Raw genomic sequence first — 57,671 nt, 5'->3', positions numbered from 1 at the left:
CCCGCTGATCCCGGACCTGCCGAACCTGCTCCACACCACGGCCGCCAACGCCTCCTGGGCGATCACCGCCACCCTGCTGGCCGGTGCCGTGGCCACCCCGGTGCTCGGCCGACTCGGCGACATGTACGGCAAGCGCCGGATCCTGCTCGCCAGCCTCACCATGCTCGTCATCGGCTCGCTGGTCTGCGGCTTCAGCAGCTCGCTCGCCCCGATGGTGGTCGGCCGCGCGCTCCAGGGCATCGGCGCCGGCGTCATCCCGCTCGGCATCAGCATCATGCGCGACGAACTGCCGCCGCAGAAGCTCGGCTCCTCGATGGCGCTGATGAGCTCCTCGCTCGGCATCGGCGGCGCGTTCGGCCTGCCGCTGTCCGCCGTCATCGCCCAGAACACCAGCTGGCACGCGCTGTTCTGGATCTCCGCCGCGCTCGGAGCGGTGGTCGCCGCCGCCGTGTTCCTCCTCGTCCCCGAGTCCCCGGTGCGCTCCGGCGGACGCTTCGACGTGGTCGGCGCGATCGGGCTCACCATCGGACTGGTCGCCCTGCTGCTCGCCATCTCCAAGGGCAGCGACTGGGGCTGGGGCTCCGGCACCACCCTGGGCATGCTCGCCGCCACCGTCGTGGTGCTCCCGGTCTGGGGCTGGTGGGAGCTGCGCACCGAACAGCCGCTGGTCGACCTGCGCACCAGCGCCCGCCGCCAGGTGCTGATGACCAACCTCGCCTCCGTGGTGATCGGCTTCGCGATGTACGCGATGAGCCTGGTCTCCCCGCAGCTGCTCCAGATGCCCACCGCCACCGGCTACGGCCTGGGCCAGTCGATGGTCGCCGCCGGCCTCTGGATGGCCCCCGCCGGCCTGGTCATGATGCTGCTCTCGCCGATCTCCGCCAAGCTCTCCAAGGCCAAGGGCCCCAAGGTCTCGCTGCTGGTCGGCGCCGTCGTCATCACCTGCGGCTACCTCTCCGCGCTGGCCCTGATGGGCCACGCCTGGGGCGTGCTGGTCTTCTCCTGCCTGATCAGCGGCGGCATCGCGTTCGCCTACGCGGCCATGCCCGCCCTGATCATGGGCGCCGTCCCGGTCTCCGAGACCGCCGCCGCCAACGGCCTCAACACCCTGATGCGCTCCATCGGCACCTCCAGCTCCTCCGCCGTCATCGGCGTGGTGCTGGCCCACCTGACCACCGACTTCCACGGCCACGTGCTGCCGTCGGAGAGCGGCTTCCGCACCGCCTTCCTGATCGGCGCGGGCGCGGCCGTGGCGGCCGCCCTGGTCACCCTCGCCATCCCCGGCGTCCGCCGCGCGGTGGCGGGCGGCGCGGCCGGGCCGGCGGACGGCACGCCGCTGTCCGCCGTCCCCGACGTCCCCGAGGGCGCGACCACCAAGTAGCGCCGCGCAGGGCCTCTGCGGCGGGCCGGTCCTCCCCGGGGGAGGACCGGCCCGCGCGCGTCCGTCCGTGGCTCTCGCGCGGGTCGCGGCAGTAGGGTGCGCGGATGGCGACCCACGAGCGAGAGATCACCGCCCCCGTCGACCTGTGCCGCCCCGACGGGCGGCTCGACCGCGGGGCCGTCGGCTGGTCGCGCACCCCGCTGCACCGCGCCAACCTGCGCGGCTGGGGGCGCACCAAGCGCTGGGAGTACTGGTGCGTCACCACGCCCACCCACCTGCTCGCGCTCACCGTCAGCGACCTGGACTTCCTCACCCTCGACACCGCGTACTTCCTCGCCTGGGACGGGCACGGCGTCCTGGAGGAGCACGAGCGCACCGCGATCGCCCCCGGCCTGCCGACCCGCCGCACCGCCTTCCCCGAGGGCGTCGCCGGCTCCGGCGGCCCGCACGGCGCGGACCTCACCGTCGGCCCGGAGCGGCCCGGCCGCCGCCGGGTCCGGATCTCGGTCACCCACGAACCCGGCGGCACCCGGCTGCGCGCCCGCGCCCTCACCGCCGACCTGCGCCCGCTGGAGGCCGACCTGCTGGTCGCGCTGCCCGACGGCCACGAGACCCTGTCGGTGGTCGTCCCCTGGGACGAGCGGCGCTTCCAGTACACCTCCAAGCACACCGCCCGCCCCGCCACCGGCACCGTCCGGCTCGGCGACCGCACGTACGACTTCGGGGACGACTCCTGGGGCGTGCTCGACCACGGCCGGGGGCGCTGGCCGCGCTCGCTCGGCTGGAACTGGGGCGCGGCGTCCGGCCGCACCGACGGGCACACCGTGGGCCTCCAGTTCGGCGGGCAGTGGACGGCCGGCACCGGCAGCACCGAGAACGCGCTCTGCGTGGACGGCCGCCTCAGCAAGATCGGCACCGAGCTGGCCTGGCACCACGACCCCGCCGACCCGCTCGCCCCCTGGCGGATCACCACCCCCGACAGCGACCGGGTCGACCTCACCTTCACCCCCTTCCACGACCGCCGCACCCGCACCGAGGCGTGGTTCGTCGCCAACCGCACCGACCAGTGCTTCGGCTGCTACTCGGGCACCGTCCGCACCGACGACGGCCTGCGGGTCGCGGTGGACGGACTGCTGGGCTGGGCCGAGGACGTCCGGATGCGCTGGTGACCGCGCCCGCCATGTGCCCCGCGCACGGCCCCGGCCCCGACCTCGCCGCCCTGGTCGGCCGCCGGCTGACCGGCGTGGTCGCGTCCTGGTACTCCCACCGGGGCGAGCGGGCGGCCGAGCCCGTGGTGGTCTGGCTGCGCGACGACCGCGGCGGCTGCACCTTCGTCGCCACCGGCAGCGACTGGTGCCTGATCGTCGCCGACGAACGGCCGCACGCCGACCTCGACCTGGGGGAGTGGGGCCGCCTCGACGTCCGCGACGCCCCCACCGGCACCCCCTTCACCCCGCACCTCGGCCGCACCGTCCTCGCCACCCGCCAGGAGTTCACCCCGCACACCGGCCGCACCGCCCTCGAACTCGACTTCCCCACCGGCACCGTCCGCTGCGAGTCCTGGGACGGCGACCTGCGGCTGACGGCGGTGCCGCACCGGCCGCGGGCCGTCGGCGGCCGGAGCTGACGTCGCCGGATGGGCGACGCCGAGCCGGACGCGTTGACCGCCGCCCGCGCCGACGTGCCGCCCTGTCCCGGGCGTGGCGGCGGGCGCCGTACGGGGAGCGGGAGGTGGGCGGGGTGCGGTGCCGGGTGCTCGCCGTGGACGCGGGGATCGGTGCGATCGGGGTGCGGGCGGACGGCGGGTCGGTGCGGCTGCTGCCGGAGACCGGGGAGGAGCCCGGCTGCTGAACTCCGGGGCGGCGGAGCCGCTCGCGTGCGTCGGGCCGTCCCGGGAGGCCGCCGAGCAGGCCGAGCGGTACGGGGCGGGCGAGGCGGCGGAGCTGGCGGAGTCGCGGGCGGCGGACGCGCTGCTGGCCCGGTTCGCGGCGGTGGACCGGGCGGCGGTGGCGGACGAGAACGCGTACCGGTGCATCGCCGCCGCGGAGTCGGGGTACGGCACGGAGTGCCGAGCCTCCCCCCGAAGGCTCGGCACTCCGTGCCGGTGGAGCGGGGGCGCTCAGGGGCTGGGGACGGCCCGGGCGAAGTCGTGGTGGGCGCTGACGGCCTGCTGCCACTCCAGGGCGCGGATCAGGCGGTGGACGACCAGCAGGGGGACGATGCCGACGAGGCCGAACGACATGTCGACGCACTGCCAGAACAGCGGGATGCCGCGCAGCGGGCCGCAGATCAGGGCGAGCGGGACGACGCCGCCGCAGGCGAGCATCGCCCAGCGGATCACCCAGACGTTGCGGACCGGGTCGCGCAGCGGGCCCCAGAAGGCGGCGGCGATCACCAGGTGGGCGAAGGCCAGCCAGTCGGTGCCGTAGGCGAGGAAGGGGTGGCGGCCGTAGCCGTCGGCGACGCCCTCGCTGACGCGGTGGACCCGGGCGTCGAGGGCGGGGAAGACGGAGTCCAGGCCGGTGGCGTCGACCAGGCGGGCCAGCAGCGAGGTCTCGGACCGGAGCGGGAAGGCGGTCAGGCCGCTGAGCACCAGGCAGGCGATGAACAGCCAGAGCCAGCGCCGGATGCGGCGGCGGACGAGCGCGGTGTCGGTGGTGGACGCGGAATCCGGTCCCGCCGTGGTGGAACCGGCGGGGACGGTGGCGATGTCGGACATGGGGACCCCCCTCATGGCGCGGGTGCCGGAGACGGCACACGGTGTCGCGCCTTGGACTCTAGACCTGAATTTGAACGTGTTCAACATGCCGGGACAGCCCGCCCGAAAGGGACTTTTCGGACCTGTCCGCGGAAAGCCCTAATCTTGTCCACCGTGACCGCCATCGCAGACCAACCCACCCGGCCCGCCCCCGGCCCGGCCGCCGACGAGGGGCTCGCCCGCCGCCTCAAGGCGCTGGCCTGCACCGCCCCGCTGCACGACCTGGACGGCCGGAAGGTCAACCTGGCCGGCGAGTACGCCTCGTACGCGATGGCCGAGGTCGGCCTCGCCGCGATCGACCTGGTCACGCTCAACATGGACTTCGACACCGGCGCCGACCGGGACATAGTGCTCAGCCGCCTGCTCCCCCGGATCGCCGCCCAGAACCCGCAGCGGGCCGCCGCCGAGCACGAGCGGGTCGCCCGCTGGGTGCTGGAGTCGCTGATCAACGTCGGCAGCGTGGACCGCGGCTTCCGCGCCGTCTACGGCACCTTCGGCCCGGACGGCGAGTACACCCGGCGCGACTACGACTTCAAGCTGATCGAGGAGGTCCCCGGCCAGGACGGCGGGGTGTACCTGCGCACCACCGACGAGGCCGTCAACGTGCTGGTCGGCGCGCTCGACACCGACGTGACCTCGGCCCAGATCGCCGCCGAGGTCAAGCTGGAGGTGCTGATCCGCCGCGGCCGCCTCGCCGACGCCCAGCTCGCCGCCGAACAGGCCCGCTACCGCACCGTCCAGTACGCCGAGACGCTGCGCCGCGCCCTGGAGGCCACCCGGCGCAACGTCCGCGCGGTCGACTGGATGGAGACCGTCCCGGACCTGATCGACGAGGCGCTCGACCACATCGCCGACCGCTACCGGCACGAGAACGCGATCCTCACCAACATCCGCAAGGCCCGCGACGAGAGCGTCGACGGCGAGCACAAGCGCCGCGCCGCCGAACTGGTCGACATCGTCAAGGACTGCATCCGCCGCCACACCCAGCTCCAGACCCGGCTGCTGGAAGCCGGCCCGCTGTTCCGCGCCGAGCAGGACCGGCAGGCGTTCGCCGCGCCCACCGCCCGCAGCGGCATCGACCTGTACGGCCAGCTGCTGGCCCCCGTCCTCACCCTGCCGCTCGGCGACGCCACCCGCCCCACCGACGCGTTCTTCGCCCGCGCCGTCGGCCTGCGCACCCCCGTCGCGGTCCGGGTCACCGACCTGGTCGACCTGCTGCTCACCCCGCCCGTCGAGCGCGAGCACCTCGGCGCCGAACTCCCCGAGCCCGACCTGGTCGCCACCCCCGACGACAGCCGCTTCTCCGAGGCCCAGCTGGAAGCCGCCCTCGACCTGCTCGACCTGCCCGCCGACGCCCCGCGCCGGCTCTCCGGCCTGCTCGCCGACGCCCGCCGCCGCGGCGCCGGACTCGACGGCGACGGCACCGGCGACGAACTCGCCTACCTGGTCGCCCTGCTGGCCGTGCACGCGGCCAGCCCGCCGGTCGGCACCGCCTACCGGCAGGGCGAGGAGCGGCTGCTGTTCGCCGTGGACGACGGCACCCGGCTGGACGATCCCGGCTTCGGCGGCGCCGACCTGATCGTCGGCAGCGCGCTGCTGGACGCGGTGGGCATGGCCGCCGACCGCAAGGACGCGAAGGCCGCCAAGGCCGCCCGGGACGCCGGGTGACCGGCGACGCCCGTACCGCCTGCACCACCTGCACTGCCCGTACCGCCCGCACCGCCCGGATCGAAGGAGCCCTCGGATGACCACCACCAGCGAGGCGTGGACACCGCCCGAGGCCGAACCGGCCGCCGCCGCCCCCGCGCCGATCAGCCCGGCGGACGTCACCGAGGCCGCCCGGCTGGTCTCCTTCGGCCTCCAGGCCAAGCTGCTGCCCGCCCGGGACGCCGAGTACGGCGAACTGGTGCGCCGCTACCGGGAGGACCCGCCGTTCGGGCGGCTCGCCGACGCCGTCGCCACCGGCATGGGCCTGGTGGTGCTGGAGGTCTCGGCCCGGGCCGGGATGGCGGTGGCCGCGGCCGAGGACTCGGTGTTCGCCGTCCGGATGGGCGACTACGCGCGGCGGGCCGCCACCGAGTCCACCGACCGCTTCCTGCACGGCCTCGCGCACCTCGCGGTGGCCGCGCTGGCCTTCCCCCGCCCCGAGGACCTCGCCGACGACGGCTACCTCGGCCGGGTCACCGTCAACGGCGTGGACGCCTTCGTCCGGCAGGCGTGCCGCCGACTGGAGGAGCGCGCCGAGGCCGAGGGCGCCAACACCGACCCGGCCAGCGACGCCCCCGGCCTGGAGGCCGCCTGGCGGGTCTGGGCCCGCCGCTCCGCGACCGGGGCCACCAAGGACGCCCGCCGGCTGTCCGGCTCCACCACCGGCATCGTCTCCAAGGCGGTGTCCTTCCTGGTCGACTCCGGCTTCCTGCAGAAGACCTCCGACGACTCCGGCGGCACCTACCGCACCACCGCCCGCTACCAGTTGCAGGTCCGCGACCTGGCCGGCAGCGCCGCGATGGCCGAACTCCTCGACCTGGGCGTCGTCCCGGTCAGCGACGGCACCCCCACCCTGGCCCCGCCCGACGAGAGCGACGAGCTGGTCGCCGACGCCGGCCTGCCCTTCCACGCCCTCTGACCTCCCGTCGTCCCCCGCCGCAACCGCTGCCACCGCCGCAACCGCTCCCACCGCCGCCCCCGCTCCAGGAGAACCACCGCACATGTACGAGCTGAACCGGGTCCGCCTGTACTCGATCGGACCGGCGGGCGCCCGCTACGCCGACACGGTGCTCGACCTGCGCGGAGTCGGCGAGCCGGTGCCCGAGCCGCAGCCGCAGCAGATCGGCCTGTTCGGCGAGGAGCCCGAGGGCCCGCAGCGCCGCCCCGCGCCGGCCGGCGTGCTGTTCCTGGAGAACGGCGGCGGCAAGTCCGTGCTGCTCAAGCTGATCTTCTCGGTGATGCTGCCCGGCCACCGCAACACCCTGGGCGGCGCCTCCTCCGGCGTGCTGCGCAAGTTCCTGCTCGCCGACGACTGCGGCCACGTCGCCCTGGAGTGGCAGCACACCGTCACCGGCGAACTCATCGTGGTCGGCAAGGTCAGCGAGTGGCGCGGCCGCCAGGTCTCCTCCGACCCGCGGAAGTTCGCCGAACTCTGGTACTCCTTCCGGCCCGGCCCCGGCCTCACCCTGGACGGCCTGCCGGTCGCCGAACGCCCCGCCCTGACCGGCGACCAGCAGGCCCGCGGCCGCCGCCGCACCATGAAGGGCTTCCGGGACGCGCTCACCGAGGCCGCCAAGGCCCACCCCCACCTCGACGTCACCTTCGAGGAGATCCACGACCGCTGGATCGAGCACCTCGGCGCCCTCGGCCTCGACCCCGAACTCTTCCGCTACCAGCGCGAGATGAACGCCGACGAGGGCGAGGCGGCCGGCCTGTTCGCGGTCCGCAACGACGCCGACTTCACCGACCTGCTGCTGCGCGCCGTCACCGACACCCGCGACACCGACGGCCTCGCCGACCTCGTCCACGGCTTCGCCGCCAAGCTGGGCCGCCGCGCCGAACTCACCGCCGAACGCGACTTCACGGCCGGCTCGGTCGACCTGCTCCAGCGCATCGTCGACGCCACCGCCGCCCGGGAGACCGTCCGCGAGGGCCACCGGGCCGCCGAGCGCCGCACCCGCAAGCTGGCGCTGTCGCTCGCCGCCCGCTCCGCCGTCGAACGCGACCGGGTGCACGACCTGGCCGTCGAGGTCGCCGCCGCCGCGAGCGCCGTCACCGCCGCCGAGACCGACCGCACCCGGCACTCGCTGATCGTCTCCGAACTCACCTACCGGCACGCCACGCTGGGCCTGGAGGCGGCCACCGCCGGAGCCGCCCGGCTGCGCCGCGAACTCACCGACGCCCGCTCCCAGGCCGCCGCCTGGCAGGCCGCCGAGGCCGTCCTGCGCCACCGCGCCGCCGCCGACCGGGCGGGCCGGGTCGCCGCCGCCATCCGGGAGGCCGAACTCGACGCCGCCCCCGCCCTCGCCGCCCGCGACCGCGCCGCCACCGCCCTCGCCCGCGCCCTGGAAGCCGCCGCCGCCTCCGCCGAGACCCGCGCCGACCAGGAGGAACTGCGCGCCGAGGAACTCCAGCAGGACGGCGCCACCGCCCAGTCCGAGGCCACCGCCGCCGCCACCGCCGCCCAGAAGGCCCGCTCCGAGGCCGACCACCTGCGCCAGCGCCTCGCCGAGGTCGAGCAGGAGACCGCCGCCGCCGTCGAGGCCGGCTGGATCGACGGCTCCGGCGCCGAACCCGACCCGGCCCGCGCCGCCCTCCAGGCCGCCGACGCCGGGGCCGCCGCCGCCGAGGCGCTCGACCGGGCCCGCACCGCCGCCGAGCACGCCGCCGCCCGGGCCCGCGAGGCCGCCGCCGCCGAAGCCCGCGCCGACCTCGCCGCCGCCCGCGCCAACGACGCCCGCGCCGCCGCCGAGCGCGCGCTGGCCGCCGAACAGCGCACCGCCGCCCGGCTCGCCGCCGAACCCCGGCTCGCCGAACTGCTCTCCCTGACGCCCTACCAGGACGGCGCCGAGGCGGCCGACGGCTTCCTGACGCCCCGCCGGCTCGACGCCTCCGCCGAGGACCTGCGCGAACTGCTCGACCAGTCGGTGGCCACCGCCGAACGCACCCTGTTCGACCTGCGCACCGCCGCCGCCGACGACTCCCGCATCCTCGCCGCGCTCGGCGATGGCGGACTGCTGCCGCCCGGCCCCGACGTCCTCGCCACCGTCGAACACCTCGGCGAGCAGGGCATCCCCGCCCTGCCCGGCTGGCGCTACCTCGCCCAGTCCGTCGACCCCGCCGACCACGACGCCATCCTGGCCGCCCGCCCCGAACTCGTCGACGGCGTCGTCGTCACCGACCCCGCCTCGCTCGACCGGGCCCGCGAGGCGCTGGCCGCCGCCGCCCTGCTGCCGCGCTCCACCGTCGCCGTCGGCACCGCCGCCGCGCTGATCGCCCCGATCGAGGCAGCGTCGGATTCCGCGCACCACCCCTTCTTCATCGTGCCGCCCAACCCGGCCATGCACAACGAGACCGCCGCCGACGACGAACGCCGCGAACTGCGCGCCCGGGCCACCGCCCGCGAGGAGCACATCCGCGAACTCGCCGCCCGGCTCGGCGGCGACCGCGCCCTCGCCGCCCGGCTCGCCTCCTGGCACGCCAGCTGCCCGCCCGGCACCCTCGCCGAACTCGCCGAGACCGCCGCCGCGGCCGCCCACCGCGCCGAGACCACCGCCGCCGAACTCGCCACCCTGCGCGCCGACCGCGCCGACGCCGACACCGAGCACCAGGCCGCCGCCGCCCGCCACGAGGAGTGCCGGGAGGCCGCCCAGCGCGCCCGCCGCCGCGCCGACGTCCTCGAGGGACTCGCCTTCCGGCTGCGCGAACGCCCCAACTGGACCCGCCGGCTGCGCGAACTCGCCGACGACGTCGCCGAGTGCGAACGCCGCCAGACCCAGTGCGCCGAACGCGCCCGCACCTGCGACGAGGACCGCCGCGCCGCCCAGCGCGCCGCCGACGACGCCCGCCGCACCGCCCGCACCCTGCGCGGCGAACGCGCCGAGATCGCCGCCGTCGGCGCCGACGCCGAACCCGACCCCGCCGCCACCCCCGCCTCGCTGCCCGCCCTGCGCGAGGCGTACCGGGCCGCCGCCCAGCTCTACGAGAAGGTCGGCGTCGGCGCCGACCTGCGCGCCGAACAGGCCCGCGCCGAGAGCGACGAGACCGCCGCCGCCACCGAACTCCAGCGCCTCAGCAACAAGGTCAAGTCCCGCGCCGAGGAACTGCTCGCCAGCCCCGACGGCGCCGACGGCCCCGCCCGGCAGGCCGCCGCCGCCCGCGCCGAGGAACTCGTCGCCCTCATCGAGGCCCGCTCCGACGCCGCCTCCGAGGAGGTCGGCCGGCTGCGCGGCGACGCCGAACGCTCCGCCCCGGCGAACGGCGGAGCCCACACCGAACTGCCCGAGGACCTGCTCCCCGCCGACCCCGAGCACGCCCAGGTCCTGCTGCGCACCGCCACCGCGCTGCTCGCCGACCGCCGCGAGCGGGTCGACTCCGCCCGCACCGACCACGCCGACCTGCAACGGACGCTGGACCAGGCGCAGGCCGCCGCGAGCGACTTCGAGGAACTCGCCGGACAGCTCCGCGACGCGCTGCGCGACAACGGCGAGGAGGGCGACGCCGAGGCCGACGCCTACCTCGGCTCGCTGGCCGCCGCCCGCGCCGCCGTCACCGACACCCGGCGCGCCATGCGCACCGCCGCCACCGAGCTCACCGGCGCCGAACTCGCCGTCCGCGACGCCGCCGACGCCCTGGTCCGGCACGCCAACGCCGCCCGCTACGAGGCCGTCCGCACCCCCGCCCGCCAGCAGATCCGCGAGCTGCCCGCCGCCGCCCTGCCCGACCACGCCGCGGCCTGGGCCGCCGCGTTCGCCCCCCGGCTGCGGGTGCTCACCGACGAACTCGCCCAGCTGGAACGCAACCGCTCCTCCATCGTCGACCGCCTGCGCGGCCTGGTCGAGACCTCGCTCGGCACCCTGCGCGCCGCCCAGCGGCTCTCCCGCCTCCCCGAGGGCCTGGGCGAGTGGTCGGGCCAGGAGTTCCTGCGGATCCGCTTCGAGGACCCGGACCACGCCGTCCTGGTCGAACGGCTCGGCGAGGTCATCGACGAGGCCACCCGCTCCGCCGTCCGGAAGAACTCCGACCTGCGCCGCGACGGCATGTCCCTGCTGCTGCGCGGCGTCGCCGCCGCGATCGGCCCCAAGGGCGTCTCGGTCGAGATCCTCAAGCCGGACGCGGTGCTGCGCGCCGAACGCGTCTCGGTCGGCCAGATGTCGGACGTCTTCTCCGGCGGCCAGCTGCTCACCGCCGCCATCGCCCTGTACTGCACGATGGCCGCGCTGCGCGCCAACGACCGCGGCCAGTCCCGGCTGAGGCACGCCGGCACGCTGTTCCTCGACAACCCGATCGGCCGCGCCAACGCGACCTACCTGCTGGAGCTCCAGCGCGCCGTCGCCGACGCGCTCGGCGTCCAGCTCATCTACACCACCGGCCTGTTCGACACCACCGCGCTGGCCGAGTTCCCGCTGGTCATCCGGCTGCGCAACGACGCTGACCTGCGGGCCGGCCTCAAGTACATCTCGGTGGAGGAGCACCTGCGCCCCGGCCTCCCGGCCCCGCAGGACCCGGACGGGCCGGCCGTCCACGGCGAGATCACCGCGACCCGGATGTTCCGCAAGCCGGAGTGAGCCGCCACGCGGAGATCGCGGCACGGTGCGGGTGAGCACTGTGCCGCGATCCCGTGGGGGGTGGCGGGCCGCGCGGCTCCCCGCGCCCCCGCCGTCCTCACCCCGTCGTCATCCCTTCGTCGAGACGGTGACCGAGGCGACCTTCATCGGGTGGCCCGGTTCGGTCGCGGCCGTGGGCGAACTGCCGTACGCGGCGGGGAGGTTGCCGCCGACGGCGACGTTCAGGATCAGGAAGATCCCGTGGTGGACGGCCTGGTCCCAGGCGGCCGGGTCGACCTGGTCGGCGGTGACCCGGAAGTACTCCCGGCCGTCGCGCAGCCAGCGGACCCGCTCGGGGCTGGTGGAGCGGTCGATCTCGACGGTGTAGGTGTGGAAGGCGCCCCAGCAGTCGGCGCAGGGCTGTTCGCCGGAGCCCAGGCCGTTCGGCTCCTGGCAGGGGCCGCCCGGCGTGGTGCCGCAGTGCAGGGTGCCGAACCCGCCCCGGCCGCCGACGGATTCGAGCACGTCCAGCTCGCCGACGCCGGGCCAGCCGGTGTACCCGTCGCGGAGCCGGCCGCCGAGCGCCCAGAACGCGGGCCAGTACCCGGCGGCGGCCGGGCCGTGCACGTCGGGCAGCGCCACCTCGGCCTCCACCCGCAGGACTCCGCCCGCCGGGGCGGCCAGGTCGGCCCGCCGGGACTCGATCCGCCCGGAGGACCAGCGGCCGGCCGCGTCCCGGGTCGGGGTGATCTCCAGCGCGCCCGCGCCGTCCAGGCGGACGTTCTCGGCCGCGTCGGTCATGGTCTCGATCTCGCCGGTGCCCCACTGGGCGGCCGGGCAGCCGGGGTAGCAGGTGCCCAGGTCGTACTGCCAGGTGGCGGCGTCCGGCCGGCTCCCGGCCGGGCCGTCGAACTCGTCCCGGAGCAGCGTCGTCCAGTCGCCGTCGGCGCCGAACGCGCCCGCCTCGATCAGCAGTCGGTCCAGCCGCGGGGTGAGCACCACGGCCGCGGCGTTGGTCAGGTGGGAGTCGTCGCGGTACAGCAGCACGTGCTCCAGGACGGCCGGGCAGCTGCGCCCGTCGGCCGGGCAGAGCACCGAGTTGACCTCGACCGTCCGGACGCCGGGGAACGCCCCGGCGGCGATCTGCTCGGCCAGCGGGTCGGCGTACAGGCCCTCGGCGCGCGGGAAGTCGCAGGCGGAGGTGGTGTCGGGGTGGCCGGAGACGCAGGCCGGGACGTCCCGGCCGGGGACCGGGGTGTCCTGGAGGTAGACGACCGGCACGCCCAGCTCCCGCAGCGGGGCGAGGGTCCGCTCCCAGCCGCGCAGCAGCGCGGCCCGGTCGGCGGTGTAGCGGTTGAGCGCGGAGACCACGACCAGCTTCGGCTTCGGGCCGTCCTTCAGCCGGGCCAGCGCGTTCGCCCGCCAGGTGTCGCACTCGTGGTAGGTCCGGCCCAACTGCGGGTTGGTGACGGTGATCTCGGCCGGCGGGCAGCCCTGCTTGACGAGTTCCTCGACGGACAGCCGGTGCTGGGCGGCGATGCCGAGCAGCGCGGAGAACCACTGGCCGGCGTGCGAGTCGCCGAGCAGCACGATCCGGTCCTCGCCGGTGCCGAAGCGGCAGGGCGGGCTGGTGGTGTCGGCCGGGTCGACCTCGCAGCCGCCGTCCGGCGGGAAGTCCTGCCGGGCCTGGACGGGGTTGGGCACGGTCGGCGCGTGCGGGGGCGGCGCGGCGGCCAGCAGGCTGCTGCCGGTGCGGGCGCCGGGCGGCAGGCCGGACGGGTCCGGGGGAGTGGCCGGTCCCAGGTTGCGGATGGTGCCGGAGCCGACGACCAGCGCCAGCAGCACCGGGAAGACCACCGCGGCCAGGCCCAGCGACAGCCCGCGGCGCGGGATCTCGCCCAGCACCAGGCTGCGGCGCAGCGGCTGCTCCAGCCAGCGCAGCGCGGCGTACGCGGGCAGCGCGGCGGCGGCGGTGAGCGCGGCCTTGGCGCCCCAGGGCAGGGCGCCCCAGTGCGCCTCGGCGAGCACCAGCACCGGCCAGTGCCACAGGTACAGGTTGTAGGAGAGCCGGCCGACCGCCCGGGGCGCGCCGAGCGAGAGCGCCCGCCCCACCAGGTGGGGTCCGGCCGAGCCGGCCAGGACGATCGCGGCGGTGGCGGCGGTCGGCAGCAGCGCGGCGTACCCGGGGTAGCGGGTGTGCCCGTCGAACAGCAGCACCGCGACGAGCACCCCGGCCAGGCCGCCCAGGCCGAGCAACTCCCGTACCAGCCTGGGAAGTTCGCGGACCGGCAGTAGGGCGACGGCGGCGCCGGCGGCGAACTGCCAGGCCCGGGTCGGGGTGGAGAGGTAGGCGCCGGCGCTCCAGTGCAGGGAGAGCCAGAACGAGCCGGCGCCGAGCAGCAGGGTCAGGCCGAGCAGGGTGCGCCGCCGCCAGGCCCAGCGGGCGGCGAGCGCCAGCAGCGGGGCCCACAGCAGGTAGAACTGCTCCTCGACGGCGAGCGACCAGAAGTGCAGCAGTGCGCTCGGGTCGCGGCCGGCGGCCAGGTAGTCGGTCTGTTCGGCGATGAAGCGCCAGTTGGCGACGGACAGCGCGGAGGCGAGGACGTCGCGCTCCAGGTCGGCCCGGCGCAGCGGCGCGGTGAGCAGGGCGCCGAGGACGGCGGTGGCGGCCAGCACGACGGCGGCGGAGGGCAGCAGGCGGCGGGCCCGGCGGGAGTAGAACTCGGCCAGCCGGACGCGTCCGTGCCGCCCGGTCTCGGTGCGCAGCAGGCCGGTGATCAGGTAGCCGGAGACGACGAAGAAGACGTCGACGCCGACGAAGCCGCCGGCGAGACCGGGTACGGCGGCGTGGAAGGCGAGCACGGCGAGGACGGCGACGGCCCGCAGGCCCTCGATGTCGGGTCGGAACTTCGGCCGCTCGACCGGCGGGCGGTGCAGCACGACGGTGAGCGGGGCGGTACTCGGGGCGGTACTGGTGGACACGGGAGCGTGGACCTTTCAGCCCAGCCAGGGCAGCATCGGAGCCGCCCAGCCGGAGGCGAGCAGGGCGACCAGGGCGAGCGTGCTCGTGACGGCGAGGGCCTCGGGCCAGCGCCGCGGGCGCATCGCCGGGCGGGCCCCGGATTCGGTCGGTTCGGCGGTTCCGGCGGTTCCGGCGGACTCCGCGGTTCCGGCGGACTCGGCCGCGCGCGGCCGGAGTTCGGTGTACAGGTCGCGGATCAGTGGCACCCCGAGGTGCAGTTGCACGGCCAGGTACAGGGCCAGCCCCCAGGTGGTGTGCCAGCCGTGCAGGGCGGTGGCGACGGCCACGCCGGCGGCGGTGGCGGCCAGCGTGCCGGCCGTCCACAGCAGCGAGACCAGCAGCACCTTGCGGGCCATCCCGCCGGAGCGGCCGGGTCCGGCGACGCCGGTGGGCACCCAGGCGGCGCTGCGGCCGCGCAGGGTGTGCCAGTACGCGGTGGCGGCGGCGAAGCTCATCAGCACGTTGGCGCGCAGCACTTCGGAGCGCCAGCGGGTGCGGCTGACCCGGGGCAGCAGCACGTGCCACAGCCACAGCAGCGAGATCAGCGGCAGCACGTACCAGGCCCGGACCTCGCCGGGGAAGGCGAACAGCATCACCAGCGGCGGCAGCGGCGCGGTGAGCACGTTGACGGCGGCGGCCAGGTAGCCGACGATGCCCTCGTCGAAGCAGCGGCGCATCCGCCAGGTCATCGCCCGGCGGGCGGCCCGGTCGCCGATCAGGTGCAGGTTGCCCATCGTCCAGCGGTACTGCTGGTTGACGAAGCTGGTGGTGGAATCGGGCGAGGTGCCCTTGGCGACCAGCACCGGCACGTAGCGGGTGGTGTAGCCCCGCTGGTGCAGGGCCAGGCCGGTGTACATGTCCTCGCTGTGGTCGAGCCGGGCGAAGCCGCCGGCGGCGTCGATCGCGGCGCGCCGGTAGACGGCGTTGGAGCCGCAGCAGATGGCGGCGTCGGAGGCGTCCCGGCTGGGCTGCACCCAGCGGAAGAACCACTCCTGGGCGGACCCGGCGGCGCGTTGCACCCAGCCCATCGAGGCGTCGGTGTCGAAGCACTGCGGGCTCTGCACGATGCCGACCGCCGGGTCGCCGAAGTACGGCAGGAGGTGCTGGAGCAGGTCGGCGCGCGGCGCGAAGTCGGCGTCCAGGATGGCGACGAACTCGCCGCTGCTCAGGGTCAGCGCGTGGTTGAGGTTGCCGGCCTTCTTGAACTCGCCGCGGTTCGGGCGGACCACGTAGTGGTAGCCGAACTCCTCGGCCAGCCGGGCGACTTCGGGCCGGTCGGCGTCGTCGAGCACCCACACGTCGAGCCGCCCCGGGTAGGAGCTGCGGGCGACGGCGCGGTAGGCGTTGGCCAGGATGTCGAGCGGTTCGCCGCAGGTCGGCAGGTACAGGTCGACGGACGGCGGTGCGGCCGGCTGCCAGGCGGCGACCAGCAGTTCGTGGCCGCCCCGGGTGAAGCGGCGGCGGCGCAGGCCGTTCAGGCAGGTCAGGGCGAGTGCGACGGCGTTGATGCTCAGCACGGCGAGGAACGGCCACAGGGCCGGGGTGCGCAGCGAGAAGCTGAACATGGTGCCCGCGCTGACCGTGAAGGCGAGCGCGGAGAGCAGCGGGACCCAGCGGCGCTGAGGCCCGAAATACCAATAGAGCTCCTGGTCGGAAGGTGGTGACGGAAGGTGATTGACAGTCATTGGGCCCCCCACGGCCAGACATTGACACCTGTCGCCGGTCAGATTACCCGATTGGTATAGACCAAATGACCATGCGGGATGAACAGTGGAGCAACTCGGGTGAAGGGCGCGTGACCAGGCATGACCGTGTCAGGGAAGATCACTGCGGTGGTGCGCGCGGGGCCCCCGGGGCGGGCGGCGCGCACAGTGGCGCGACGGTCGGCGGGCGACGGACGGCGTGCTGCGGCCGGTGTGCGACGGGTGGGGGCGGTCAGCGCGCGGCGGGCGCGGCGGCCAGGACCGCGTCCAGCAGGCCGGGGAAGCGGGCGGCCAGGTCGGACTCGCGCAGGCTGTTCATCTTCGAGGTGCCGCGCCGGTGCTGGCGGATCAGCCCGGCCTCCCGCAGCACCCGGAAGTGGTGCGTCATCGTCGACTTGGTGACCGGGAGTTCGAACGCCAGGCAGTTCAGCTCGCTGCCGCCCGCGCCCGCGAGCTCGGAGACGATCCGCAGCCGGATCGGGTCCGCCAGCGCGTGCAGCACGCAGACCAGCTGGAGCTCCGCGGTGGCGGGCTCGGGCAGCAGGCCGGGGCAGTCCCGGTCGTGGTCGACGGTCACGGGCTCATAGTACGACAACTCTCGTAGTTTGACAGCTGTCGTAGTACGGTGAGTATCGTACGAAGCGAAAGCACCCCCGTGTCCGGCCCACAGGAAGGACAGGCAGCCGTGAGCGCCCTGTTCGAACCCCTCACCCTCCGCTCGCTGACCATCCCCAACCGGATCTGGCTCAGCCCGATGTGCATGTACTCCGCCGCCTCCGAGGGGCCCGACACCGGCGCCGCCACCGACTTCCACCTCGCCCACCTCGGCTCCCGCGCCGCCGGCGGCGCCGGGCTCGTGATGGTCGAGGCCACCGGCGTCCGCCCCGACGGCCGGATCTCCCCGTGGGACCTCGGCCTGTGGAACGACCGCCAGCAGGAGCGACTGGCCCGGGTCGCCGCGCTGATCGCCCGGCACGGCTCCGTCCCCGCGATCCAGCTGGCCCACGCCGGCCGCAAGGCGTCCACCGGCAGGCCGCAGGACGGCGGCGGACCGCTCCCCGTCGAGCGGGGCGGCTGGCAGGTCGTCGGCCCCTCCCCGGTGCCCTTCGACGCGCCCTACCCGGTGCCGGTCGAGCTGACGGAGGCGCAGATCGCCGAGCTGGTCGAGGACTTCGCCGCCTCCGCCCGCCGCGCCCTGGCCGCCGGCTTCCAGGTGGTCGAGGTGCACGGCGCGCACGGCTACCTGGTGCACCAGTTCCTCTCCCCGGTCTCCAACCACCGCACCGACGGCTACGGCGGCGACTTCGCCGGACGCAGCCGGCTGGCCCGCGAGATCGCCACCGCGGTCCGGGCCGTCTGGCCCGCCGAGCTCCCGGTGCTGTTCCGGGTCTCCGCCACCGACTGGCGCCCGGAGGAGCCCAGTTGGACGCTGGAGGAGTCGGTGCTGCTCGCCAAGGAGCTCCAGGCCATCGGCGTCGACCTGATCGACGTCTCCAGCGGCGGCAACGTCCCGCGCGCGGAGATCCCCGTCGGGCCCGGCTACCAGGTCCCGTTCGCCGAGACCGTCCGCCGCGAGTCCGGCCTCCCGGTCAACGCCGTCGGCCTGATCACCGACGCCGCCCAGGCCGAGGCGATCGTCGCCGAGGGCCGCGCTGACGCCGTCATGCTCGGCCGCGAACTGCTCCGCGACCCCTACTGGCCGCTGCACGCCGCCCGCGCCCTCGACGTCCCCCGCGACTGGCCCGTCCAGTACGGCTACGCGGTCGGCCCGCGCGGCTGACACCCGCCGGAGGCGGAACGCGGGAGGCGGGCGCACCCACGGGGGAGTGCGCCCGCCGCCCGTCAACTCGCTTCACTAGGAGACCAGTTCGGCCTCCGGGGCCGGTCCCGCGCCGTCCGTGTCGCCCGGGGCGTCCCCGTCGTCCTCGTCGGCCTCGTCCTTCCAGCGGCCCGGTTCGACCATGAACGCGCCGAGCGCGACGCCCAGCAGCGGGACGGCGGGCAGCAGGGTCAGCACGCCCTGGGGGCCGTGGTGCTGGGCGAGCAGGCCGAAGAGCGGGGCGATCAGGCCGCCGACGCTGACGGCCAGGCCCAGGGTGACGCCGGCGGCGGTGCCGGGGCGGGTGGGCAGGTAGTCCTGGCCGAGCTTGACCAGGACGGCGAACGGCAGGTTCAGCGTCGCGCCCGCCAGCACGGCGAACAGCAGCGGCGCCCACGGGCCGGGCGTCACCCGCAGCAGGACCAGCGCGGGGACGGTGAGCGCGGTGCCCCACTGCGCGGTGCGGACCATGCCGATCCGGTCCGCGAGCCGCCCGCCGCCCAGGGTGCCCGCGACGCCGCCCAGCAGGAAGCAGGTCAGCGCCGCGCCGGCCAGCAGGTGCGAGGCGCCCAACTGCCGCAGCCAGTACAGCTCGATGAAGGTGCTGACGCCGAAGAACACCACCGAGCGGATCACCTCGACCCCGGTGAGCACCAGGAACGGCCGCCAGCGGTCCTTCCCGGCGCGCTTCGCCCCGCCCCCGGCGTGCGGGTACGTCCGGTGCCGGGCCCGGAACAGCACCGCCGCCATCAGCAGCGCCGGCAGCACGAACACCGCCGTCGCCCGCAGGCCCCACGCGGAGAGCAGCGGCGTGGCCAGCACCGGCGCCAGGAAGAACCCGACGCTGCCGCCCGCCGCGAAGACGCTCATCGCGCCGGTCGAGTCGCCCGCCGCCTCCCGGGCCGCCCGCCCCGCCGCCGGGTGGAACGCCGCCACCCCCAGGCCGGAGAGCAGCACCAGCAGCCACACCAGCGCGTACCCGTCGGCCAGCCCGCTCAGCCCCACGCCCAGCCCGGCCAGCGCCAGCCCCGCCGCCGACAGCCAGGGCAGCGGACGCCGGTCCACCAGCAGGCCGACCAGCGGCTGCGGGACCGCGCTGCCCAGCGTCGCCGCCAGCGTCAACCCGCCCGCCGCCACGTACCCGTAGCCGCGCTCCAGGACGAAGTACGGCACCACCGCGGGCACCAGGCCCTGGTACAGGTCGTCCACGGCGTGCGCCGCGCCCCACATCCGCATCCGGCGCCACACGCCGGGCAGTTCGCTCGTCATGCGTCCAGCCTGGCCGCCGCACCGCCGTGCGGGCTTCCGGTACTCTGCCAACCCGTGTCGCCAACCCGCCAACCTGCCGAGGACGGCCCGCCGAGCGCCGCGCAGCACCAGAAGGAGACCGGCCCCAGCCGCCACCCGCTGGCCCACCGGGAGCGGATCGACTGGCACTGGCACGACGTCAACCAGCTGATCACCCCCGGCCTCGGCGTGCTGGAGGTGCGCATCCCGTACGGGCAGTGGGTCGTCCCGCCGCACCGCGCGGTGTGGCTGCCCGCCGGGGTGCCGCACACCCACCGGGCGCACGGGCCCAGCGAGTTGCGCTGCCTGGTCTACCCGGACGGCACCGACCCGCTGCGGCTCACCGCGCCCGCCGTGCTCGCCGTCACCCCGCTGCTGCGCGAGATCATCGCCCACCTGACCGGCCCCGACGCCCCCGCCGGACGCCCGGCCCGCACCCTCGAACAGGCCGCCCTGGACCAGCTCGTCCGCGCCCCCGAACTCCCGGTCGGCCTGCCCCGCCCCACCGACCCCCGGCTGCGCGACCTGGCCGCGCTGCTCACCGCCGACCCCGCCGACGACCGCTCGCTCGCCGAACTCGGCCGCGCCGTCGGAGCGGCCGAACGCACCCTCAGCCGGCTGTTCCGCCGCGAACTCGGCCTGGGCTTCCCGCAGTGGCGCACCCAACTGCGCCTCCAGCACGCCCTGGTGCTGCTCGCCGGGGGCCGCTCGGTCACCGCCACCGCCGCCGCCTGCGGCTTCCGCTCGCCGAGCGCGTTCATCGAGGCGTTCCGGCACGCCTTCGGCACCACCCCGGGCCGCCACCAGCAGACCTGACCGGCCGTCAGCGGTGCCGCCGGCCGTTCCGGTACTCGCGCGAACCCTCCAGCGGAGCCGCCGAGTTGGGGGCGCGGTGCCGGGAGGCGGCGACCTGCCGGGAGACCGCCACGTCGATCAGGCACCAGGCGAGCAGGAAGACCCCCAGCGCCATCAGCGCCAACGCCGGTGTCAGCAGGCCGGTGTGCGCCCAGGAGGCGAACAGCGCCACCACGAAGGTGAACACCGTGAAGGCGAATGCCATGCCCGCCCGGACGGCGGCCGCCCGGACCTCGTCCGGCAGCCGCCCGCGCCGACGAACGGCCATCGCCAACCCCCTGTCGGTCGTGCGCCCCGGCGGGCGCACCAGGACCAGCCCTGCCCCGTCCGGGGGAGGCTATTCCGTCGGGAGGGCCGATCCAGCCGACCGTGGGCGTGTCGCGTCCCCGGCTCCCCCCGGCTCCCCGTCAGGATCGTAACCGGGGCCGCAAGAGCGCCTCCCCGGCCGACGGGGCGGCGGTCGGCGGGCGGTCAGTCCGGCAGGGTGGCGTCCAGCTCCTCCAGCGCGCCGACCACGATGGTCCGCATGGCCCGTTCCGCCAGCTCCGGGTCGCCCGCGCAGATCGCCTGCGCGACGTCCCGGTGCAGCTGCACCGCGTACTCGCGCGGCCGGTGCGGCATCAGCCGGTGCTCGGTGCGGCCGGTGAGGACCGCGCCCACGGTGTCCTTCAGGTGCGCGAACATCTCGTTGCCGGAGGCCCGCAGCACCGCCGCGTGGAAGGCGATGTCGTGCGCGAGGAAGGCGTCCAGGTCGGCCGCCCGGGCGGTGACGGTCAGTTCGACGGCCAGCGCGCTCAGCTCGCGGCGGTCGTCGTCGCCCGCGCACCGGGCCGCCAGCGCCGCCGCGGCCGGCTCCACCGCGACCCGCAGCGAGCCCAGCGAGCGCAGCTGCGCGGAGCGGTCCGCGCCGGCCAGCCGCCAGCGGATCACCAGCGGGTCGAACACGTCCCAGTCGGCCTTCGGCCGGACGGTGATCCCGACCCGCCGCCGCGGCTCGACCAGCCGCATCGACTCCAGGATGCGCACCGCCTCCCGCACCACCGTCCGGGACACCCCGTGCCGCTGCTCCAGCTCCTCCGCGCGCAGCACCGTCCCCGCCGGCAGCTCCCCGGAGGCGATCGCCGGGCCGAGGGCAGCGAGCAGGCGGCCGGGCAGGCCCTGGATCTCCATCCGGCCAGCTTATCGGCGCGGCCGGGGGGAAGGCGGCCCCCGTCCCACCGGCGCGGAAACCGAAAAGTATGACGATTAGGTTTCGGTCGCTTGAATAAGTCATACCTTTGCGCCAAGGTTGCCCACGCAAGCAGGCAAGGACAGGAGCACCACCATGGCTCTCAGCGCCGAGAACCAGCAGCCGCCCGTCATCGTGGTGATGGGCGTCTCCGGAGTCGGGAAGACCACCGTCGCCCGACTGCTCGCCGACCGCCTCGACCTCCCGTACGCGGAGGCCGACGACTTCCACCCCGCCGCCAACATCGCCAAGATGAGCGCCGGCACCCCGCTGGACGACTGCGACCGGCAGCCCTGGCTGCGCGCGCTCGGCGGCTGGCTGGGCGAGCGGGCCGCGGCCGGCAGCGGCGGAGTGGTCACCTGCTCCGCGCTCAAGCGCGACTACCGCGACCTGCTGCGGGCCGCCTGCCCGGACGCGTTCTTCCTGCACCTGAGCGGCAGCCACGACCTGGTCGGCGACCGGCTGGCGCACCGCACCGGCCACTTCATGCCGCCCGCGCTGCTGGACTCCCAGTACGCCGCCCTCGAACCGCTCCAGCCGGACGAGCGCGGCACCGTGCTGGACGTCGGCGCCGCCCCCGACACGCTCGTCGACCGCGCCGTCGCCGCCCTGGCCCGCTGACCCCCGCGGCCCGCCCCCCGCACGCACCACCACCACGTCACACCCCCGCCACCGGCCGCCCGAGAGCCGGACGGTGGCGGCCCGTCAATGGAGACCCCCGTGACCCCCACCCTGCTGGCGGCCGGCGCACCGGCGCTGCCGCACACGGCGAGCGACGGCCGGCTGCTGCTCGCGGTGCTGCTCAGCATCGGCGCGATCGTGCTGCTGATCACCCGGTTCAAGCTGCACCCGTTCCTGGCCCTCACGCTCGGTTCCGGGCTGCTCGCCGCCGTCGCCGGGGCGCCCTTCGACAAGCTGCTGACCAGCTTCTCCACCGGCTTCGGCGCGACCGTCGCCTCGGTCGGCCTGCTGATCGGCCTGGGCGCGATGCTCGGCAAGCTGCTCGCCGACTCCGGCGGCGCCAACACCATCGCGGACACCGTGCTGGCCCGCACCGGCCCCAAACTGCTGCCCTGGGCGATGGCGCTGATCGCCGCGGTGCTCGGCCTGCCGCTGTTCTTCGAGGTCGGCGTGGTGCTGCTGGTGCCGATCGTGCTGCTGGTGGCCCGGCGCGGCAACGCCCCGCTGATCGGCATCGGCATCCCCGCGCTGGCCGGCCTCTCGGTGCTGCACGGCCTCGTCCCGCCGCACCCCGGCCCGCTGGTCGCCGTCGACGCCCTGCACGCCGACCTCGGCGTCACCCTGGCGCTCGGCCTGCTGGTCGCGGTCCCGACCCTGATCGTGGCCGGCCCGCTGTTCGGACGGCTCGCCCAGCGCTGGGTCGGCCCGCTGGAACTGCCCGCCGACACCGCCCCCGCGAAGACCGCGGACGGCGCGAACACCGCGGACGCCGCGGAGGGCGTCGAGCGCGCGCGGACGCCGCGGTTCGGCGCGGTGCTGGCCACCATCCTGCTGCCGGTCGTGCTGATGCTCGGCAAGGCGCTGGCCGACGTGGTGATCGACGACCCGAAGGCCACCGGCCAGCGGATCTTCGACTTCATCGGCTCCCCGCTGATCGCGCTGCTCGCCGCGACCCTGCTCGCCATGCTGACCCTCGGCCGGGCGGCCGGCTTCGACAAGGGCCGGATCTCCGACACGGTCGGCTCGGCGCTCGGCCCGATCGCCGGGATCGTGTTCATCGTCGGCGCGGGCGGCGGCTTCAAGCAGACCCTGATCGACATCGGCGTCGGTGACGCGGTCAGCGCGTGGTCCGGCAAGTGGCACGTCTCCGCGCTGCTGCTGGGCTGGCTGATCGCGGTGCTGATCCGGCTGGCCACCGGCTCCGCGACGGTCGCCACCATCACCGCTGCCGGCATCGTCGGCCCGCTGGCCGCCGACATGTCCACCAGCCACGCCGCGCTGCTGGTGCTGGCGATCGGCGCCGGGTCGCTGTTCCTGTCGCACGTCAACGACGCCGGGTTCTGGCTGGTGAAGGAGTACTTCGGGATGAGCGTCGGCCAGACGCTGAAGTCCTGGTCGGTGATGGAGACGATCATCTCGGTGGTCGCGATCGCCCTGATCCTGCCGCTCAGTCTGATCGTCTGACGAGCGCGGGTCCCCCTGCCGCGACGCCCTCCGGAACTCCCGCTTCTCCCGGAGGGCGTCGCCTTTTCGCGCCCTTCCCACCTCTCGCCGTGCCTTCCCACGCCGCTCCGCGCACCCGGCCTACCGCTCCAGCAGCTCCGCCGTGCGCTTGCGCACCTCCGCGCCGTCCAGCCCGCGCACCGTCAGCGTGGTGCGCCGCCGCAGCACGTCGTCCACCGTGTACGCCCACTCCTGCTCGGCCGCGTACACCACCTGCGCCCACACGTCCGGCCCGTCGGGGTGCACCCGTTCGCCCAGCTCCGGGCGCTCGGCGATCAGGCGGGCGATCTCGAAGGACAGCGTGCCGTAGTGGGTGGCCAGGTTCCGGGCCACCAGCGGGTCCATCCGGCTGCCCGGCTCGCGGTCGGTCAGCAGGCGGCGGGCGACGGCCTGCGGGGCGCCGATGCCCGGCAGCGGGACGGTCGGCGGGATCGGCGAGACGTCCTCGGCCAGGCCCACGCCCGGGGCGTGCTTGAGCTTCTCCAGGATCACCCGGCCGATGTGCCGGTACGTGGTCCACTTGCCGCCCGCCACCGACAGCATCCCGGCCCGGCCCTCGGTCACCACCGTCTCCCGCTTCGCCGCCGCCGTCCCGCCCGGCCCGCCCGGCAGCACCCGCAGGCCCGCGAAGGAGTACGTGATGTCCTCCCGCCGCAGGTGCTCGCCGCGCACCGCGTGCCCGGCCTCGGAGAGGATCTGGTCGACGTCCGCCCCGGTGGCCCGGACGTCCAGCGGGTCGCCGGTGTACTCCTCGTCCGTGGTGCCCAGCAGGACGTGGTCCTCCCACGGGATGGCGAACGACACCCGGTAGTGGTCGATCGGGATGGTCAGCGCGGCCCGCCACGGCGCCTGCCGGCGCAGCACCACGTGCGCGCCCTTGGACAGCCGGATCGACGGGGCCGCGCCCGCGTGCTCCATCCGCCGCAGGTGGTCCACCCACGGGCCGGTGGCGTTCAGCACCAGCCGGGCGTCCACGCCGAACTCGGTGCCGTCCAGGGCGTCGCGCACCTCGGCGCCGGTGACCCGGCCGCGGGTGAAGCGCAGCCCGGTCACCTCGGCGTGGTTGAGCACCACCGCGCCCGCGTCCACCGCCGCCCGCACCGTCATCACGGCCATCCGGGCGTCGTTCATCTGGTGGTCGCCGTACACCGCGACCCGCCGCAGCCCCTCGGTGCGCAGCCCGGGCACGGCGCGGGCCGCCGCCGCGGGGGAGGCCACCCGGCCCAGGCCGTCGCGGAACGCGGACAGCGCCGAGTACAGGAACACGCCCGCGCCGAGCTTGGGCGCCGAGTGCGGGCCGCCCTCGTAGACCGGCACGAAGAAGGTCAGCGGGCTGACCAGGTGCGGGGCCACGTGGGTGGCCAGCGCCCGGCGCTCCTTGTGGTTCTCGGCGACCAGCCGCACCGCGCCGGTCTGCAGGTAGCGCAGCCCGCCGTGGACCAGCTTGGACGAGGCGGAGGAGGTGGCGTTGGCGAAGTCCCCGGCGTCCACCATGGCCACCTTCAGCCCGGCCTGGGCGGCGGTCCACGCGGTGGCGGTGCCGAGGATGCCGCCGCCGATCACCAGCAGGTCGTAGCGGGCCCGGCCGAGCAGTTCGCGGGTGGCGGCCCGGGGGACGACGCGGCCGGCGGCGCGCTCGGCGCCCAGGGTCGGGATGGTTGCCATGGTGTGTGGTGGGCGGCCCGGTGTGCGGCCGGTCCGCGTCTCCTTCCGATCGGTGGGGTCCTGCGGCGAGCAGGGTCTTGCGGCAGGCGGAGTCAGAGCTGCGGTGGGTCGTCCGGCTCGTCCTGGTCGATCCAGCCCATGGTGCGCTCCACGGCCTTCAACCAGTTGCGGTGCTCGCGCTCGCGCGTGTCGGCGGCCATCCGGGGCGTCCACTCGGCGGCCCGGTGCCAGTTGGCCCGCAGGGTCTCCAGGCCGTCCCAGAAGCCGACCGCCAGGCCCGCCGCGTAGGCCGCGCCCAGCGCGGTGGTCTCGGCCACGTAGGGGCGCTCCACCGGGACGTCCAGCACATCGGCGATGTACTGCATCAGCAGGTTGTTGGAGGTCATGCCGCCGTCGACCTTCAGCGCGCTCAGCGTGACCCCGGAGTCCTTCTGCATCGCGTCCACCACCTCGCGGGTCTGCCAGGCCGTCGCCTCCAGCACCGCCCGGGCCAGGTGCCCCTTGGTGACGTACCTGGTCAGCCCGGTGATCACGCCGCGCGCGTCGGCCCGCCAGTACGGGGCGAACAGGCCGGAGAACGCGGGCACCACGTACGCGCCGCCGTTGTCCTCGACGGTGCCCGCCAGGGTCTCGATCTCGGCGGCGGTGGAGATGATGCCGAGCTGGTCGCGCAGCCACTGCACCAGCGAGCCGGTCACCGCGATCGAGCCCTCCAGGGCGTACACCGGGGGCCGGTCGCCGATCCGGAAGCCGACCGTGGTGAGCAGGCCGTGGTACGAGTTGACGATCCGTCCGCCGGTGTTCAGCAGCAGGAACGTGCCGGTGCCGTAGGTCGACTTGGCCTCGCCCTCGGCGAAGCAGGTCTGGCCGAACAGCGCCGCCTGCTGGTCGCCGAGCGCCGCCGCGACCGGCACGCCCGCCAGGTCGCCGACCGCCTCGCCGTACACCTCGGCGGAGGAGCGGATCTCCGGCAGCATCGCCAGCGGGACGCCCATCGACTCGGCGATCCGCTCGTCCCACTGGAGGGTGTGCAGGTTCATCAGCAGGGTGCGGGAGGCGTTGGTGACGTCGGTGACGTGCCGGCCGCCGTCCACGCCGCCGGTCAGGTTCCAGATCAGCCAGCTGTCGACCGTCCCGAACAGCACGTCCCCGGCCTCGGCGCGCTCGCGCAGGCCCTCGACGTGGTCCAGCAGCCAGCGGATCTTCGGACCGGCGAAGTAGCTGGCCAGCGGCAGGCCGGTCTCCCGGCGGAACCGGTCCTGCCCGACGTTGCGCCCCAGCTCGCGGCAGAGCGCCTCGGTGCGGGTGTCCTGCCAGACGATCGCGTTGTGCACCGGCTCGCCGGTGTGCCGGTCCCACAGCACCGTGGTCTCGCGCTGGTTGGTGATGCCCACCGCCCGGACGTCCGCCGCGGTCAGCCCCGCCTTCCCCAGCGCGCCGCGCACCACCGAGCGCACCCTGGTCCAGATCTCGGCCGGGTCGTGCTCCACCCAGCCGGGCTGCGGGAAGATCTGCGCGTGCTCCTGCTGCTCGACGGCGACGATCCGGCCGTCCGCGTCGAACAGGATGCACCGGCTGGACGTGGTGCCCTGGTCGATCGCGGCGATGTGGCTGGCAGTCATACGGTTCCTCGGCTCACGGACGTCAACGGGGCGGGGGTGACCATTCGTCAGTCCCCGTGCGCGCGGGTCCGGCAAACCAGGCGGGCGGGCGGTCCGCCGGGCCCCTCCGGACGCCGTTCGACAATGTCGAACGACCTTCGGAAGCCAACCGCAGCCGGACGCCCCCCGTCAAGGCGGTGTGACGCACGCCCCCGGGATTCAGAACCGGTGCGCGCCCAGGTCCCGGGAGATCGCCCGGGCCGCCGTCCGCACCGAGGCCACCAGCGACGGACGCACCGCGCCGTCCGGGCCGCACACCGTCTCCACCGCGCCCGACACGCACACCGCGCCCACCGGGTTGCGCCGCCGGTCCTGGATCAGCGCCGCCACCGAGGCCACGCCCTCCCAGGTCTCCTCCACCGCGTCCGCCCAGCCGCGCTCGCGCACCAGCGCGCACTGCGCGTCCAGCTCCGCCGGCTCCGTCACGGTCCGGGCCGTGAACGCCTCCCACGGGCCGTCGCCCAACTCGCCGCGCGCCACCGGGTCGTACGCCAGCAGCACCTTGCCCAGCGCGGTCGCGTGCAGCGGCTGCATCGAACCGACCTCCAGCACCTGCCGCGAGTCGTCCGGCCGGAACACGTGGTGCACCACCAGCACCCCGCGCTGGTGCAGCACCCCCAGGTACACCGTCTCCCCGGCCGCCCGCGCCAGGTCGTCCGCCCACACCAGCGCCCGGGCCCGCAGCTCGTGCACGTCCAGGTAGCTCTGGCCCAGCCGCAGCAGCTCCGCGCCCAACTGGTACTTGCCGCTCTCCGGGTCCTGCTCGACGAAGCCCTCCTGCTGGAGCGTGCGCAGGATGCCGTGCGCGGTCCCCTTCGCCAACCCCAGCCCCGTCGCCACCTCCGACAGGCCGAGCCGCCGCTCCCCGCCCGCCAGCAGCCGCAGGATCGCGGCCGCCCGCGACAGCGACTGGATCGCACCGGGCACCCGCCCACCTCCACTGACCACCGGCCGACGATGCCGACCACCACCCGAGAACGGGATGGACCCGCCCCCGAAGACCGTACTACCCGGCACCACCACCACGCGGTACCGTCCCGCCCGGGCGCTCCCCGCCCCGGCAGGGGCGCTGGGGGTTGCGCGGGCAAGCCCGACGGGCCGCGCGCCGTCGGCGCGTGACTCCGGTGCACTGCCCAGCCGCAGTGCGGTGACACCCTGCTGCCTTGTCTCTGTGTCGCGATCACTTCCCCCGCCGGGATTCCCGTGCCCCGGCAGGGGCGCTGGGGGTTGCGCGGGCAAGCCCGACGGGCCGCGCGCCGTCGGCGCGTGACTGCGGTGCACTGCCCAGCCGCAGTGCGGTGACACCCTGCTGCCTTGTCTCTGTGTCGCGATCGCTTCCCCCGCCGGGATTCCCGTGCCCCGGCAGGGGCGCTGGGGGTTGCGCGGGCAAGCCCGACGGGCCGCGCGCCGTCGACGCACGACTCCGGTTGCACCACCTGCCCGGCACCCGGCACCCGGCCGCCGGTCGCGCCGGCCGGGGCTCCCCGCCCGGGGTTCGCTCAGCCGGTCGCCTCGGTGGGCTCCGCCACCCAGCCCGCGACCAGGACCAGGCCGGTCGGGCGGTGCACGGCGAGGAAGGTGAACGGGCGGTCGTAGCGGGCGGTGGCCCGGCGGACGCGGAGGCCGGGCGGGGCGCCGATCCCGCTCCGGGTCATCGCCACCGCCGTGACCGCGCCCGCCTCGAAGCCCGCCGCGCCGAACTCCGCCACCGCCGCCTGCCGGGCCTGGCCGACCCGCAGCGGGACGCTCCGGCTGATGCCCGGGAAGTGGCTGCCGTCCCCGGCAGCGGTGCGCAGGCCGAACAGACCGGCGTGCGCCAGCAGGTCCAGCTCCGCCCGGACCTCGAAGGCCACCGTCTCCAGCACGCCGACGTCGCGCGGCGCCGACGCCCGCACCGACTCCAGCGCCAGCCCGGGCCACGGCTCCCCGTCGGCCAGCCCCGCCACCGGCGTCCGCCGCGCCGCCCCCGCCACCAGCTCGAACCCGGCGGACACCACCGCGCCCGGCGCGGCCCGCGGTTCACCGAGCACCAGGTGGACGTCCACCTCGCCGCCGCCCGCGACCCGGACCTCCGTCACCCGCCCCGCCGCCGCGGTCTCCGCCACCGCGATCCGCTCGTACAGCCCGGGGCTCGACACCGAGAGCCTCCGGAACGGCCGCCGGGCCCACGGCCCTTCGGCGGCCCGGCCGCGATCCTCCCGGAACGGCTCCGCCCACCTGGTGCGCACCGTCAGCGCCGAGGCCAGCACCAGCAGCGCGTCCGCCGGCTCCACCGGCATCCGGCGGATCAGGCCGCCGGTCCGGTCCGCGGCCCAGGCGTCCAGCGCGGCCCGGTCCACGGCGGGGTCACCGGTCAACCGCCGCCACAGCGCGGCGCCCAGCCCCGCCACCCACTCCGGCTCCACCTCGACCCCGGGCGCCGTCCACAGCCCGAGCGCGGCCGCACAGCCCGGCACCTCCTCCACCCGCGCCAGCAACTCCCGCGCGGCGGCCGGAGCCTGCCCGGCCGGAACGCCCAGCGCCCGCTCCAGCTCGGCCCGGGCCGGGCCGTCCGCTCCCGAGGCCAGCATCGCCAGCAGCGGCCACACCCCGAGCGCCGTCCACACCTGCCCGGCCCCGGACCCGGCCCCGGACCACGGCTCCAACTCCCGTCCCCAGCACGCCCCCAGGGCGTTCACCCGCTCGACCGTACCCGCCACGACCAACCCCGTTCCCTCCTCGGCCGTCCCCGCCGACGCTGCTCCCGCCGCAGGGGCGGCGGCGCCACCCGGACCGCCCTCACCACCAGCAGTACCAGACCGGGCGGCCGGGCACCGCCGGACACCCGGCCGGGCCGACCCGGTTCAGCGCGCGGGGCGTTGCAGCACGGCCGCGAGTTCCGCGATCGCGGCCGGGCCCACCCGGCAGCAGCCGCCGACCAGCCGGGCCCCGGCGGCCACCCAGTCCGCCGCCCGCCCGGGGGCGAAGGCCGCCGCGCCCGTCCAGTCCCGGGCCGCCGGGTCCCAGCCCTCCCCGCTGTTGGGGTACGCCACCGCGGGCAGGCCCGTCACCTCCACGGCCAGCGCCACCGCCGCCGACACCTCCTCCGGGGCGCAGCAGTTGACGCCCACCGCCACCACCTCCGGCACCTCCGCCACCAGCGCGAACGCCTCCGAGAGCGGCTCCCCGCCCCGGGTCAACCCGTCCGCCGCGCCGAGCGAGAACCACACCGGCAGGCCCAACCCCCGTACGCAGTCCGCGAGCACGGCCGCCTCCAGCAGGTCGGGCACGGTCTCCACCGCCAGCACGTCCGGCCCCGCGGCGGCCAGCACCTCCAGCCGGGGGCGGTGGAACGCCGCCAACTCCCCGGCCGACAGGCCGTAGTGGCCCCGGTACTCGGAGCCGTCCGCCAGGACCGCCCCGTACGGGCCCACCGAGGCCGCCACCCAGCGCGGGCGGCCGTCACCCAGCTCCGCCGACACCTCCTCGGCCGCCAGCCGGGCCACCTCCACGCTCAGCGCCAGCAGCCGGTCCGCCTTCCCCGCGTCCACCCCCCGGGAGGCGAAACCCGGCCGGCTCGCCTGGTAGCTCGCCGTGGTCGCCACCTGCGCGCCCGCCTCGAAGTACGCCCGGTGCGCCGCCACCAACTGCCGCGGCTGGTCCAGCAGCAGCCGGGCCGACCAGAGCGCGTCCGACAAGTCGCAGCCCTGGTCGGCCAGTCGGTTCGACAGCCCGCCGTCGAGCAGCACCGGCCCGGCCGCCAGCGCCGAGACCAGGTCCCGACCGGCCGGGGAGCCGCCGAAGTCGGAAGGGGAGCCGTCGAAGTCCGTCGCCATCCCTCCAGCCTGCACCTGCCGCCGGTCCCCGGCGAACCGGACCGGCCCGGATCGGACCGGCCCGGATCGGACCGGCCCGGATTGATCCGGATCGGACCGGTCCAGGGTCTGCGGGGCTCCCGCGCTGCGGGCCCGGCGCGGTCAGGGCGTCCCGGCCGCCACCGGGCGCGAGGTGACCGCGATCCGGTTGTAGGTGTTCACCACGGCCGCCGCCCAGGCCACGAAGGCCGCCTCCGGCTCCGACAGCACCGACAGCGCGGCCCGCCGGGCCCGGACGCCCTCCGCCCGGTCGGTCAGCCGGGTGACCGCCTCGGCCAGGGCGAGCGCGGCCCGCTCCCGGGGCGTGAACAGCCCGGACTCCCGCCACACCACCAGCTGCGCCAGCCGCTCGTCCTGCTCGCCCGCCTTCCGGGCGGCCGTGGTGTGCAGGTCGACGCAGTACACGCAGCCGTTCAGCTGCGAGCAGCGCAGCCGCACCAGTTCCAGCAGCAGCGGCTCCAGCCCGGCCGCCGCCGCGGCCTCCTCCACCGCCCCGTGCAGGGCGTGCACGGCGGCGAACGCCTGCGGGCCCAGCTCGATCATCGGGAGCGGCGGGAGGGCGGGGAGCTGCGGGAGCGTTTCGGTCATCCTTCGAGCGTAGGGGCGGGTCGGCCCCCGGGCCGGGCGGAGAACGGCCTGATCACCCACTCGGGAGGCAACTGTCGAAACAGTTGACGGTATCCCCAAATCGTGGCGGGGGAGCGCCCGTTCAAGGGCCGCAGAGGTGATGTGACGTCAACGAAGCGACCGAGTCACCCGGTTGGCCGCACGTGTGCGATCCGTCGCTCACCGTGCCGGTAGTGTGACGTTCCGTTGCCGCACCGATTGTGTGACGGCTCATCCGAAAGCACTGCCGGGCGCCGTTCGCCGGCCTGTCCCTGGGCCGGTCGGCGCCCGCACCGGACTCACACTGGAGAACTCCGAGATGACCACTTCCGTGCAGCTCGACCGTACCCAGAAGCGCTTCGACCTCTGGGACGTGAACGGCGACGGCCAGATCGACCGCTCCGACTGGGACGCCGAGGCCAAGCGCATCCTGCAGGCCTTCGGCGAGGCCCCGGTCTCCCCGGCCGGCCGCGCGCTGACCGACGCCTACCTCGGCATGTGGAGCTTCTTCGCCGAGAAGGCGGGCATCGACGAGCAGACCGGCGCGCTCACCCCCGAGCAGTTCAACCACATCGCCGAGGAGCACATCCTGGAGAACGGCGGCGCCGGCTTCGGCCGCGTCGTCAAGCCGACCATCCAGGCCATCGTCGAGCTGGTCGACGTGGACGGCGACGGCCAGGTCAACCCGGCCGAGTTCAAGACCTGGCTGGACACGATCGGCGTCTCCAACATCGACCCGGCGGACGCCTTCCGCCAGATCGACGCCAACGGTGACGGCCAGCTCTCCGTGGACGAGCTGGTCCAGGCCGTGCGCGCCTACCACCTGGGCGACCTCGACGTCCCGCTGCTGGGCCGCTGAACAGCCGGTACGACAGCACCGGTCGGCCTGACCGGCCCGGCCGACGGCCACTGACGGCCGACGGTCGCCGCTGACGCCCGAAGGGCCCGGAACGGGGATGGCGCCCCCCGCTCCGGGCCCTGCTGTCGTTTTCTTTGCCGTCCCGCCGTCGACCGGACCCGTCCCGCCGTCGACCGGACCCGTCCCGCCGTCGCCGGGCCCGGTCAGCCCCCGGCCGGGACGAACCGCACCGGCAGCTCCGGCCGCAGGTCCAGCGACTCCCCGGTCAGCAGGCGGTCGGCCGCGATCAGCACGTTGTAGTGGTTGGGGAAGTGGCAGGCGTCGAAGCCCAGCACCGTGCCCACCCGGTGCTCGCCGACGAACACCTCGTCACCCCGGTCCAGCACCCCGGCCACCGCGATCTCCGCGAACCCCAGGAAACCCACCCGGTCGATCCGGGCCCCCGCCGCGGTGTCCCGCTGGTCGGTGGTCACCAACTCGTGCACCTCGCCCGCCCGTACGCACCGGCTGGCGAACGGCTCCAGGCTCATCCCGCGCTCCGTCCGGCTGTGCAGCAGCACCTTCACCAGCGTGCCGGTCACCGTCCGTTTCGGCCCGTTCTCGCGCACCGGCGGCCGCTGCGGGAAGAGCGCCGCCCGCTCCCGGATCATCCGCGCACCTCCGCCCGCGCCGCCGTCCCGGCCCCGGCCCGGTACGCCGCCTCGACCACCCGCAGCGCGTCCACCCCGTCCGGGCCCCGGTCCGTCGCGCCGTTCGCCGCACCGTCCGTCAAGCCGTCCGTTCCGCCGCGCAGCAGCCCGGCGAACGCGCCGACGATGCCCTCGTACTCGTGCCACAGCGACTGCTTGAAGCCCGCGTGCCCGGCCAGCAGGTCCGCCCGCAGCACCGAGCCGTCCGCCGACTCCACCGTGACGTCCTTGAGTTCGCCCGGGTACGACCAGTCCAGCTCGATCCGGCCGCGCACCCCGTCCGCCCCGGCCAGCTCCAGCTCCGCGTACCGGTCCACCCCGCCGCCGTCCCGCACCACCCGCGCGCCGGACAGCTCCATCCGGCCCGCCAGCAGCCGCACCAGGTCGTACGCGTTCGGGCCGTTGTCGGCGACGCAGCCGCCGCCGCACCGCTCCGGGTCCAGGTACCAGCGGTCCCGGCCGACGTGCTCCTCGATCCGCTCGAAGTAGCGCACCGTCACCGAGCGCACCGGCACCGGCCGTTCGGCGAGCACCGCGCACAGCTCCCGCACCGCCGCGTTGTACCGCCGGTGGAACGCGGTGAACAGCGGCACCCGCCGTTCGGCCGCCAGCGCCGCCAGCTCCTCGCCCTCCGCGGCCCGCAGCGCCAGCGGCTTCTCCACGCACACCGGCAGGCCCGCCCGCAGCGCGTCCCGGCAGATCGCCAGGTGCAGGTCGTTCGGGACGGTCACCACGACGGCGTCCAGCCCGCCCGCCGCCAGCAGCTCCCGGTGGTCCGTGAAGCAGGCCACCCGGCCGCCGAACGGCTCCAGCACGGCGGCGTCCCGGTCGCACACCGCCACCAACTCCACCCCCGGCACCCGCTCCAGCGCGGCCAGGTAGAACCGCGAGATCACCCCGAGCCCGACCACCCCGAACCGCAGCCCGCTCACCGCCCGCCCTCCGTTCCCGTGACCGCCCCCGCAGCCGTTCCGGCCACCGTTCCGGCCACCGGACGAATGCCGAACTCCGCGGCAATGGAGGCGAGTTCGGCCAACAGCGGCGCGGCCAGCGGCACCCCGTCACGGTGCGACTCGGCGGTGCGCCGGGCCTCGTGCCAGCCCGGGTACACCACCGGGCCGCAACTCCCTTCCGCCGGAGGGCAGTCCAGCACCGTCCCGAACAGGGTCCGGGCGTCCAGGGCCACCTGGCCGGCGTCCCGGAGCGTCGCCGGGGCGATCGCCAGCGCGAAGACGCCGATGTCGTCGTCCCGCCCGGACGGCCGCCCGTCCCCGTCCAGCGCGGCCGGCTCCGGGCCCAGCCCCGCCCCCGGCAGCAGCGCCGCCAGCACCTCCACCATCAGCCCCAGCCCGAAGCCCTTGAACTCGCCGCCCGCACCGGACCCCAGCCACAGCAGGTGCGCCTCGCCCCGGTCGAACGCGCCCGGATCGGTCACCGGCCGCCCGTCCGGCCCCGCCAGCCACCCCTCCGGGATCGGCCGACCCGCCCGCTCCGCCGCCCGGACCCGGCCGGTCGGCACCGCCGTGGTGCTCATGTCCAGGACGTACGGCGGCAGTTCACCCGCCGGCGCGGCCACGCTCCACGGGTTCGTGCCCAGCAGCGCCACCGCACCGCCCGGCGGCCGGGCGATCCGCTGCCGACCGCAGTTCGACGCCAGCAGCCCGATCATCCCGCGCCCGGTGACCCGCGCCGCGTGGTGGCCCGCACAGCCGAAGTGGGTGGCCCGGCGCACCGACACCAGCCCGATCCCGTGCCGCTCGGCCCGCTCCGCCGCCAGTTCCATCGCCGCTCCGGCCTGCCACAGTCCGAGCGCCCCCGCCGCGTCCACCAGCACCGCCGCCCCCCGGTCCGCCACCACCTCCGGCTCCGCCAGCGGATCGGCCCGGCCCTCCGCCAGCAGCGGCAGGTAGAGCCGCCCCAGATTGGCCAGCCCGTGCGAGTCCATCCCGGCGGCGTCGCCGTAGCACAGCGCCTCCGCCGCCGCCCGGGCCCGCTCGGGCGGCAGCCGGTGCGCGGTGAACACCTCGGTGGTGAAACGGATCAGATCGGCGTACGGGACGCGGACGGTACCGGCGGCACTGGGCGCGGACGCCACGGTGGTCACGGGGAACAGCCTCCAGACAGGGCTTCGAGCAGGGCTTCGAGCGGGACGTAGAGCAGGACGTCGAGCGGGACTTCGGGCGGGTGCCGGAGCAGGCGGGCGGCTCAGGGTCGGTGGCGGGCGAAGGCCACCAGCAGCCGGGCCACCGCCGAGGCGAAGGCGTCGAGCTGCGCCGCCTCGGCGAACTCGCCCGCCGCGTGCGCCCGGTTGGCGCCGAGGTCGCCGGGGCCGAGCACCACGGTGAACGAGTCGTCCGGCAGGTCGGCGGCCCAGATCGCGTCGCAGGTGAAGGCCGGTTCCCCGTCCGGCACCCGGGGGATGCCGGCCCGCCGGGTCAGCAGGTCCTCGAACCCCGGGTGCCGGCCGTCCAGGACCGGCAGGCCGCGCTTGGGCCAGTCCAGCCGGGTGATCCGGGCGCAGTCGGCGGCCGTCCGGGCGAACTCCGGCAGCCCGGCGAACCCGTGACGGAACGCGTCCAGCCCGGAGCGGACCGCCGCCTCGACCGCGGCCTCCACCCGGCGGCCCGAACCCGCGTCCCGGTAGGGGAGGTTGAGCAGCAGTTCGCCGCTCCCGTAGACCCGGTTGTGCAGCGGGCCGGTGCCCAGGCCCGCCACGCACACCGGGTCGCGCGGGCCGGGCAGGCGGCCCAGCTCCCGTGCCAGGTGCTGGGCGAGGAAGCCGAGCAGCACCGTCGCGTTGTGGCCCGCGCCCGGGCAGTCGTCGATCGCGTCCTCGCCGCGCACCCGCAGCCGGGCGGTGGCGGCGGCGGTGGCGCGCGGCAGGTAGCGCAGGCCGGTCGGCTCGCAGAACACGTTCAGCGCGCCCACGTACCCGGCCCCGACCAGCGGACGGGTGCCGAACACGCCCATCGCGCCGCCCTCCTCGCCGGACACCGCCTGCACCAGCACCCCGACCTCGCGCCCGACCCGGGGCTCCGCCGCCACCGCCGTCCGGAGGCCGGCCAGCAGCGCCACCGCCGGGCCCTTGGCGTCGATCGCGCCCCGCCCGGTGAACCGCCGCCCGTCGAACCCCACCGGCTCCGACCCGGCCACCGTGTCCAGGTGCACGTTGAACATCACCGTCGCCGCCCGGGGCAGCTCCGGCCCGAGGCGCAGCACCAGACTCGGCTGGCAGGCCAGGAACCCGGGCACCTCGGCGACCGCCTGCTCGACCGTCAACGGCACGCCGGGGCGGTCGAGTTCGTCCGGGCCGGGCGCACCGCGGTACAGCTCCACCAGCCCGAGGCCGGCCGCCGCCCGCGCGTACGCCCCCAGCGCCTCGGGCAGCAGCGGCAGCGGCGCGCCCGGGCCGGTCTCCAGCGGCCCGGCGGTGGGCAGCCGCAGCAGCTCCAGCAGCAACTCCCGCTCGTCCGGCGAGAGTTCCGCTACGACCTGGTCGGCCGCCGGGGCGCGCTCCACCACCCCCGCCCCGGACGGCACCGGCTCAGTGGGCATCGGACACCGCGCCTTCCCGGGCCGCCGACGCACCCGCGACCGGCCCGTCCGCGACCGGCCCGTCCGCGACCCGTTCGTCCGTGAACCGCTCGTCCGTGGCTCGGGGCACCGGCGCGTCCCGGACCAGGCCGCCCGGGACGAGCCGCCAGCCGGGGGAGTGCGGCAGCACCTCGCGTTCGATCAGGGCGGTCAACGCCCGTCCGGCGGCGACGAATCCGCTGTCGGTGCCGCCGTCCGCCGCCAGGCCCTGGTGCGGCCGGGTGGCCAGGTGCGGTTCCAGCGACCACACCCCGTGCCAGCCGCGCGCGGTCAACAGCCGCAGCGACTCGGCGAGTCGGGCGTCCCCCGCGCCGGGCAGCACGTACCGGGTGTCCTCGCCGTGGCCGACGGCGTCCTTGAGGTGCACGTGGTCGACGTGCCCGACGGTCCGGCGCAGCAGCTCGAACCCGTCGTAGCCGTACGCCGCGCCGTTGCCGGTGTCGTGCAGCAGCCGCAGCCCGGGGCTGTCCACCGAGGCGAGCAGGTCGAGCGCGTTCTCGGCCGAGGCCCCGCCCCAGCCCGCGCAGTTCTCGTGCAGCGCGACCAGGCCGCCGCGGCCCGCGCCGGCCGCGACGCGGCGCATCCGCTCCAGCACCCTCCGACGCCACTCGGCCTCCGGCAGGCCGGTGCCGTTGGGGTAGGACATCACCCGGACCCGGTCGGTGCCGAGCAGGGCGGCGCGCTCGGCGAGGGCGCCGAGCTCCCGCTCCTCGGGCCCGTGGCCGTCGGTGACGTCGGAGGCCCAGTTGCCGATCCGGGAGGCGAGGCCGCAGACCCGGATGCCCCGCCGCCGCAGGGTGCGGGCGAGGGCGGTGACCCGCCCGATCGGCAGGTCGGCGATCCAGACCCCGTCCACCGTGCGCAACTCCAGCTCGCTCCAGCCGAGTTGCTCCAGGGCGTCGAGCTGCCCGGCCAGGTCGGGCGCGGCCTCGTCGCCGATGCCGCCGAACCGGACGGTCGGCCGCCGGCCCACCGGCGTCCGGTCCATCGGCGTCCGGTTCGCCCGCCGCCACCGCGCCGTCCGGCGCCGCCCGGTCCGGCCGCCCTTGCGGAAGGCGCTCACCGGACCGCCACCGCCCGGCCCCCGCCGCCCCGGGGCCCGGACCCGCCGGACCCGCCGGACCCGCCGCCCGCCGCGATCGCCTTGGCGCGGTCGAGCAGCCGCACCACCTCGGTGTTGACCGCCAGGTCGGGGTGGGCCCGCCGCCGCCCCGGGCCCGTCGCCGTCCCGCCGGGGTCGGCCGCGTAGTAGGCGTACGTCTGGGCCAGGAAGCCGCCCAGCGCGTCGTCGTGCAGCAGCTCGGTGCGCTCGCCCTCGTGGTCGATGACGGTGAGCCGGGCGTACGCGTCGGCCTCGCTGCCGGGGAAGTGGCCGATCAGGGTGGAGCGGGCGAGTTCCAGGGTGACCCGGCGCTCGCGCACCGGCGAGGTGAGGTCGGAGCGGATCCGGGTCCACGCCCCGCCGTGGTGCTGGAGGTTGAGCCAGGCGGTGCCGAGCCGGGGCAGCACCCGGCCGTCGACCACCATGTCGGTGCCGCCCGCGCCGGTCACCTCGCCGGGCCCGGCGAGCGCGAGGCAGAGGCCGAGCGAGTGCGGCAGTTCGACGTCGAACGCGGTGGGGTGCCCGTCCCCGGCCAGCGAGCGGGAGAACCGCGGCTTGCGCTGGACGACGTGGATGGTCCGCAGCGGCCCGTACGCGTCCTGGGCGAGCAGCGCGCGCAGCCGATCGGTGAGGCGGCTGCCCAGCCACTGGGCGACCACCACCAGGTCCAGCCCGTACCGGTCGCGCAGCGCGAGCAACTCGTCCAGACCGCGGCTGTCGGCGGCCACCGGCTTCTCCAGCAGCACCCGGCGGTAGCCGAGCCGGCCGAGGGTGTCCAGCGCGGCGGCCCGCTCGGTGGGCGGGGTGCACAGGTGGACGACGGTGCGGTCCGGGTCGAGCAGCCGGGCCGCCTCGGCGAGGGTGGTCGGCCGCAGGTCGGCGGCGGCCCCGGGGCGCCGGTACGGATCGACGGCGAGGACCGGGCCGGCCGCGAACAGCCGGGCGGTGCCGGGTTCGGCGCGCAGGCGGCGCAGCACCGGGAGGTGGAGTCCGTGTCCGGCCCGTCCCATTCCGACGAGTAAGGTCCCGAGTCCGTTCGGCATGGCGGGGCGTCATTCCTTCCGGGTCGCTTCGGCGCTGCTTCGCCCGGTATTCAACCAGCACTTCGGCGGCGATCCGTTCCGCCGTCAAATCGCTTACCGGAAAGGCCATTCGAAGGAGTGAACCGGCTCTCCACGACGGGTGGACGGGGTCCGGGCGGCATAGATTCGGGTGCCCGGCAGATTCGGGCACGGACCTTTCCATCCGCTCGATCCATACCATCCGATGAGAGCTTCATGGGTGCCACTACTTCCCCGGGTGTCTCCTTCTTCACCCAGGTCGAGACCTTCGAATCCCTCTGGCCCACCACCCGGCGCCACCTCGACGAACTGATGGACCGCGGCAAGTACTCGCACGGCCCGAAGGTCGAGGAGTTCGAGGCCGCCCTCGCCGCCTGGACCGGCGCCCGGCACGTGGTCGGCGTCAACAGCGGCACCGACGCCCTGGTCCTGCTGCTGCGCGCGGCCGGACTGCGCCCCGGCGACGAGGTGATCGTCCCCGCCTACAGCTTCGTCGCCTCGGCGAGCTCGGTGGTGCTGGCCGGTGGGCGCCCGGTCTTCGCCGACATCGACCCGCTCGGCTACTGCCTCGACCCGGCGAGCGTCGAGGCCGTCCGCACCGACCGCACCCGGATGGTCATGCCGGTCCACCTGTTCCACCAACTCGCCGACCTGCGCGCCCTGCTGGACCTCGCCGACCGGCACGGCCTGACCGTCGTCGAGGACAGCGCCGAGGCGTTCGGCATGCGCTGGGACGGCGTGCACGCCGGACTGCACGGCGCCGGCGGCGTGCTCTCCTTCTTCCCCACCAAGACGCTCGGCGCGATCGGCGACGCCGGCGCCGTCCTCACCGACGACCCCGCCCTCGCCGAAGCCGTCTCCGCGATGCGCCACCACGGCCGCACCGGCCGCACCCTGGACGACTTCCGCACCATCAACCGTCCCACCGAACTGCTCGGCACCAACAGCAAGATGGACGACGTCCAGGCCGCCGTCCTGCTCGCCAAACTCGGCCGCGCCGACCAGGACATCGCCCGCCGCGCCGCCCTCGCCGCCGGCTACACCGAACGCCTGACCGGCACCCCCGGCCTCACCCTGCCCACCGTCCTGGCCCGGGACGCCGCCACCGACCCGGTCTGGTACGTCTACCTGATCGAGTCCGACCACCGCGACGCGCTCGCCGCCCACCTCGCCCGGCACGGCGTCCAGACCGAGACGTACTACCCGACGCCGCTGCACCTCCAGCCCTGCTTCGCCGAACTCGGCCACCGCCCGGGCGAGTTCCCGCACGCCGAAGCCGCCTGCGACCGCGCCCTCGCGCTGCCGCTCTACCCCGACCTCGCCGACCACGAACTGGACCTGGTCAGCGACCTGGTCCGCGACTTCCAGCACGGAAAGCAGCGCTGACCCGTCGATGACCACCAGCACCGCCGCCACCGGCACCACGAGCACTACGAGCACTACTAGCACCACGAGCACCACCGGCACCGCCCGGGCCGGTACCACCGAGGCCGCCACCGCCACCATCCCGTTCTTCCCGCCCGACCTGTTCGAGGACGACCGCCGCCTGCTGCTCGACACCGTCCACGAGGTCGCCACCGACCCGGCCCAGCGCTTCATCCTCGGCGAGCGCACCGCCCGCTTCGAGGACCTGCTCCGCACCGACCTCGGCACCGAGGACGTCATCGCCTGCGGCAGCGGCACCACCGCACTCACCCTGATCCTGCGCGCCCTGGGCATCGGCCCCGGCGACGAGGTGGTCGTCCCCGCCTTCGGCTGCGCCCCGCTCGCCAACACCGTCCTCGGCGTCGGCGCCACCCCGGTGTTCGCCGACATCGACCCGCACACCCTGGTCATGGACCCGGACGCGGCCGAGGCGCTGATCACCCCCCGCACCAGGGCCCTGATGCCCGCCCACATGTTCTCCGTGATGGCCGACATGCCGCGCCTGCGCGCCCTGGCCACCCGCCACGGCCTGCGGCTGATCGAGGACTCCGCGGTCGCCCAGGGCGCCGTCCTGGACGGCCGCCCGGCCGGCACCTGGGGCGACGCGGGCGTCTTCTCCTTCGTCCAGGTGAAGTCCTTCGGCGGCCCCGGCGAAGGCGGCGTCGTGGTCACCGGGGACCGCGAACTCGCCCGCACCGTACGGATGCTGCGCAACCACGGCCAGGACGGCGTGCACCGCTTCCGGCACCACCTGATCGGCCTGAACAGCCGCTTCGACGAGGTCCTCGCCGCCTTCCAACTGCGCCGACACCCCGGCCTGGCCGCCCGGCTGGCCCGCCGCGCCGAGATCGCCGCCCACTACACCGCGCACTTCACCCCGCTCGCCGCCCGCGGCGTCCTCCCGCCCCCGTCCGGCACCGACGGCCGCTGCTACTACGTCTACACGCTGCTCGCCGAACGCCGCGACGACCTCCGACGCCACCTGGCCGCGCACGGCGTCGACAGCCACGTCTACTACCCGCAGCCGCTGCCCCACCAGCCCGCCTTCGCCCACGCCGCCCCCGCCGACGGCCACTGGCCGAACGCCGAACGCGCCGCCCGGCAGTGCCTGTCCCTCCCGGTCTACCCGCACCTCACGGACGCCCAGGTCGAACGGATCACCACCGCCGTCCTCACCTTCCCGGCCTGACCGGCGCCGTCCCCCGCACCCCGGTGGGTGCCGCCGCCGCCCCGACCGCGCAGCGGCACCCACCGACCGACGCGTTCCTCAGCCCGCCGTCACCCCCACGGCCCCGCCCTCCGCAGCACCGTCCGCTGCGGCACCGCCCGCCTCGGCCCCGCCGTCGCGTACGGCCGCCGCGGCCAGCTCCGCGATCACCCGCCGGTCCGGCTTCCCGGACGCGCCCACCGGCAGCCGCTCCAGCACCACCAGCCGCTCCGGCAGCTTGTACCGCTCCAGGCCGCACAACTCGGCCAGGAAGAGCGTCAGTTCGGCGAGCTCCAGCCCCGCGCCGCGCGGCACCGCGCAGACGCACATCCGCTCCCCGAGGTCCGGGTCCGGCACCGGCACGCACACCGCCTCCGCGACCTCCGGGTGCCCCTCCAGCAGCTGTTCGACCTCGGCGGTGGAGATCGACACCCCGCCCCGGTTCACCGTCTGCCTGATCCGGGCCAGCACCCGCAGCGAGCCGTCCGCCTCCAGCACCCCCCGGTCGCCGGAGCGCACCCAGCCGCCGTCCACCCGCAGCCGGGCGTCCAACTCCGGCTCCCCGACGTGGCACAGCGGCGACATCGGCCCGCGCGCCTGCAACTCGCCCGGCACCCCGGCCGGCACCGGCCGCCCGTCCGGCCCGCACACCCGGAACTCCGCGACCCCCGGGTCCGGCCGCCCCACCCGCAGCACGTCGCCGTCCGGATCGTCCCAGCGGGCATGGCAGTTCAGGCCGTCGCTGGCGCCGTACACGTTCACCACCGGGCAGCCGAACCGCCGCAGCGCCGCACCCAGCACCGCCGGGGAGAGCGCCGCCGCGCTCGACACCACCGCCTGCAACGAGGACAGGTCCTCACCCGGCGCGGGAGGCAGCTCCGCCATCCTGCGCAGCATGGTCGGCACCGCCGCCAGGTGGGTCGGCCGCCACCGCCCCACCGCCGCCAGCGCCCCCGCCGGATCGAACCGCTCCCCGCCCGGCGGCAGCAGCACCGTGGCCCCGCACCGCACCAGCGCCACCACCGCCAGCGAGCCGTAGGCCGTCGCCGGGCTCACCAGCAGCAGCACCCGCGGCGGCGCGCCGTCCGCCGTCTCCAGCACCCGCTCCACGTACCGCCCGCGCCCGCCGGCCAGGGCGTTGTGCGAGTACGCGACCAGCTTCGGCGCGGCCTCCGAACCCGAGGAGAGCAGAATCCGGGCCGGTGCCTCCGGGTCCACCGCCGCCGGCCGCCAGCCGTCCCGCTCCGGCCACGGGTCCTCGTCCAGCACCACCACCTCGTGCAGGTCCGGGAGTTCCGGCCGCAGCCCGTCCACCAGCGCCTTCCACTCCGGCGCCGTCACCACCGCGTCCACCCGCGCCGTCCCCCACACCGCCAGCAGGTCCCGCCGCCCGTGCCCGGGCGTGCACGGCAGCACCACCGCGCCCAGCGCCGCCACCGCCAGATCCACCACCAGGGCCCGCCGGTCCGCGGGCACCTTCACCCCCACCACCGACCCCGGCCGCACCCCCCGCGCGGCCAGCCCCGCCGCCAACCCTCGCACCCGGCGACCGAGTTCCGCGTACGACAGCTCACCGCCCCGGTCCACCACCGCCACCCGCGCCCCGTCCGCCGCCACCCGCTCCGCGAACAGCTCATACAGCCCCCGCCCCGGACACCAGCCCCGCTCCACCCAGCGCTCCCGCAGCTCCCGGTCCACCCGGTCGGGGAACTCCACGCCAGCCACCGAAACCCACGTCACAGCCACCACTCCCGTTCACCGATCCGCCGACCAACAACCGAACCCCCCGGCCCACCCCCGTCACTGCCTCACGTCCCGAACTCCCAGGGCGCGCGGACGAACGCGCACCCGTCCGGGCCGAACTCGAACGCCGCCGCCACCCGCGGGTCTCGCGCCAGGACGCCCAGGTCCGTGCACACCTCCACCCCGCCGTCCGGCGCGCCCGGGTCGCCCGCCGCGCCGCACAGCAGCCGGGCCGCCGACAGCAGCGAGGACTCGACGTGCTGCGCCCGGCCGGTCCGTTCGCGGGCCTCCAGCGCCGCCACCGCCCCCGCCGCGCAGACCAGGCCGCCCAGCACGTCGCAGACGGTCAGCAGGGTGGGGCGCGGCGGCAGCCCGTCCGGCGCCAGCAGTGCGGCCAGGCCGGAGTGCGCCTGGACGGGGTAGTCGGTGCTCAGCCCGGGTCCGCCGCCGCTGGCCTGGGCGTACACCAGCCCGGGGCGCAGCGCGGCGACCGTCCCGGCGTCCAGCCCCAGCCCGGCGACCTTCGCGGGCGCCAGGCTGTGCAGCAGCACGTCCGCGCCCCGCACCAACTCCCGTACCGCCGCGCGCCCTTCCGCACTGCGCAGGTCCGCCTCCAGCACCCCCTTGCCACGGTTGAGCGCCGCGAACCGCGCCGACACCGCCGCCCCGCCGTCCACCACCGCGCCGCCGCCGTCCGCCGCCCCGCTCCCGGCCGTCATCGGCGGCACCCCGCGCAGCGGGTCCCCGCCCGGCGGTTCGACCCGCACCACGGTGGCCCCGAGCAGCGCCAACACCCGTCCGGCCAGCGGCCCCTGGACCCGCCGGGCGATCTCCACCACCGTCACGCCGTCCAGCGGCCCACGGGTCGGCAGCACGGACGGCGACGAGGCGGCCCCCGCCGCCCCGCCCGCCCGCAGCCGCCACGGCATCCCGCCCAGGACGGCCGGCCGGTCCGCCGCCACCGTCAGCTCCACCCCGCACTCGGCGGCGATCCGCGCCAGCCGCCGGTGGCCGACCGCCCGCGCCGCCGCGAACAGCTCCTCCGGCAGCGGGCAGGCCGCCGTCCCGTAGCGGGCCTGGAACGGCAGCCAGGCACGGCCCACCACCCGCCGCTCGACGCCCAGTCCGGTCCAGAACCGCAGCCAGCCGTCCGCCGCCAGCGCCTCCAGCTCGAACCACGCCCCGTCCGCCGCGCGGAACGGCGGCCCGCCCGTCCCGGCCGGCTCCGCGCCCTCCCGGTCCGGGGCGGTGGCCGCCGCCAGGTACTGCGCCAGCCCGAGCAGCGCGGCCTGCGCCACCGAGACGCCCACCTCGCGGTACGCCGCGCCCGCCCGCCGCGCGCGCAGTGCCGCCAGCGCGCCGGTCGCGGCCAGCACCCCGGCGGCCACCGACGCGAAGTCCACCCGCAGCGGCGTGGGCGCCCCGTACCGCCGGCCGTGCACGTGCATCACCCCGCAGGCCGCCTGGACGTCCGCCTCGCTGCCGACCGCCAGCCCCAGCGGGCCCGCCCAGGAGATCCGGCAGGCCACCTCGCCGCCGACCTCCAGCAGTTCGCCGTCCGGCAGGTCGCCCTCCGCGACCCGCACCCCGGAGGCGCGCAGCAGCCCCGCCGCCACCTCCCGGGCCAGCCGCGGCCGGGTGCCGAGCGCCGGTCCGCTCACGGCCGCCGTCCGTGCACCGCGTACACCACGTTCGAGCAGGCCAGGAACCGCGGGTCGCCGAACATCCCGCGCAGCCGGGCGAGTTCGTCCTCGGTCAGCCCCTCCCGCAGCAGCGCCCCGCGCAGGTGCCAGGTGTTGTGCAGCTGCATCTCCAACTGCGGCGTCCCGGGCGCGAGCATGCCGATCCGGGCCTCCGCCTCCACCCCGGTGAACCCGGCCCGCACCAGCGCGCCGGCGCACTCCCGGCCCCAGCCCTGGTGCGAACCGCGCGCCCGGAAGGCCCGCAACTTCGCCTGCTGGTACCGCTCGTACAGCTCCCGGTCCCGCTCGTCGGGGACGGTGAGCACCGGCGCGTACTCGGCGTCGAACTCCAGCAGGTGCAGCACCCCGCCGGGCCGCAGCGCGGCGAACAGCTTCGCCAGCACCGCCTCCCGCTCCGGCAGGTGGGAGAGCACCAGCCGGACGTGCACCAGGTCGAACGCGCCCTCCGGCAGCGGGTCCCGCACCACGTCGTGCCGCCGCACCGTCAGCCCGGGCCGGGCGGGCACCGGCAGCGGCACCAGGTCCGTCGCCAGCACCGAGCCCCCGGGCGCCACCTGCCCGGCCAGCCAGACCGCGACGCTCCCCGCCCCCGTGCCCACGTCCAGGCAGCGCATCCCCGGCCCGACCCCGCCCGCCCGCAGCGCGCCGACACTGATCGGATCGAGCCACGCCGCCAGGCACCGGTGCTGCCCGGCCGCGTGCACGCTCCCGTTGTCGAACAGGTACGACCCCCCGACCGCATCCCCGACCGCATCCCCGAGCCCGGTCCCGAGCCCGGCCCCGGCCTCCGCCACCGCCCCGCCCATCACACCCGCCCCACCGCGGCGACACCCGCGCCCGCACCGGAACCCGCGCCCGCCGTGCCACCCGCACCGGAGCCCGCGTGCGCCAGCACCCGCCGCGCCGCCAGCCGCCCCGACCGCACCGCGCCCTCACTGCTCGGCCGCAGCATCACCCAGTCCCCGGCGTACTCGACCGCCCGGGTCGGCCGGTCCAGGAACGCGGCCCGCTCCCGGACCGCCGCCGGCGCGCCCTGCGGCAGCCCGAGCGGGAAGCGGTGCACCAGCGTCCGGACGGTGGCCGCCCGCAGGCCGGGCAGGAAGCGCTCGGCCTCCGCGCAGAGCGTCTCCACCACCCGCTCGTCCGGCTCGTCCAGCAGCGCGGGGGAGAGCCACGGCGAGGCGAACACGCTGACCAGTCCCTTGCCCGCGGGCGCCCGCCCGTCCGCCTTCAGGTGGTCGAGGATCAGCCCGGTGCACACCCGGCTCTCCGTCTCCGGCACCGACAGCGCGTAGCTCGGCGCCCCGGTCGGGCTCGGCAGCGGCCGGTCCAGCAGACAGGCCACCTTGAGCATCGGCGTGTACGTGCTCGCCGCCAGGTACGCCCGCTCCCGGTCCGGGAGGTCCGCCCCGCGCAGTTCCAGGGCCAGCGGCGCGGGCACCGCCAGCACCGCCTGCCGGGCGCGGACCCGGGCCCCGTCCGCGAACTCCAGCAGCACGCCGCCGGGCTCGCCCGCCGCCCGCTCCCGGACGGCGACCACCCGGCGCCCCAGCTCCACCGGCAGCCGCTCGGCCAGGCGGCGGGCCAGCGTGTCCATCCCGTCCCGGTAGGTCATCCAGCGGGCCCCGGCGCCGCCCACCGAGAGCAGGGTGGCCACCATCGGGGCGACGGCCGAGCTCTCCGGCCGCCAGCCGAAGCAGTGGCCGGAGAGCGGTTGCAGCATCGCCGCCAGCAGTTCCTCCCGCCCGGGCGAACCGGCGCAGAACTCGCTGAGCGTCGCGTCCCCGCTGGGCGCGGTCTCCGGCCGGTCGGGGTCGAACCCGCGCCAGGCGGTGGCGAGTTCGGCGGTGAAGCGCAGCCACGCCCAGCGTCCCCGCCAGGACAGCCCGGCGCCGGTCAGCAGCCCCTTCGGGTGCCCGAGGTGGGCGTGCGCCCGGCCGTGCCGCCACAGCGCGAACCCGGGCCCGATCACGGGCACCTCGGACTCCGGCAGGCCGACCGCCCGGATCAGCTCCCAGGTCGCCTCGTACCCGGCCCCCGCGATGGTCTCCGCGCCCTCGTCCAGCAGCCACCCGTCCACCCGGTCGGAGGCCATCCGCCCGCCCACCCGGTCCGCCCCCTCGAAGACCCGCACCGACCGTCCGGCCGCCACCAGGTGGTGCGCCGCGGCCAGCCCGGCGATCCCCGCCCCGACCACCGCGACGTCGACCTCCACCTCGGCCCCGCCGTCGTCCCCGTCCACTGCGATCCGCTCCCTCACCGTCTCAACTCCCGCTCTCGCCAGTACGGTTCACGTCCACTGCCCGGTCCCGATCCCGGCGCTGCCGGCCAGCACCCGGGCCCGCAGCTCGTGCCGCCGCACCTTCCCGGTGGCCGTCCGCGGCACCGTGTCCCAGCCGACCACCAGCGGTTCGGCCAGCGGCGGCAGGTCGCGCACGGCGTCCCGCCAGCGCGCCGGGTCGAGCCCGCCGTCCGCGGTGACCAGCACCGGCTGCGGGCGGCCGTCGGCCACCGACAGCAGGACGGCCTCCTCGACGTCCGGCAGCCGCTCGTGCAGCACGTCCTCGATCTCGACGCAGCTCAGCCCGGGCACCATGTCGACCTCCCGGTCCAGCACGAAGACCCGGCCGTCGCGGGTCCGGGTGCCGAGGTCCCCGGTGTTGAACCAGCGGCCGTCGAGCTTGCGCCCCCAGCGCTCCGGCTCGCCCAGGTAGCCCAGGCAGAGCGCCCCGGTGCGGGCGTACAGCATCCCGGTCTCGCCGGGCCGCACCGCCCGCCCGGGCCGCGCGGGGTCGACGACCTTCACCCGCACCCAGCCGGGCACCGGCCGCCCCAGGTCGCGGGTGGTCGGGTGCCGCCCGGCGGGTCCGGCCAGCGCCCCCCGGGTCAGGAACCGGAAGCTCAGCGGCCCGGTCTCGCTCTGCCCCCACCCCTGCATCCACACCGGCCGCCGCCGCCGGGTGGCGTCCAGGAACGCCCGCACCGTCGGCGGGTGCATCGCGTCGAAGGTCGAGATGAACAGCCGCACGTCCCGGAACGGGTTGCCCGCCCCGGCCGTCAGCGGCTGCCAGCGCACGTAGCTCGACGGCAGCGCCTCCAGGACGGTCGGCGGGTGGCTGCGCAGCAGCGCGGCGGCGGCCGACGGGTCCGCGTCCGGCAGCAGCGCGACGGTCCTCGGCGCCCGCCAGAACGCGCTGACCGTCCAGGTCAGCGCCCGCCCGTGGGCGAACGAGACGGCGCTGGCCACGGTGTCCGTGCGGCGCACCGACAGCACCGGCCAGGGCCGCGCCTCGAACGCCGACAGCCGCCGGATCAGCGTCCGGGTCGAGTGCACCACCAGCTTGGGGACGCCGGTGGTGCCCGAGGTGTGGATCACCGCCAGCGGCTCGTCCTCCCCGCGGGTGCGCACCCCCGGCACCGGCCCGCCGCGCAGCTCGTCCACCGCCAGCGCGCCCGGCGACGGCCCGTCCAGGCAGACCGTCCGCCCGGCCAGGCCGGTCAGCTCCACCCCGGCCGCCCGCGCCCCGCCCAGCACGTCCCGCTGGGTGACCAGCACGTCCGGCCGCAGCCGCCGCAGCAGCGCGCCCAGGGCGTCCGGCGGCACCCGGTCCGACAGCAGGGCGGGCACCGCCCCGATCCGGGCCGCCGCGCAGGCCAGCAGCACGTAGTCCCAGTGGTTGCGCTTGACGACCGCCACCGACGACCCGGGCCCGGCCCCGGCCGCCACCAGCCAGGCCGCGGTCTCCCGCACCAGCTCGGCCACCTGGGCGGTGTCGTACACGGTGCCCCGCTCCGGCGCCAGGTCCAGCGGACGGCCCAACCGGACGTCCACCGAGGGCCGTTGGTCGGCCAGCGTGTCGAACAGCGGCCCCAGGTCCAGCGGCAGCCGCCCGAACAGCGTCCCCGTCCCGCCGCGCCGGGTCCCGCCGCGTCCCGCCGCGCCACTCGCCGTTCCGCCGCTCACAGCCCACCGCCGAACACCGCGAGGGCCAGGTCGGTGCCGACCAGCAGCGCGCAGCACACCCGGTGCAGGCGGATGCCCAGCCGGCGGGCGAGCAGGATCTCGCCCCGGACGAACCCGAGCACCCACTGCCGGACCCGCAGCGCGATCACCGGCGCCATCACCAGCGGGAACCACCACGGCGCGAACCCGGTCACCGCCGAGCCCACCAGCAGCACCGCCTCCAGCGCCGAACACCCGGCCACGAAAGCCGCGTTGCCGCGCGGCGGGAGCAGCACGGCGGCGGTCCGGCGCCCCACCGCCCGGTCGCCGGGGATGTCGTTGGTGTTGGAGTACACGCCGAACAGCAGCGGCCCCAGCCCGAACACCAGCGCCTGCACCACCGCGAAGCCGTCGGACCGCCCGGTCAGCAGCCCGTACAGCGGCAGCACGAAGAACCAGCCCAGCGCGGCCAGGAAGAACTCCTGGAAGCCGTTGTAGCTGATCCGCAGCCACCAGGTGTACTGGAAGCCGAACACCGCCAGCGCCGCCGTCCCGGCCACCGCCCACCAGGGCCGGGCGGGCGCCGCCGCGACGGCCGCCGCCCAGCACAGCACGCAGACCGCGACCGCCGCCCACCCGAAGCGGATCGCCTGACGCTCCGTCAAGGTGCCCGCCACCAGCGGCTTGCGGGCCAGCCGCCGGGCGGGCGCGTCCGGCCCGTAGTTCACCGCGTCGCTGCCGTCCCGGTACCCGGTGACGTCGTCGAAGGTGCACATGGCCGCGCTCATCGCGACCTCGCCCGCCAGGAACAGCACCAGCACCGGCACGGTCGTCCCGGCCCCCGCCCCGGACCCGGCGGCCAGCACCATCGCGGCCACCAGCGGGACGCTCAGGTAGTAGTCCCAGATGTCGAGCTTGGCCAGCCGGGCGTACGCCCGCCAGGGGATCGGGGCCGCCTCGGGGGCAGCGGGAAGTGCGACGTGCTCCACGGGAAACGCAGTCCTCTCGACGGCGGCCGCAACCCGGGACGCGAACTGCCGCGGGGGGCCGGAGACAACGGGCCGACCGCGCTGGCGGTGCGCGCGCTGACGGTGCGCGCGCTGACGGTGCGCCAATTCGCCGCGACGGGCCAGGAGTCGGCGGTCGCCATCATGACATAGTGCGACCGTTCGGACGCATTTCTGTGATCAGAGAAAAAGCGGGCGATCGGCTATTTCCCCGACCGCCCGTGCGATCATCCGACCGCATTTCCGCCCCCGCTCGAACGGCCCGGACCGCCCGGACCGTCCGCACCGCCCGCGCGGTCCGCTCAGGCGGAGAAGCTCCCCGCCCCACCCGGCGCGTGCGTGCCGTAGCCCGGCTGCACCGCCACCGACGGGCCCAGGCAGAACGGGTTGCCGTACACCTTCACCGGACGGTCGGTCCGGTTCGTCAGCACGTGCGCCAACGTGGGGAGTTGCTGGCAGCCGGCCGGGTCGTGGTAGACGTCCAGCGGCTGCGCCTCGGTCGAGAACACCACCACGTCACCGCTCGCCGCGCGCACCGCCGCCGGGGCCGGCGCCGCCAGCCCGAACACCGAGCCCGCCGCCAGCAGGGAAATCAGAATCGCTCGCACAATCATCCTTCATGAACGGTCAACTCCCGTGCCCATCACGGAACACCCCATCGCTATCGTGCGCACACACTCCGAATCCAACCGCGCCCACCGGATTCACCCGCCCGGCCGGACCGCACCCCCGCCCGCCCCGCGCCGACCGCACCCCCGCACGCCCCCGCCCCGCGCCCTGCGCGCACCGCTCCGAGCCGACCCCCACCGCCCCGCCGCCGACCCGTGCCGACTCCGCCCCGCCCGGCACCCGGCCGGACTACCATCGCCCCCATGACGACCCAGCCGTCCGCCCGCCCCGCCGTCTTCGGCCCCAACACCCACTGCCACTGGTGCGGGACGCCCTACCCGGCCGGCACCACCGCCTGGCCGCGCACCTGCCCCGGCTGCGGCGAGATCAGCTACCGCAACCCGCTCCCGGTCACGGTCGCCCTGCTCCCGGTGCACCTCCCCGACGGCGAGACCCGGCTGACCGTCATCCGCCGCACCATCGAACCCGGCTACGGCCTGCTCGCCCTGCCCGGCGGCTACGTCGACTACGGCGAGAGCTGGCAGCAGGCCGCCGCCCGCGAACTGCGCGAGGAGACCGGCATCCTGGCCGACCCGGCCGAGGCACTGCTGGTCGCCACCGACTCCGACGCCCGGGGCGGCTTCCTCTGCCTGTTCGCCCTCTTCCCGGCCCGCGACCTGGCCGACCTGCCGCCCTCCGTCCCCACCGACGAGACCGAGGGCTGGGAGCTCGCCACCGTCGAGACCCCGCTGGCCTTCCCGTTCCACACCCGGGTGGCCCGCTCCTGGTTCGACGGCGAGTACGCCCCCCGCTGAACCCGGCCGGCCCCGCCGCCGCTCCCGGCTCCGGCTCCGGTCAGCGCCCCAGCACCGCCATCGCCGCGTTGTGCCCCGGAATCCCGCTCACCCCGCCGCCCCGCACCGCCCCGGCCCCGCACACCAGCACCCGCGGATGCCCGGTCCCCACCCCCCACCGGCCCACGTCCCCGCCGGAACCGCCGGAACCGCCGGAACCCCCGAAACCGCCGTCCCCGCCCCCGTCCCCGTCCCCGTCCTCCGCACGGAACGGGAACGCCAGGTCCCGGTGGAAGATGTTCCCGCCCGGCAGCCGCAGGTCCGCCGCTAGGTCCAGCGGCCCGCGCACCTCCAGGCACGGCCGCCCCTCCCCGTCCACCGCCAGGCAGTCCGCCAACGGCTCCGCCAGCACCCCGTCCAACGCCGCCAGCACCCCTGCCAGCGCCGCCCGCCGCACCCCCTCCGGGTCCGCGGCGAACAACCGCGCCGGCACCTGCAGCCCGAACAGCGTCAGGGTCTGCGCCCCCGCCGGCACCCCCGGCCCCAGGATCGACCGGTCCGCCAGCGAGTGGCAGTAGATCTCCGACGGCGCGGGGGAGGGCAGCCGCCCCGCCGCCGCCTCCCGGTACGCCCCCTCCAGCTCCCGGTAGGACTCCGCGACGTGGAACGTCCCCCCGAACGCGTCCCGCACGTCCACCGCCCCGTCCCGCAGCCGGGGCAGCCGGCTCAGCAGCATGTTCACCTTCAGCTGCGCCCCCTCCGGCGCCGGCTCCCCGGCCCGCTCGCCCACCAGCCGCGCCAGCTCCGCCGGCGCCGCGTTGCACAGCACCCAGCGCGCCCCCACCCGCCGCTCCACCCCGTCCGCGTCCAGGTACCCGACCTCGGCCGGCCCCGCCGCGCCCCCCGGGTCCACCGCCACCACCTCGCACCCGGTCCGCAACTCCGCCCCGCCCGCCAGCGCCGCCCCCGCGAGCGCCCCGGTCACCGCCCCCATCCCGCCCACCGGCACGTCCCAGTCACCCGTCCCGCCCCCCACCACGTGGTACAGGAAGCACCGGTTCTGCCGCAGCGAGGGATCGTGCGCGTGCGTGAACGTCCCGATCAGCGCGTCCGTCAGCACCACCCCCCGCACCACGTCGTCCGCGAACCGCCGCTCCAGCGCCTCGCCCAACGGCCGCTCGAACAACTCCGCCCACGCCACCGGATCGTCCACCCGCGCCCGCAGCTCCGCCCGCGACGGCAGCGGCTCCGTCAGCGACGGGAACACCCGCTCCGCCACCCGCCCGGTCATCCCGTAGAACTCCCGCCACGCAGCGAACTCCCGCTCCCCACCGGTCAGTTCACGGAACGACTCGGCCGTCCGCCGCTCGTCCCCGCCGTCCACCAGCAACCCCCCGACCCGCCCGTCCCGCTCCCACGGCGTGTACGAGGAGATCCGCCGCCGCCGCAACTCCACCCGCACCCCCAGCTCGGCCAGGATCCGCCGCGGCAGCAGGCTCACCAGGTACGAGTACCGCGACAGCCGCGCGTCCACCCCCGCGAACGCCCGCTCCGACACCGCCGCCCCGCCGACGTGCCCCAGCCGCTCCAGCACCAGCACCCGCAACCCGGCCCGCCCCAGGTACCCGGCCGCCACCAGCCCGTTGTGCCCGCCGCCCACGATCACCACGTCGTACGCCACCGTCATCCCGCCGGTCTACCACCTCCCGCCCGCCCCCACCAGCACCCCGACCGCGCGACCCTGGACCGCCGGACGATCACGTGGCAGGGTCGGCAGCGTCAGCACCGCACGGACGGCCGCCACCAGCCCCGCCGTCCCCGCCCCGGCCTGGAGACCACCACGTGAGCACCCCTCCGACCCCCCAGGACCAGCACCACCCCGAGCCGCTCTGGCGCCCCGACCCCGCCCGCGCCGCCGCCAGCCGCCTGGTCGCCTTCCAGCGCTGGGCCGCCGACCACCACGGCGCCCCCGCCGCCCCCCTCGCACCGGTCACCACCGACGCCGAGGCCGCCGGCCGCTACGCCGACCTCCACCGCTGGTCCACCGAGGACCTCGCCCGCTTCTGGACGGCCGTCACCGAGTACTTCGACGTCCGCTTCCACACCCCGCCCACCGCCGTCCTCGCCGAACCCGCCACCATGCCCGGCGCGAAGTGGTTCCCCGGCGCCACCCTCAACTACGCCGAACACGCCCTGCGCGCCGCCGAGGACCCGGCCAACGCCGACCGCCCCGCGATCCTCCACCTGGACGAGCGCACCGCCGAACCCGTCGCCACCACCTGGTCCGAACTCCGCCGCCAGGTCGGCTCGCTGGCCGCCGCCCTGCGCGCGAACGGCGTCCGCCCCGGCGACCGGGTCAGCGCCTACCTGCCCAACGTCCCGCAGGCCGCCGTCGCCCTCCTCGCCACCGCCGCCGTCGGCGCCACCTGGACCAGCTGCGCCCCCGACTTCGGCGCCCGCAGCGTCCTCGACCGCCTCCAGCAGATCGAGCCCACCGTCCTGTTCGCCGTCGACGGCTACCACTACGGCGGCAAGGACCACGACCGCACCCGGGTCGTCGCCGAACTCCGCCGCGAACTCCCCACCCTGAACACCGTCATCCACGTCCCGCTCCTGGACACCCCCGCCCCCGAAGGCACCCTCCACTACGACGACCTGGTCGCCGCGGACACCGAACCCGTCTTCGAACCCGTCCCCTTCGACCACCCGCTCTGGGTGCTCTACTCCTCCGGCACCACCGGCCTCCCCAAGGCCATCGTGCAGAGCCAGGGCGGCATCCTGGTCGAACACCTCAAGCAGGCCGCCCTCCACCTCGACCTCGGCCCCGACGACCGCTTCCTCTGGTACACCTCCACCGGCTGGATGATGTGGAACTTCCTCCTCGCCGGCCTGCTCACCGGAACCACGATCGTCACCTACGACGGCAGCCCCGGGCACCCCGACACCGGCGCCCTCTGGTCGGTCGCCGCCCGCACCCGCGCCACCGTCCTCGGCACCTCCGCCGCCTACGTCATCGCCAGCCGCAAGGCCGACCTGCACCCCGGCCGCGACCTCGACCTCTCCGCCGTCCGCTGCCTCGGCACCACCGGCTCCCCGCTCCCGCCCGACGGCTTCCAGTGGATCTACGACGAGGTCAAGTCCGACCTCTGGCTCGCCTCCGTCAGCGGCGGCACCGACGTCTGCTCCTGCTTCGTCGGCGGCGTCCCCACCCTCCCCGTCCACCTCGGCGAGATCCAGGCCCCCTGCCTCGGCGCCGCCGTCGAGTCCTGGGACCAGGACGGCCACCCGCACACCGACACCGTCGGCGAACTCGTCGTCACCAAGCCGCTCCCGTCCATGCCCACCGGCTTCTGGAACGACCCCGACGGCCGCCGCTACCACGACAGCTACTTCGACACCTACCCCGGCACCTGGCGCCACGGCGACTGGATCACCGCCACCTCCCGCGGCACCGTCGTCATCCACGGCCGCTCCGACTCCACCCTCAACCGCCAGGGCGTCCGAATGGGCTCCGCCGACATCTACGAGGTCGTCGAACGACTCCCCGAGATCGCCGAATCCCTGGTCATCGGCCTCGAAGAACCCGACGGCGGCTACTGGATGCCGCTGTTCGTCGTCCTCACCCCCGGCGCCGTCCTCGACGAGGACCTCACCACCCGCATCCGCACCTCACTGCGCACCCAACTCTCCCCGCGCCACGTCCCCGACGAGGTGATCACCGTCCGGGGCCTCCCGCACACCCTCACCGGCAAGCGCCTCGAAGTCCCCGTCAAGCGCCTGCTCGGCGGCACCCCCCTCACCCGGGCCGTCAACCCCGGCTCCGTCGACAACCTCGACCACCTGCGCTTCTTCGAACAGCTCGCCACCACCCGCAAGCAGCCCTAGCCCGAGAAGGCCCCGAGGGGCCGCCACCGCCCCCCACGGCGGCAGCGACCCCCCCGGGAGTCCGCGACCCCTACTCCCCGGACAGCACCCGCTGCGCCGCCTCCCGCGCCTCCGCCGCACCGTCCGCCGCCCGCGCCGCCTCGGCCGCCCGCTGGCACTGCGCCAACGACGCCTGCGCCAACCCCGCCCGCACGTACGGGATCGCCGCCGCACCCATCGACAGGCTCGTCACCCCGAGCCCCGTCAGCACGCACGCCAACAGCGGGTCCGACGCCGCCTCCCCGCACACCCCGCAGCTCTTCCCGGCCGCCTTCGCCGCCTCCGCCGCCGCCGCGATCAGGTCCAGCAGCGCTGGCTGCCACGGGTCCTGCAACCGCGCCAACGACCCCACCTGCCGGTCCGCCGCGAACGCGTACTGCGCCAGGTCGTTCGTCCCCAGCGACACGAACTCCACCTCCCGCAGGATCGCCCCCGCCCGCAGCGCCGCCGACGGGATCTCCACCATCGCCCCGTACTTGGCGTCCAACCCCACCTCCCGACACGCCGCCGCGAACGCCCGCGCGTCCACCCCGTCCGCCACCATCGGCGCCATCACCTCCAGGCGCACCGTCAACCCCTCCGCCGCCCGCGCCAGCGCCCGCAACTGCGACCGCAGCACCTCCGGGTGCTCCAGCAGCGTCCGCAACCCGCGCACCCCCAGCGCCGGGTTCGGCTCGTCCCCCGGCGTCAGGAACTCCAACGGCTTGTCCGCCCCCGCGTCCAGCACCCGCACCACCACCCGGGCCCCCGGAAACGCCTCCAGCACCTTCCGGTACGCCTCGACCTGCTTGTCCTCGCTCGGCGCGTGCGCCGAATCGTCCAGGAACAGGAACTCCGTCCGGAACAGCCCGACGCCCTCCGCCCCGTTCTCCAACGCCGCCGGCACGTCCCCCGGACCACCCACGTTCGCCAGCAACGGCACCATGAACCCGTCCGACGTCCGCCCCGGCCCGCTCGACGCCGCCAGCGCCGCCCTCCGCTCCGCCGCCAGCCGACGCAACTCCTCCTGCCGCTCCGCCGCCGGCTCCACCACCACCTCGCCCGACGCCCCGTCGACCGCCACCACCACCCCCTCCGCCAACCCCGTCGCCCCCGCCAGCGCCACCACCGCCGGCACCCCCAGCGCCCGCGCCAGGATCGCGCTGTGCGAGGTCGGCCCGCCCTCCTCCGTCACGAACCCCAGCACCAGCGACGGGTCCAGCAACGCCGTGTCCGCCGGCGCCAGGTCCCGCGCCAGCAGCACGTACGGCTCGTCACTGTCCGGCACCCCCGGCATCGGCACCCCCAGCAACCGCGCCACGATCCGGTTCCGCACGTCGTCCAGGTCCGCCACCCGCCCGGCCAGGTACTCACCCGCCGCCGCCAGCAGCTCCCGGTACGCCGCGAACGCGTCGTACACCCCGCGCTCCGCACTGCTCCCCGACTCGATCCGCCGGTTCACGTCCGCCAGCAGCTCCGGGTCCTGCGCCATCAGCGCCTGCGCCTCCAGCACCGCCTGCGCCTCACCCCCCGCCAGGTTCCCGCGCGCCACCAGGTCCGCGGCCACCGCGTCCACCGCTGCCTGCGCCCGGGCCCGCTCCCGCGGCACCTCCTCGGCCGACACCTGGGTCACCGGCGGCTCCAGCACCGCCGTCCCCATGTGCCGCACCTGCCCGATGGCGACCCCGTGGCTGACCCCCACGCCCCGCAGCGTCCGCTCCATGGTCCGAAACCCCTTCGCCGTCCGTCGCCGTCAGTTCCGTCAGTTCCAGATGAACAGCTCGCCGCCGGCCGTGACGTCGCCCGACTCCGCCACCCCGCTCAACTGCTCCGCCGACGCCTCCAGCGCCACGATCGGCGAGATCGGGGACTTCCCGGCCGCCTCCACCGCCGCCGGGTTCCACTTGATCACCGGCTGCCCCCGCTTCACCCGGTCCCCCTTGTGCACCAGCAGCTCGAACCCCTCCCCATTGAGCTGCACCGTGTCGATCCCCAGGTGCGTCAGCACCCCGTGCCCGTTCTCGTCCATCACCACGAACGCGTGCGGATGCATCGACACCACCTGCCCGTCCACCGGAGCCACCGCGTCGATCGGCTCCCGCAACGGATCGATCGCCGTCCCCGGCCCGACCATGGCCCCCGCGAACACCGGGTCGGGAACGTTGGCGAGGCCGACAGCGCGACCGGCGAGCGGCGACGTGACAGTGGTCATGGTGGAGCCTCCCAGGTACGGAGTACATCGCGTGCGGCCGCGGGGCAGCGGCCCATTGATCGACTGAACCAAAATTACGTCAACTTCGGACATCTCATGACATAACGCCCGCGAGCCGCCCGGGTGAAGATCCCCTCCCGTCCCAACCGAGCCGCACACGAACCGACCGCCCCGCGCCCTCCCCGTCGACCCCGCCACCCGCAAGTGGTCTAGTCCTCTCGGCCAACCCGCCGCACTCTACGGCATCCGAGTGAGCCCCCACCTGCCACTCCCACCCGCTCCGCGCAGGCCCAACCGGGTGAACTTCGCCCCGCCCCGATTAGGCGCTCGGCCACCGACCCGCTATGGTTGCTCAGGTCGCCGCGCAACGGCGGTAAACAGAGCAAGTCAGGCGAGTAAAGATTCGGTCAACGCCGAATAAACGGTCTGGTAAGCTCGAAACAAGAAAAAACGAAGCGCCCGGAGATGCGGTCGGAAGGCCGGTCGAAGGAAGCGTCCGTTCCTTGAGAACTCAACAGCGTGCCAAAAGTCAACGCCAGATATG

Annotated in this window: 45 protein-coding genes (1 of these 45 running past the window's edge); 16 read left to right on the top strand and 29 right to left on the bottom strand. The window is 75.9% G+C overall.

Going from position 1 to position 57,671, the window contains the following annotated elements; translation table 11 throughout:
• From ACIP60_RS37245 to ACIP60_RS37235, 3 genes are all read left to right on the top strand, one after another.
• Positions 1-1,381, top strand: the 3' portion of a protein-coding gene (locus tag ACIP60_RS37245) for an MFS transporter (RefSeq protein WP_400693750.1). Its footprint begins 83 nt before the window's first position; only the last 1,381 of its 1,464 coding nucleotides appear in the window; its start codon lies off the left edge, out of view; it ends in the stop codon at positions 1,379-1,381.
• A 104-nt stretch (positions 1,382-1,485) separates the two neighbouring features.
• Positions 1,486-2,550: a DUF2804 domain-containing protein gene (locus ACIP60_RS37240; protein ID WP_400693747.1), complete on the top strand. Its 1,065-nt coding sequence runs from the start codon at positions 1,486-1,488 to the stop codon at positions 2,548-2,550.
• Positions 2,547-3,008: a hypothetical protein gene (locus tag ACIP60_RS37235; RefSeq protein WP_400693744.1), complete on the top strand. Its 462-nt coding sequence runs from the start codon at positions 2,547-2,549 to the stop codon at positions 3,006-3,008. The genes ACIP60_RS37240 and ACIP60_RS37235 overlap by 4 nt, the downstream gene beginning before the upstream one ends.
• A gap of 492 nt (positions 3,009-3,500) precedes the next feature.
• Here the strand turns inward: ACIP60_RS37235 and ACIP60_RS37230 are convergent, their stop codons facing one another.
• Entirely contained in the window at positions 3,501-4,100 is a 600-nt protein-coding gene (locus ACIP60_RS37230; RefSeq protein WP_400693741.1) for a hypothetical protein, read from the bottom strand.
• A gap of 153 nt (positions 4,101-4,253) precedes the next feature.
• Between ACIP60_RS37230 and ACIP60_RS37225 the strand changes: the two genes are divergently transcribed.
• The 3 genes from ACIP60_RS37225 to ACIP60_RS37215 all read left to right on the top strand — a co-directional run bounded on the left by ACIP60_RS37225 (position 4,254) and on the right by ACIP60_RS37215 (position 11,413).
• Positions 4,254-5,807, top strand: coding sequence for a hypothetical protein (locus ACIP60_RS37225; RefSeq protein WP_400693737.1), 1,554 nt, complete (start codon positions 4,254-4,256; stop codon positions 5,805-5,807).
• Between the two features lie 76 nt (positions 5,808-5,883).
• Positions 5,884-6,765: a hypothetical protein gene (locus tag ACIP60_RS37220; RefSeq protein ID WP_400693735.1), complete on the top strand. Its 882-nt coding sequence runs from the start codon at positions 5,884-5,886 to the stop codon at positions 6,763-6,765.
• An 82-nt stretch (positions 6,766-6,847) separates the two neighbouring features.
• Positions 6,848-11,413, top strand: a complete 4,566-nt coding sequence (locus tag ACIP60_RS37215) for a hypothetical protein (RefSeq protein WP_400693732.1) — start codon at positions 6,848-6,850, stop codon at positions 11,411-11,413.
• Between the two features lie 108 nt (positions 11,414-11,521).
• Here the strand turns inward: ACIP60_RS37215 and ACIP60_RS37210 are convergent, their stop codons facing one another.
• From ACIP60_RS37210 to ACIP60_RS37200, 3 genes are all read right to left on the bottom strand, one after another.
• Positions 11,522-14,374, bottom strand: a complete 2,853-nt coding sequence (locus ACIP60_RS37210; RefSeq protein ID WP_400693729.1) for an SGNH hydrolase domain-containing protein — start codon at positions 14,372-14,374, stop codon at positions 11,522-11,524.
• Between the two features lie 15 nt (positions 14,375-14,389).
• Entirely contained in the window at positions 14,390-16,099 is a 1,710-nt protein-coding gene (locus ACIP60_RS37205) for a glycosyltransferase family 2 protein (RefSeq protein ID WP_400693726.1), read from the bottom strand.
• Between the two features lie 250 nt (positions 16,100-16,349).
• Positions 16,350-16,694, bottom strand: a complete 345-nt coding sequence (locus ACIP60_RS37200; RefSeq protein ID WP_400693723.1) for an ArsR/SmtB family transcription factor — start codon at positions 16,692-16,694, stop codon at positions 16,350-16,352.
• A gap of 108 nt (positions 16,695-16,802) precedes the next feature.
• Here ACIP60_RS37200 and ACIP60_RS37195 point away from each other — a divergent pair, with 108 nt between their 5' ends.
• Entirely contained in the window at positions 16,803-17,897 is a 1,095-nt protein-coding gene (locus ACIP60_RS37195; RefSeq protein WP_400693720.1) for an NADH:flavin oxidoreductase/NADH oxidase, read from the top strand.
• Positions 17,898-17,972: 75 nt separating this feature from the next.
• On the opposite strand, the gene ACIP60_RS37190 is transcribed toward ACIP60_RS37195, so the two are convergent.
• On the bottom strand, positions 17,973-19,205 hold the full coding sequence (locus ACIP60_RS37190) for an MFS transporter (RefSeq protein ID WP_400693717.1): 1,233 nt from the start codon (positions 19,203-19,205) through the stop codon (positions 17,973-17,975).
• Positions 19,206-19,259: 54 nt separating this feature from the next.
• Between ACIP60_RS37190 and ACIP60_RS37185 the strand changes: the two genes are divergently transcribed.
• Positions 19,260-20,039: an AraC family transcriptional regulator gene (locus ACIP60_RS37185; protein ID WP_400693714.1), complete on the top strand. Its 780-nt coding sequence runs from the start codon at positions 19,260-19,262 to the stop codon at positions 20,037-20,039.
• A 7-nt stretch (positions 20,040-20,046) separates the two neighbouring features.
• On the opposite strand, the gene ACIP60_RS37180 is transcribed toward ACIP60_RS37185, so the two are convergent.
• Both ACIP60_RS37180 and ACIP60_RS37175 read right to left on the bottom strand, forming a co-directional pair.
• A complete protein-coding gene (locus ACIP60_RS37180; protein WP_400693711.1) occupies positions 20,047-20,346 on the bottom strand; it encodes a hypothetical protein in 300 nt (99 codons plus the stop codon).
• 203 nt (positions 20,347-20,549) lie between these two features.
• The gene (locus ACIP60_RS37175; RefSeq protein WP_400693709.1) at positions 20,550-21,248 is read right to left on the bottom strand and encodes a FadR/GntR family transcriptional regulator; all 699 of its coding nucleotides are present in this window, start codon (positions 21,246-21,248) and stop codon (positions 20,550-20,552) included.
• Positions 21,249-21,402: 154 nt separating this feature from the next.
• On the opposite strand from ACIP60_RS37175, the gene ACIP60_RS37170 reads away from it, so the two are divergent.
• Both ACIP60_RS37170 and ACIP60_RS37165 read left to right on the top strand, forming a co-directional pair.
• Positions 21,403-21,927, top strand: coding sequence for a gluconokinase (locus ACIP60_RS37170; RefSeq protein ID WP_400693706.1), 525 nt, complete (start codon positions 21,403-21,405; stop codon positions 21,925-21,927).
• An 87-nt stretch (positions 21,928-22,014) separates the two neighbouring features.
• On the top strand, positions 22,015-23,451 hold the full coding sequence (locus ACIP60_RS37165; RefSeq protein WP_400693703.1) for a gluconate:H+ symporter: 1,437 nt from the start codon (positions 22,015-22,017) through the stop codon (positions 23,449-23,451).
• A 120-nt stretch (positions 23,452-23,571) separates the two neighbouring features.
• Here ACIP60_RS37165 and ACIP60_RS37160 read toward each other — a convergent pair whose 3' ends face one another.
• The 6 genes from ACIP60_RS37160 to ACIP60_RS37135 form a co-directional block, all read right to left on the bottom strand.
• A complete protein-coding gene (locus ACIP60_RS37160) occupies positions 23,572-25,155 on the bottom strand; it encodes a glycerol-3-phosphate dehydrogenase/oxidase (protein WP_400693700.1) in 1,584 nt (527 codons plus the stop codon).
• 92 nt (positions 25,156-25,247) lie between these two features.
• On the bottom strand, positions 25,248-26,777 hold the full coding sequence (glpK, locus tag ACIP60_RS37155; RefSeq protein ID WP_400693698.1) for a glycerol kinase GlpK: 1,530 nt from the start codon (positions 26,775-26,777) through the stop codon (positions 25,248-25,250).
• A 198-nt stretch (positions 26,778-26,975) separates the two neighbouring features.
• Positions 26,976-27,743 carry an IclR family transcriptional regulator gene (locus ACIP60_RS37150; protein WP_100835387.1) on the bottom strand — a complete coding sequence of 256 codons (768 nt, stop codon included), beginning with the start codon at positions 27,741-27,743 and terminating at the stop codon, positions 26,976-26,978.
• Between the two features lie 572 nt (positions 27,744-28,315).
• Complete coding sequence (locus ACIP60_RS37145) at positions 28,316-29,494, bottom strand: serpin family protein (RefSeq protein ID WP_400693693.1); 1,179 nt, start codon at positions 29,492-29,494, stop codon at positions 28,316-28,318.
• Between the two features lie 165 nt (positions 29,495-29,659).
• On the bottom strand, positions 29,660-30,631 hold the full coding sequence (mmuM, locus tag ACIP60_RS37140) for a homocysteine S-methyltransferase (RefSeq protein ID WP_400693690.1): 972 nt from the start codon (positions 30,629-30,631) through the stop codon (positions 29,660-29,662).
• 141 nt (positions 30,632-30,772) lie between these two features.
• A complete protein-coding gene (locus ACIP60_RS37135) occupies positions 30,773-31,258 on the bottom strand; it encodes a carboxymuconolactone decarboxylase family protein (protein ID WP_400693687.1) in 486 nt (161 codons plus the stop codon).
• A 337-nt stretch (positions 31,259-31,595) separates the two neighbouring features.
• On the opposite strand from ACIP60_RS37135, the gene ACIP60_RS37130 reads away from it, so the two are divergent.
• On the top strand, positions 31,596-32,135 hold the full coding sequence (locus ACIP60_RS37130; RefSeq protein WP_400693686.1) for an EF-hand domain-containing protein: 540 nt from the start codon (positions 31,596-31,598) through the stop codon (positions 32,133-32,135).
• Positions 32,136-32,338: 203 nt separating this feature from the next.
• Here ACIP60_RS37130 and ACIP60_RS37125 read toward each other — a convergent pair whose 3' ends face one another.
• The 6 genes from ACIP60_RS37125 to ACIP60_RS37100 form a co-directional block, all read right to left on the bottom strand.
• Complete coding sequence (locus ACIP60_RS37125) at positions 32,339-32,785, bottom strand: DUF6917 domain-containing protein (RefSeq protein ID WP_100835382.1); 447 nt, start codon at positions 32,783-32,785, stop codon at positions 32,339-32,341.
• Positions 32,782-33,756 carry a Gfo/Idh/MocA family protein gene (locus ACIP60_RS37120; RefSeq protein ID WP_400693683.1) on the bottom strand — a complete coding sequence of 325 codons (975 nt, stop codon included), beginning with the start codon at positions 33,754-33,756 and terminating at the stop codon, positions 32,782-32,784. The genes ACIP60_RS37125 and ACIP60_RS37120 overlap by 4 nt, the downstream gene beginning before the upstream one ends.
• Positions 33,753-34,928 (bottom strand): Ldh family oxidoreductase, encoded by a 1,176-nt coding sequence (locus tag ACIP60_RS37115; RefSeq protein WP_400693680.1) that lies wholly within the window; start codon positions 34,926-34,928, stop codon positions 33,753-33,755. Before ACIP60_RS37115 ends, ACIP60_RS37120 begins: the two co-directional genes overlap by 4 nt.
• Before the next feature lie 101 nt (positions 34,929-35,029).
• Complete coding sequence (locus ACIP60_RS37110; protein ID WP_400693677.1) at positions 35,030-36,379, bottom strand: M20/M25/M40 family metallo-hydrolase; 1,350 nt, start codon at positions 36,377-36,379, stop codon at positions 35,030-35,032.
• Positions 36,369-37,481, bottom strand: coding sequence for a sugar phosphate isomerase/epimerase family protein (locus ACIP60_RS37105; RefSeq protein ID WP_400693674.1), 1,113 nt, complete (start codon positions 37,479-37,481; stop codon positions 36,369-36,371). The genes ACIP60_RS37110 and ACIP60_RS37105 overlap by 11 nt, the downstream gene beginning before the upstream one ends.
• Positions 37,478-38,530, bottom strand: a complete 1,053-nt coding sequence (locus ACIP60_RS37100; protein WP_400693671.1) for a hypothetical protein — start codon at positions 38,528-38,530, stop codon at positions 37,478-37,480. Before ACIP60_RS37100 ends, ACIP60_RS37105 begins: the two co-directional genes overlap by 4 nt.
• A 267-nt stretch (positions 38,531-38,797) precedes the next feature.
• On the opposite strand from ACIP60_RS37100, the gene ACIP60_RS37095 reads away from it, so the two are divergent.
• Together ACIP60_RS37095 and ACIP60_RS37090 are read left to right on the top strand one after the other, a co-directional pair.
• Entirely contained in the window at positions 38,798-39,967 is a 1,170-nt protein-coding gene (locus ACIP60_RS37095) for a DegT/DnrJ/EryC1/StrS family aminotransferase (RefSeq protein WP_400693668.1), read from the top strand.
• A gap of 7 nt (positions 39,968-39,974) precedes the next feature.
• Entirely contained in the window at positions 39,975-41,195 is a 1,221-nt protein-coding gene (locus tag ACIP60_RS37090) for a DegT/DnrJ/EryC1/StrS family aminotransferase (protein WP_400693665.1), read from the top strand.
• Positions 41,196-41,273: 78 nt separating this feature from the next.
• Here the strand turns inward: ACIP60_RS37090 and ACIP60_RS37085 are convergent, their stop codons facing one another.
• The 6 genes from ACIP60_RS37085 to ACIP60_RS37060 all read right to left on the bottom strand — a co-directional run bounded on the left by ACIP60_RS37085 (position 41,274) and on the right by ACIP60_RS37060 (position 49,591).
• Positions 41,274-42,929, bottom strand: a complete 1,656-nt coding sequence (locus tag ACIP60_RS37085; protein ID WP_400693663.1) for a class I adenylate-forming enzyme family protein — start codon at positions 42,927-42,929, stop codon at positions 41,274-41,276.
• Positions 42,930-43,021: 92 nt separating this feature from the next.
• Positions 43,022-44,617 (bottom strand): CoA transferase, encoded by a 1,596-nt coding sequence (locus tag ACIP60_RS37080; protein ID WP_400693661.1) that lies wholly within the window; start codon positions 44,615-44,617, stop codon positions 43,022-43,024.
• Positions 44,614-45,363 carry a class I SAM-dependent methyltransferase gene (locus ACIP60_RS37075; protein ID WP_400693659.1) on the bottom strand — a complete coding sequence of 250 codons (750 nt, stop codon included), beginning with the start codon at positions 45,361-45,363 and terminating at the stop codon, positions 44,614-44,616. Before ACIP60_RS37075 ends, ACIP60_RS37080 begins: the two co-directional genes overlap by 4 nt.
• Before the next feature lie 101 nt (positions 45,364-45,464).
• Positions 45,465-46,901 (bottom strand): protoporphyrinogen/coproporphyrinogen oxidase, encoded by a 1,437-nt coding sequence (locus ACIP60_RS37070; protein ID WP_400693656.1) that lies wholly within the window; start codon positions 46,899-46,901, stop codon positions 45,465-45,467.
• Positions 46,902-46,949: 48 nt separating this feature from the next.
• Entirely contained in the window at positions 46,950-48,623 is a 1,674-nt protein-coding gene (locus ACIP60_RS37065) for a class I adenylate-forming enzyme family protein (RefSeq protein WP_400693653.1), read from the bottom strand.
• Positions 48,620-49,591 (bottom strand): UbiA family prenyltransferase, encoded by a 972-nt coding sequence (locus ACIP60_RS37060; protein WP_400693651.1) that lies wholly within the window; start codon positions 49,589-49,591, stop codon positions 48,620-48,622. The genes ACIP60_RS37065 and ACIP60_RS37060 overlap by 4 nt, the downstream gene beginning before the upstream one ends.
• On the opposite strand from ACIP60_RS37060, the gene ACIP60_RS37055 reads away from it, so the two are divergent.
• Positions 49,583-49,762: a hypothetical protein gene (locus ACIP60_RS37055; RefSeq protein ID WP_400693648.1), complete on the top strand. Its 180-nt coding sequence runs from the start codon at positions 49,583-49,585 to the stop codon at positions 49,760-49,762. The two genes, ACIP60_RS37060 and ACIP60_RS37055, sit on opposite strands and share 9 nt — an antisense overlap.
• Positions 49,763-49,911: 149 nt before the next feature.
• Here the strand turns inward: ACIP60_RS37055 and ACIP60_RS37050 are convergent, their stop codons facing one another.
• The gene (locus ACIP60_RS37050; protein ID WP_400693645.1) at positions 49,912-50,223 is read right to left on the bottom strand and encodes a hypothetical protein; all 312 of its coding nucleotides are present in this window, start codon (positions 50,221-50,223) and stop codon (positions 49,912-49,914) included.
• A gap of 258 nt (positions 50,224-50,481) precedes the next feature.
• On the opposite strand from ACIP60_RS37050, the gene ACIP60_RS37045 reads away from it, so the two are divergent.
• Positions 50,482-51,033, top strand: a complete 552-nt coding sequence (locus tag ACIP60_RS37045) for an NUDIX domain-containing protein (protein WP_111556742.1) — start codon at positions 50,482-50,484, stop codon at positions 51,031-51,033.
• A gap of 40 nt (positions 51,034-51,073) precedes the next feature.
• Here ACIP60_RS37045 and ACIP60_RS37040 read toward each other — a convergent pair whose 3' ends face one another.
• Positions 51,074-52,699: a phytoene desaturase family protein gene (locus tag ACIP60_RS37040; RefSeq protein WP_400693641.1), complete on the bottom strand. Its 1,626-nt coding sequence runs from the start codon at positions 52,697-52,699 to the stop codon at positions 51,074-51,076.
• A 155-nt stretch (positions 52,700-52,854) separates the two neighbouring features.
• Here ACIP60_RS37040 and ACIP60_RS37035 point away from each other — a divergent pair, with 155 nt between their 5' ends.
• Positions 52,855-54,897 carry an acetoacetate--CoA ligase gene (locus ACIP60_RS37035; protein ID WP_400693638.1) on the top strand — a complete coding sequence of 681 codons (2,043 nt, stop codon included), beginning with the start codon at positions 52,855-52,857 and terminating at the stop codon, positions 54,895-54,897.
• A gap of 70 nt (positions 54,898-54,967) precedes the next feature.
• Here ACIP60_RS37035 and ptsP read toward each other — a convergent pair whose 3' ends face one another.
• A complete protein-coding gene (gene ptsP, locus ACIP60_RS37030; RefSeq protein ID WP_400693635.1) occupies positions 54,968-56,638 on the bottom strand; it encodes a phosphoenolpyruvate--protein phosphotransferase in 1,671 nt (556 codons plus the stop codon).
• 39 nt (positions 56,639-56,677) lie between these two features.
• Complete coding sequence (locus tag ACIP60_RS37025; RefSeq protein WP_100835370.1) at positions 56,678-57,127, bottom strand: PTS glucose transporter subunit IIA; 450 nt, start codon at positions 57,125-57,127, stop codon at positions 56,678-56,680.
• Positions 57,128-57,671 lie beyond the last annotated feature (544 nt).

Origin of the sequence: Kitasatospora sp. NPDC088783, from assembly GCF_044750705.1 — a bacterium.
In the GTDB taxonomy this organism is placed as follows: Bacteria; Actinomycetota; Actinomycetes; order Streptomycetales; family Streptomycetaceae; genus Kitasatospora; species Kitasatospora fiedleri.
The sequence above is the reverse complement of the archived record's forward strand: the minus strand, read 5'-3'. Positions and strand labels throughout refer to the sequence as shown.

What these genes read in the sequence shown, in the direction of transcription:
- ACIP60_RS37240 (WP_400693747.1), top strand. Translation starts at nt 1,486, where the DNA reads ATGGCGACCCACGAGCGAGAGATCACCGCCCCCGTCGACCTGTGCCGC.
- ACIP60_RS37230 (WP_400693741.1), bottom strand. Translation starts at nt 4,100, where the DNA reads ATGTCCGACATCGCCACCGTCCCCGCCGGTTCCACCACGGCGGGACCG.
- ACIP60_RS37220 (WP_400693735.1), top strand. Translation starts at nt 5,884, where the DNA reads ATGACCACCACCAGCGAGGCGTGGACACCGCCCGAGGCCGAACCGGCC.
- ACIP60_RS37215 (WP_400693732.1), top strand. Translation starts at nt 6,848, where the DNA reads ATGTACGAGCTGAACCGGGTCCGCCTGTACTCGATCGGACCGGCGGGC.
- ACIP60_RS37205 (WP_400693726.1), bottom strand. Translation starts at nt 16,099, where the DNA reads ATGACTGTCAATCACCTTCCGTCACCACCTTCCGACCAGGAGCTCTAT.
- ACIP60_RS37190 (WP_400693717.1), bottom strand. Translation starts at nt 19,205, where the DNA reads ATGACGAGCGAACTGCCCGGCGTGTGGCGCCGGATGCGGATGTGGGGC.
- ACIP60_RS37180 (WP_400693711.1), bottom strand. Translation starts at nt 20,346, where the DNA reads ATGGCCGTTCGTCGGCGCGGGCGGCTGCCGGACGAGGTCCGGGCGGCC.
- ACIP60_RS37175 (WP_400693709.1), bottom strand. Translation starts at nt 21,248, where the DNA reads ATGGAGATCCAGGGCCTGCCCGGCCGCCTGCTCGCTGCCCTCGGCCCG.
- ACIP60_RS37170 (WP_400693706.1), top strand. Translation starts at nt 21,403, where the DNA reads ATGGCTCTCAGCGCCGAGAACCAGCAGCCGCCCGTCATCGTGGTGATG.
- ACIP60_RS37165 (WP_400693703.1), top strand. Translation starts at nt 22,015, where the DNA reads ATGGAGACCCCCGTGACCCCCACCCTGCTGGCGGCCGGCGCACCGGCG.
- ACIP60_RS37160 (WP_400693700.1), bottom strand. Translation starts at nt 25,155, where the DNA reads ATGGCAACCATCCCGACCCTGGGCGCCGAGCGCGCCGCCGGCCGCGTC.
- glpK (WP_400693698.1), bottom strand. Translation starts at nt 26,777, where the DNA reads ATGACTGCCAGCCACATCGCCGCGATCGACCAGGGCACCACGTCCAGC.
- mmuM (WP_400693690.1), bottom strand. Translation starts at nt 30,631, where the DNA reads ATGGCGACGGACTTCGACGGCTCCCCTTCCGACTTCGGCGGCTCCCCG.
- ACIP60_RS37135 (WP_400693687.1), bottom strand. Translation starts at nt 31,258, where the DNA reads ATGACCGAAACGCTCCCGCAGCTCCCCGCCCTCCCGCCGCTCCCGATG.
- ACIP60_RS37130 (WP_400693686.1), top strand. Translation starts at nt 31,596, where the DNA reads ATGACCACTTCCGTGCAGCTCGACCGTACCCAGAAGCGCTTCGACCTC.
- ACIP60_RS37125 (WP_100835382.1), bottom strand. Translation starts at nt 32,785, where the DNA reads ATGATCCGGGAGCGGGCGGCGCTCTTCCCGCAGCGGCCGCCGGTGCGC.
- ACIP60_RS37110 (WP_400693677.1), bottom strand. Translation starts at nt 36,379, where the DNA reads ATGCCCACTGAGCCGGTGCCGTCCGGGGCGGGGGTGGTGGAGCGCGCC.
- ACIP60_RS37100 (WP_400693671.1), bottom strand. Translation starts at nt 38,530, where the DNA reads ATGGGACGGGCCGGACACGGACTCCACCTCCCGGTGCTGCGCCGCCTG.
- ACIP60_RS37095 (WP_400693668.1), top strand. Translation starts at nt 38,798, where the DNA reads ATGGGTGCCACTACTTCCCCGGGTGTCTCCTTCTTCACCCAGGTCGAG.
- ACIP60_RS37090 (WP_400693665.1), top strand. Translation starts at nt 39,975, where the DNA reads ATGACCACCAGCACCGCCGCCACCGGCACCACGAGCACTACGAGCACT.
- ACIP60_RS37050 (WP_400693645.1), bottom strand. Translation starts at nt 50,223, where the DNA reads ATGATTGTGCGAGCGATTCTGATTTCCCTGCTGGCGGCGGGCTCGGTG.
- ACIP60_RS37045 (WP_111556742.1), top strand. Translation starts at nt 50,482, where the DNA reads ATGACGACCCAGCCGTCCGCCCGCCCCGCCGTCTTCGGCCCCAACACC.
- ACIP60_RS37040 (WP_400693641.1), bottom strand. Translation starts at nt 52,699, where the DNA reads ATGACGGTGGCGTACGACGTGGTGATCGTGGGCGGCGGGCACAACGGG.
- ptsP (WP_400693635.1), bottom strand. Translation starts at nt 56,638, where the DNA reads ATGGAGCGGACGCTGCGGGGCGTGGGGGTCAGCCACGGGGTCGCCATC.
- ACIP60_RS37025 (WP_100835370.1), bottom strand. Translation starts at nt 57,127, where the DNA reads ATGACCACTGTCACGTCGCCGCTCGCCGGTCGCGCTGTCGGCCTCGCC.